The organism is Variovorax frigidus, from assembly GCF_051216515.1.
Lineage (GTDB): Bacteria > Pseudomonadota > Gammaproteobacteria > Burkholderiales > Burkholderiaceae_C > Variovorax.
Map to the genome: position 1 here is coordinate 1 of NZ_JBPJZF010000003.1, position 56,457 is coordinate 56,457.

At 66.5% G+C, this 56,457-nt stretch carries 50 protein-coding genes, 3 tRNA genes and 1 pseudogene (1 of these 54 only partly in view); 31 read left to right on the forward strand and 23 right to left on the reverse strand.

Going from position 1 to position 56,457, the window contains the following annotated elements; translation table 11 throughout:
• A partial coding sequence (locus tag ACSFBC_RS09350) for a filamentous haemagglutinin family protein (protein WP_435510059.1) occupies nt 1–4,036 on the forward strand: 4,036 nt, incomplete at its 5' end.
• Nucleotides 4,037–4,217: 181 nt separating this feature from the next.
• Here ACSFBC_RS09350 and ACSFBC_RS09355 read toward each other — a convergent pair.
• The 3 genes from ACSFBC_RS09355 to ACSFBC_RS09365 all read right to left on the reverse strand — a co-directional run bounded on the left by ACSFBC_RS09355 (nt 4,218) and on the right by ACSFBC_RS09365 (nt 7,423).
• Nucleotides 4,218–4,928 carry a hypothetical protein gene (locus ACSFBC_RS09355; RefSeq protein ID WP_435510060.1) on the reverse strand — a complete coding sequence of 237 codons (711 nt, stop codon included), beginning with the start codon at nt 4,926–4,928 and terminating at the stop codon, nt 4,218–4,220.
• Between the two features lie 465 nt (nt 4,929–5,393).
• Nucleotides 5,394–6,761 carry a sensor histidine kinase gene (locus ACSFBC_RS09360; protein WP_435510061.1) on the reverse strand — a complete coding sequence of 456 codons (1,368 nt, stop codon included), beginning with the start codon at nt 6,759–6,761 and terminating at the stop codon, nt 5,394–5,396.
• A complete protein-coding gene (locus tag ACSFBC_RS09365) occupies nt 6,758–7,423 on the reverse strand; it encodes a response regulator transcription factor (protein ID WP_435510062.1) in 666 nt (221 codons plus the stop codon). Before ACSFBC_RS09365 ends, ACSFBC_RS09360 begins: the two co-directional genes overlap by 4 nt.
• A 578-nt stretch (nt 7,424–8,001) precedes the next feature.
• On the opposite strand from ACSFBC_RS09365, the pseudogene ACSFBC_RS09370 reads away from it, so the two are divergent.
• Together ACSFBC_RS09370 and ACSFBC_RS09375 are read left to right on the forward strand one after the other, a co-directional pair.
• Nucleotides 8,002–8,436: pseudogene (locus ACSFBC_RS09370) on the forward strand (MlaA family lipoprotein); the annotation flags it as partial.
• 11 nt (nt 8,437–8,447) lie between these two features.
• Nucleotides 8,448–9,263, forward strand: coding sequence for a MipA/OmpV family protein (locus ACSFBC_RS09375; RefSeq protein ID WP_435510063.1), 816 nt, complete (start codon nt 8,448–8,450; stop codon nt 9,261–9,263).
• 159 nt (nt 9,264–9,422) lie between these two features.
• Here ACSFBC_RS09375 and ACSFBC_RS09380 read toward each other — a convergent pair whose 3' ends face one another.
• The gene (locus ACSFBC_RS09380) at nt 9,423–9,635 is read right to left on the reverse strand and encodes a hypothetical protein (protein ID WP_435510064.1); all 213 of its coding nucleotides are present in this window, start codon (nt 9,633–9,635) and stop codon (nt 9,423–9,425) included.
• 224 nt (nt 9,636–9,859) lie between these two features.
• Here ACSFBC_RS09380 and ACSFBC_RS09385 point away from each other — a divergent pair, with 224 nt between their 5' ends.
• Together ACSFBC_RS09385 and ACSFBC_RS09390 are read left to right on the forward strand one after the other, a co-directional pair.
• A complete protein-coding gene (locus ACSFBC_RS09385) occupies nt 9,860–10,114 on the forward strand; it encodes a hypothetical protein (RefSeq protein ID WP_435510065.1) in 255 nt (84 codons plus the stop codon).
• Between the two features lie 67 nt (nt 10,115–10,181).
• Nucleotides 10,182–10,685 carry an arsenate reductase ArsC gene (locus ACSFBC_RS09390; protein WP_435510066.1) on the forward strand — a complete coding sequence of 168 codons (504 nt, stop codon included), beginning with the start codon at nt 10,182–10,184 and terminating at the stop codon, nt 10,683–10,685.
• 347 nt (nt 10,686–11,032) lie between these two features.
• Here the strand turns inward: ACSFBC_RS09390 and ACSFBC_RS09395 are convergent, their stop codons facing one another.
• Both ACSFBC_RS09395 and ACSFBC_RS09400 read right to left on the reverse strand, forming a co-directional pair.
• Complete coding sequence (locus tag ACSFBC_RS09395; protein WP_435510067.1) at nt 11,033–12,205, reverse strand: MFS transporter; 1,173 nt, start codon at nt 12,203–12,205, stop codon at nt 11,033–11,035.
• A 21-nt stretch (nt 12,206–12,226) separates the two neighbouring features.
• The gene (locus ACSFBC_RS09400; protein WP_435510068.1) at nt 12,227–13,126 is read right to left on the reverse strand and encodes a LysR substrate-binding domain-containing protein; all 900 of its coding nucleotides are present in this window, start codon (nt 13,124–13,126) and stop codon (nt 12,227–12,229) included.
• 127 nt (nt 13,127–13,253) lie between these two features.
• Between ACSFBC_RS09400 and ACSFBC_RS09405 the strand changes: the two genes are divergently transcribed.
• The 9 genes from ACSFBC_RS09405 (at nt 13,254) to ACSFBC_RS09445 (ending at nt 23,157) form a co-directional block, all read left to right on the forward strand.
• A complete protein-coding gene (locus tag ACSFBC_RS09405; protein ID WP_435510069.1) occupies nt 13,254–14,552 on the forward strand; it encodes an amidase in 1,299 nt (432 codons plus the stop codon).
• A gap of 26 nt (nt 14,553–14,578) precedes the next feature.
• Entirely contained in the window at nt 14,579–15,826 is a 1,248-nt protein-coding gene (locus ACSFBC_RS09410; RefSeq protein WP_435510070.1) for a RidA family protein, read from the forward strand.
• A 23-nt stretch (nt 15,827–15,849) separates the two neighbouring features.
• Complete coding sequence (locus tag ACSFBC_RS09415) at nt 15,850–16,659, forward strand: ABC transporter substrate-binding protein (RefSeq protein ID WP_435510071.1); 810 nt, start codon at nt 15,850–15,852, stop codon at nt 16,657–16,659.
• Nucleotides 16,660–16,665: 6 nt separating this feature from the next.
• The gene (locus ACSFBC_RS09420) at nt 16,666–17,400 is read left to right on the forward strand and encodes an amino acid ABC transporter permease (protein WP_435510072.1); all 735 of its coding nucleotides are present in this window, start codon (nt 16,666–16,668) and stop codon (nt 17,398–17,400) included.
• Complete coding sequence (locus tag ACSFBC_RS09425; protein WP_435510073.1) at nt 17,397–18,158, forward strand: amino acid ABC transporter ATP-binding protein; 762 nt, start codon at nt 17,397–17,399, stop codon at nt 18,156–18,158. The genes ACSFBC_RS09420 and ACSFBC_RS09425 overlap by 4 nt, the downstream gene beginning before the upstream one ends.
• Nucleotides 18,159–18,161: 3 nt before the next feature.
• On the forward strand, nt 18,162–19,439 hold the full coding sequence (locus ACSFBC_RS09430) for a hypothetical protein (RefSeq protein ID WP_435510074.1): 1,278 nt from the start codon (nt 18,162–18,164) through the stop codon (nt 19,437–19,439).
• Nucleotides 19,440–19,710: 271 nt separating this feature from the next.
• Nucleotides 19,711–21,660 (forward strand): excinuclease ABC subunit UvrC, encoded by a 1,950-nt coding sequence (gene uvrC, locus ACSFBC_RS09435; RefSeq protein WP_435510075.1) that lies wholly within the window; start codon nt 19,711–19,713, stop codon nt 21,658–21,660.
• Nucleotides 21,661–21,706: 46 nt separating this feature from the next.
• Complete coding sequence (gene pgsA / locus ACSFBC_RS09440) at nt 21,707–22,273, forward strand: CDP-diacylglycerol--glycerol-3-phosphate 3-phosphatidyltransferase (RefSeq protein ID WP_435510629.1); 567 nt, start codon at nt 21,707–21,709, stop codon at nt 22,271–22,273.
• A complete protein-coding gene (locus ACSFBC_RS09445; protein ID WP_435510076.1) occupies nt 22,270–23,157 on the forward strand; it encodes a DMT family transporter in 888 nt (295 codons plus the stop codon). The genes pgsA and ACSFBC_RS09445 overlap by 4 nt, the downstream gene beginning before the upstream one ends.
• On the opposite strand, the gene ACSFBC_RS09450 is transcribed toward ACSFBC_RS09445, so the two are convergent.
• Nucleotides 23,158–24,084: a LysR family transcriptional regulator gene (locus tag ACSFBC_RS09450; protein WP_435510077.1), complete on the reverse strand. Its 927-nt coding sequence runs from the start codon at nt 24,082–24,084 to the stop codon at nt 23,158–23,160. It lies immediately after the preceding gene.
• 74 nt (nt 24,085–24,158) lie between these two features.
• Between ACSFBC_RS09450 and ACSFBC_RS09455 the strand changes: the two genes are divergently transcribed.
• From ACSFBC_RS09455 to ACSFBC_RS09480, 6 genes are all read left to right on the forward strand, one after another.
• A complete protein-coding gene (locus tag ACSFBC_RS09455; protein ID WP_435510078.1) occupies nt 24,159–25,076 on the forward strand; it encodes an alpha/beta fold hydrolase in 918 nt (305 codons plus the stop codon).
• Entirely contained in the window at nt 25,073–26,158 is a 1,086-nt protein-coding gene (locus ACSFBC_RS09460) for a tartrate dehydrogenase (RefSeq protein ID WP_435510079.1), read from the forward strand. Before ACSFBC_RS09455 ends, ACSFBC_RS09460 begins: the two co-directional genes overlap by 4 nt.
• A gap of 309 nt (nt 26,159–26,467) precedes the next feature.
• Nucleotides 26,468–26,740, forward strand: coding sequence for an HU family DNA-binding protein (locus ACSFBC_RS09465; RefSeq protein ID WP_183023946.1), 273 nt, complete (start codon nt 26,468–26,470; stop codon nt 26,738–26,740).
• A 22-nt stretch (nt 26,741–26,762) separates the two neighbouring features.
• Nucleotides 26,763–26,838 (forward strand) — tRNA-Val (locus ACSFBC_RS09470).
• Nucleotides 26,839–27,167: 329 nt separating this feature from the next.
• Nucleotides 27,168–29,072, forward strand: a complete 1,905-nt coding sequence (locus tag ACSFBC_RS09475; protein WP_435510080.1) for a SurA N-terminal domain-containing protein — start codon at nt 27,168–27,170, stop codon at nt 29,070–29,072.
• A 28-nt stretch (nt 29,073–29,100) separates the two neighbouring features.
• Nucleotides 29,101–29,176, forward strand: a tRNA-His gene (locus ACSFBC_RS09480).
• A 391-nt stretch (nt 29,177–29,567) separates the two neighbouring features.
• Here the strand turns inward: ACSFBC_RS09480 and ACSFBC_RS09485 are convergent.
• The 10 genes from ACSFBC_RS09485 to ACSFBC_RS09530 form a co-directional block, all read right to left on the reverse strand.
• Nucleotides 29,568–29,643 (reverse strand) — tRNA-Thr (locus tag ACSFBC_RS09485).
• A gap of 11 nt (nt 29,644–29,654) precedes the next feature.
• Entirely contained in the window at nt 29,655–30,665 is a 1,011-nt protein-coding gene (locus tag ACSFBC_RS09490) for a class 1 fructose-bisphosphatase (protein ID WP_435510081.1), read from the reverse strand.
• Nucleotides 30,666–30,681: 16 nt separating this feature from the next.
• On the reverse strand, nt 30,682–33,405 hold the full coding sequence (gene pepN, locus ACSFBC_RS09495) for an aminopeptidase N (protein ID WP_435510082.1): 2,724 nt from the start codon (nt 33,403–33,405) through the stop codon (nt 30,682–30,684).
• A complete protein-coding gene (locus ACSFBC_RS09500) occupies nt 33,389–34,066 on the reverse strand; it encodes an HAD family hydrolase (RefSeq protein WP_435510083.1) in 678 nt (225 codons plus the stop codon). Before ACSFBC_RS09500 ends, pepN begins: the two co-directional genes overlap by 17 nt.
• Nucleotides 34,066–35,170 (reverse strand): peptide chain release factor 2 gene (gene prfB / locus ACSFBC_RS09505; RefSeq protein ID WP_435510084.1). Its coding sequence is split into 2 segments (ribosomal slippage): nt 34,066–35,088 and nt 35,090–35,170, totalling 1,104 coding nucleotides; the frame shifts between segments, so codons are not numbered across the junction. The genes ACSFBC_RS09500 and prfB overlap by 1 nt, the downstream gene beginning before the upstream one ends.
• A 239-nt stretch (nt 35,171–35,409) precedes the next feature.
• A complete protein-coding gene (locus tag ACSFBC_RS09510; protein WP_435510085.1) occupies nt 35,410–36,609 on the reverse strand; it encodes a hybrid sensor histidine kinase/response regulator in 1,200 nt (399 codons plus the stop codon).
• Nucleotides 36,599–37,198 (reverse strand): chemotaxis protein CheB, encoded by a 600-nt coding sequence (locus ACSFBC_RS09515; protein ID WP_435510086.1) that lies wholly within the window; start codon nt 37,196–37,198, stop codon nt 36,599–36,601. The genes ACSFBC_RS09510 and ACSFBC_RS09515 overlap by 11 nt, the downstream gene beginning before the upstream one ends.
• Entirely contained in the window at nt 37,195–38,037 is an 843-nt protein-coding gene (locus ACSFBC_RS09520) for a CheR family methyltransferase (protein ID WP_435510087.1), read from the reverse strand. Before ACSFBC_RS09520 ends, ACSFBC_RS09515 begins: the two co-directional genes overlap by 4 nt.
• 23 nt (nt 38,038–38,060) lie before the next feature.
• Nucleotides 38,061–41,558, reverse strand: a complete 3,498-nt coding sequence (locus ACSFBC_RS09525) for a response regulator (protein ID WP_435510088.1) — start codon at nt 41,556–41,558, stop codon at nt 38,061–38,063.
• Between the two features lie 123 nt (nt 41,559–41,681).
• The gene (locus ACSFBC_RS09530; protein WP_435510089.1) at nt 41,682–42,593 is read right to left on the reverse strand and encodes an alpha/beta fold hydrolase; all 912 of its coding nucleotides are present in this window, start codon (nt 42,591–42,593) and stop codon (nt 41,682–41,684) included.
• Between the two features lie 115 nt (nt 42,594–42,708).
• Here ACSFBC_RS09530 and ACSFBC_RS09535 point away from each other — a divergent pair, with 115 nt between their 5' ends.
• Genes ACSFBC_RS09535 through ACSFBC_RS09565 form a run of 7 tightly spaced genes read left to right on the forward strand, consistent with a single transcriptional unit; the run spans nt 42,709 to nt 49,503 of the window.
• Nucleotides 42,709–44,037, forward strand: coding sequence for an ABC transporter substrate-binding protein (locus ACSFBC_RS09535; protein WP_435510090.1), 1,329 nt, complete (start codon nt 42,709–42,711; stop codon nt 44,035–44,037).
• Between the two features lie 35 nt (nt 44,038–44,072).
• The gene (locus tag ACSFBC_RS09540; RefSeq protein WP_435510630.1) at nt 44,073–45,761 is read left to right on the forward strand and encodes an ABC transporter permease; all 1,689 of its coding nucleotides are present in this window, start codon (nt 44,073–44,075) and stop codon (nt 45,759–45,761) included.
• Nucleotides 45,758–46,846: an ABC transporter ATP-binding protein gene (locus tag ACSFBC_RS09545; RefSeq protein WP_435510091.1), complete on the forward strand. Its 1,089-nt coding sequence runs from the start codon at nt 45,758–45,760 to the stop codon at nt 46,844–46,846. The genes ACSFBC_RS09540 and ACSFBC_RS09545 overlap by 4 nt, the downstream gene beginning before the upstream one ends.
• Nucleotides 46,847–46,882: 36 nt before the next feature.
• Entirely contained in the window at nt 46,883–47,959 is a 1,077-nt protein-coding gene (locus ACSFBC_RS09550; RefSeq protein ID WP_435510092.1) for an aldo/keto reductase, read from the forward strand.
• 2 nt (nt 47,960–47,961) lie between these two features.
• Nucleotides 47,962–48,453: an aminoacyl-tRNA deacylase gene (locus tag ACSFBC_RS09555; protein ID WP_435510093.1), complete on the forward strand. Its 492-nt coding sequence runs from the start codon at nt 47,962–47,964 to the stop codon at nt 48,451–48,453.
• A 51-nt stretch (nt 48,454–48,504) separates the two neighbouring features.
• Nucleotides 48,505–49,143, forward strand: coding sequence for a glycerol-3-phosphate 1-O-acyltransferase PlsY (gene plsY, locus ACSFBC_RS09560; RefSeq protein ID WP_435510094.1), 639 nt, complete (start codon nt 48,505–48,507; stop codon nt 49,141–49,143).
• Nucleotides 49,144–49,149: 6 nt separating this feature from the next.
• Nucleotides 49,150–49,503, forward strand: a complete 354-nt coding sequence (locus ACSFBC_RS09565) for a RidA family protein (RefSeq protein WP_435510095.1) — start codon at nt 49,150–49,152, stop codon at nt 49,501–49,503.
• 4 nt (nt 49,504–49,507) lie between these two features.
• Here the strand turns inward: ACSFBC_RS09565 and ACSFBC_RS09570 are convergent, their stop codons facing one another.
• Together ACSFBC_RS09570 and ACSFBC_RS09575 are read right to left on the reverse strand one after the other, a co-directional pair.
• Nucleotides 49,508–50,137 (reverse strand): retropepsin-like aspartic protease family protein, encoded by a 630-nt coding sequence (locus ACSFBC_RS09570; RefSeq protein WP_435510631.1) that lies wholly within the window; start codon nt 50,135–50,137, stop codon nt 49,508–49,510.
• A gap of 26 nt (nt 50,138–50,163) precedes the next feature.
• Entirely contained in the window at nt 50,164–50,649 is a 486-nt protein-coding gene (locus tag ACSFBC_RS09575; protein ID WP_435510096.1) for a YajQ family cyclic di-GMP-binding protein, read from the reverse strand.
• Between the two features lie 43 nt (nt 50,650–50,692).
• Here ACSFBC_RS09575 and murB point away from each other — a divergent pair, with 43 nt between their 5' ends.
• Genes murB through ACSFBC_RS09590 form a run of 3 tightly spaced genes read left to right on the forward strand, consistent with a single transcriptional unit; the run spans nt 50,693 to nt 53,035 of the window.
• On the forward strand, nt 50,693–51,745 hold the full coding sequence (murB, locus tag ACSFBC_RS09580) for a UDP-N-acetylmuramate dehydrogenase (protein ID WP_435510097.1): 1,053 nt from the start codon (nt 50,693–50,695) through the stop codon (nt 51,743–51,745).
• Nucleotides 51,746–51,749: 4 nt separating this feature from the next.
• Nucleotides 51,750–52,598, forward strand: a complete 849-nt coding sequence (locus ACSFBC_RS09585; RefSeq protein WP_435510098.1) for a glycine-rich domain-containing protein — start codon at nt 51,750–51,752, stop codon at nt 52,596–52,598.
• A 47-nt stretch (nt 52,599–52,645) separates the two neighbouring features.
• Complete coding sequence (locus tag ACSFBC_RS09590; protein ID WP_435510099.1) at nt 52,646–53,035, forward strand: thiol-disulfide oxidoreductase DCC family protein; 390 nt, start codon at nt 52,646–52,648, stop codon at nt 53,033–53,035.
• Nucleotides 53,036–53,093: 58 nt separating this feature from the next.
• On the opposite strand, the gene argG is transcribed toward ACSFBC_RS09590, so the two are convergent.
• From argG to ACSFBC_RS09610, 4 genes are all read right to left on the reverse strand, one after another.
• Entirely contained in the window at nt 53,094–54,434 is a 1,341-nt protein-coding gene (gene argG, locus ACSFBC_RS09595; RefSeq protein ID WP_435510100.1) for an argininosuccinate synthase, read from the reverse strand.
• A 164-nt stretch (nt 54,435–54,598) separates the two neighbouring features.
• Nucleotides 54,599–54,922 (reverse strand): pyrimidine/purine nucleoside phosphorylase, encoded by a 324-nt coding sequence (ppnP, locus tag ACSFBC_RS09600; protein WP_435510101.1) that lies wholly within the window; start codon nt 54,920–54,922, stop codon nt 54,599–54,601.
• Nucleotides 54,923–55,062: 140 nt separating this feature from the next.
• Nucleotides 55,063–55,647, reverse strand: a complete 585-nt coding sequence (locus ACSFBC_RS09605; protein ID WP_435510102.1) for a hypothetical protein — start codon at nt 55,645–55,647, stop codon at nt 55,063–55,065.
• A gap of 70 nt (nt 55,648–55,717) precedes the next feature.
• The gene (locus tag ACSFBC_RS09610; protein ID WP_435510103.1) at nt 55,718–56,083 is read right to left on the reverse strand and encodes an ArsC family reductase; all 366 of its coding nucleotides are present in this window, start codon (nt 56,081–56,083) and stop codon (nt 55,718–55,720) included.
• A gap of 46 nt (nt 56,084–56,129) precedes the next feature.
• Between ACSFBC_RS09610 and folC the strand changes: the two genes are divergently transcribed.
• A protein-coding gene (gene folC / locus ACSFBC_RS09615; protein ID WP_435510104.1) for a bifunctional tetrahydrofolate synthase/dihydrofolate synthase crosses the window boundary here: on the forward strand, nt 56,130–56,457 show its 5' end (the start). 968 nt of this gene lie beyond the right edge of the window; only the first 328 of its 1,296 coding nucleotides appear in the window; the start codon lies at nt 56,130–56,132; its stop codon lies beyond the right edge, outside the window.

Sequence of the window (56,457 nt, forward strand, 5' to 3'; positions counted from 1 at the left end):
CATCGTGCTGGCGGACGGCACCGCCTTCGAGGGGGGCACGGCCCTCAACTTCGATCTGCCGATCCAGCCGCACACCTTCAGCGCGGGTTCGGTGATCCCCGTGTCCAGCGAACTGGCGGCGGCGATGCAGTTGCCGGGCGGCACGGTGCTGTCGGCCAACGTGCGCGATGCCTCGGGCCAGGTCATTCACGCGGCCGGCAGCATCGTCGGCGAGAACGTGACGCTGCCCCAGGGCACACGCTTCGACGCCGGCACGCGCCTGCCGGCCAATGCCATGCTGGCTGCACTGACCTGGCCCAAGGGCGTCGTCTTGGCCGGCGGGCGCTACCTGATGAACGGCGACACCCCCTTGCCGGTGGGCGCGCTGCTGCCCTCGGCCACCGACATCAAGCTGCCCGGTGGCGCGAAGTCGGTCGAGCTGCGCCCCGCAGGGGAGGGGCGGCTGTGGGCTGTGGCCCCCATGTTGCCGGAAGGCTCGCAATCGTGGTCGCTGCAGCTGGCGGCCGGTGCCGACCTCGGTGCTGCCGACCCGCGCACCCTGCAACAGCAGCCGGCAGCAGGCAACCTGCGCATGGCCGACAGCCACTACGGCCTGTTCGGCAAGGCGTTGCCCGGTGGCTGGGTCTGGTCCGAAGAAGGTTCGCTGGATTTCTTTGGCGATCTGAGCGTGGTCGGCCAGCCCATTGATCTCGACGCCATCGGCTGGCCGACCATGTGCGAAGACGCTCCCGGCCATTGCGTCGCCCACGGCGTGGAGTACGAATACCTTCCCGGCAGCACCCGCTTCAGCGTGCTGCGTACCGGCGCCGCGGATCTCGACCTGCGCGCCGCCGGCAATCTGGGCATGAATTCGCTGTTCGGCGTCTACACGGCGGGTGCGTCGTCGCAGGCGACGCAGCCTGGCGATCCGTACAACCTGCCGCGCTCCCTGGGTGGCACGGACACCGTGTTGGCCGACCGCAGCCAAGCCTACGAGAAATTCGTGAATGGCGGGGCCGACAGCCTGGCGCGCGCGTGGTACCCGGCCGGTGGCGGCAATCTGACGCTCGCAGCCGGCGGCAACCTGACCGGCGACCTGATGGAGCCCATCACCTCCTCCGGCGTGGGTCGTCCCAATTCGTACGACACGGGCGTGAGCAATGCCGACACCGCCAACTGGCTGTGGCGCCAGGGCAGTGGCAGCACGCTTGGCGCGGGCAGCGACCAGCCCACGGCCTGGTGGATCAACTTCGGCAGCTACGCGACGCGCGGCGTCACCGACACGCTGGCCGGCTTCACCGGCTACGGCACGCTGGGTGGTGGCGACCTGCGCGTGGATGTGGGCGGCGACGCGGGCATCGTGTCGAGTCGCGGCGCGGCCGTGCGTACCGGCGTGGACAACCTGCGCAGCAACGGTCTGGTGCTGGCCGTGGGCGGCACCGGCCGCGTGCTGGCCGATGGCAGCCTGGCGCTCACCGGCGGCGGCGACCTGAGCCTGCGCATCGGCGGCGCGCTCAACCCCTTCGCACTCGATCCGATGGACACCATCTCGACCAACGCGGTGCGCAATGGCGCCATCGTCAACCTGCGCGGCGACGTGCAGTTGCAGGCCGGTGCCCTGGGCACCCAGTCGCTGGGCTATGCGCAATCCACAGGCGGGCAGTCCGTGCGTGAAGCACGGGCCGTCGATCCGTTCGCGGCCAACCGGGTCGCGGCGCAGGGCGGCATCGTCCTCGTGCCGGGCGATGCCAGCTACAACGTGAACACGCGTGGCGACCTGGTCGTGATGGGGGCCAACGACGCGGGCCGCGCCGAGGTGCAGAACACCACGCCCTTCATCGTCGGCACGGCCAAAGGCAGCGGCGAAAGCTGGTTCACGCTGTGGACGCCGAACACCGCCATCCGCCTGTTCTCGGCCGGCGGCGACCTGACGCCGCAGATGGCCAATATCGGCGTTCCCGCGACCGACATGGCATACGTCTACCCGTCGATCCTGAGCGCGGTCGCGGCCAGCGGCAGCCTCTACTATGGCAGCGCGGCGACGGCGCGCTCGACGGAGGCGGGCGCCGGCGCGCTGGTGCTGGCGCCGTCGGCCAACAGCCAACTGGAATTTCTCGCCAGCGATTCGATCTACGGCGGTGGTTTTGCCGTCAGCCCGTCGGGTGCCGCCGAGGGTGCAATGGCCACGCCTTTCCGCCCGGCCTTCCAGGGCGTGCTGGCGAACGGCACGGCGGTGAGCAACCTGTCGCTCGCCGGTAACCGCGTCCTGACCGGACGCCCGCTGTTCGCGCTGGGCGCCAACACCGTGTCGGCGGGCAGCGAGCACGGCAGCGAACCCGTGCGCTTCTATGCGGTGAACGGCGACCTGGTGGGCGTGGCCACGGGCCGCATCAACGCATTCCAGTCCAACGACCCGACGCGCGCCGGCCAGACCTACTACGAGGCTGGGCAGCCGGTGTGGATGATGGCCGGGCGCGACATCGTCGGCAGCGGCACGCCCATCGGCCAAGCCGTGCGTACGGGTGGCGCTTTCGATACCGCCTATGAAACCTCGGGCAACCTGTTCGCGCACAGCGATGCGACCGACGTGTCGATGGTCTCGGCCGGGCGCGACATCATCTACAGCAACTTCAGCGTCGTCGGCCCCGGCACGCTGGAGGTCAGCGCGGGCCGCCACATCCAGATGGAAGACCGCGCGGGTGTGGCCAGCCTGGGCCCGGTGGTGCCGGGCGACAGCCGGCCCGGCGCGAGCATCGCGATGCTGGCCGGCGTGGGCGCGAACGGCCCCGATTACAGCGGCCTCCTGGCACGCTATCTCGATGCCGGCAACCGTGCCCAGGCCGGCCTGCCGCTGGCCGACCAACCGGGCAAGGTCGTCAAGACCTATGAAGCCGAGCTGCTCGCGTGGCTGGTCGACCAGGACAACGGCCATGGCTTCCAGGGCACGCCGGTCGAGGCACGGGCCTTCTTCGATGCGCTGCCGGCCGAACAGCAGCGCATCTTTGCGCGGCAGGTCTACTTCGCCGAGCTGCAGGCCGGCGGGCGCGAGTACAACGATGCGGACGGCGCGCGCTTCGGCAGCTACCTGCGCGGGCGCAACGTCATCGCGGCGCTGTTCCTCGAAAGCGCCGCGGATGGCAAACTGATCGACTACCGCGGCGACATCACGATGTTCCGCGGCATGCGCACGAATGTTGTCGATGGCATCAGCAACACCTTTGCGCGCAGCGGCTTTGTGCGCACGCTGTTCGGCGGCGACATTCAACTGCTCACGCCGGGCGGCCGCCAGGTCTACGGCATCGAGGGCGAGGCGCCGCCCGCCGATTCGGGCGTGCTGACCCAGGGCGCGGGCGACATCGCGATCTATTCGCTGGGAAGCATCCTGCTCGGCCAGAGCCGGATCATGACCACCTTCGGTGGCTCGATCATGGGCTGGTCGGCCGAAGGCGACATCAACGCGGGTCGAGGCTCCAAGACCACCGTGGTCTACACGCCGCCCAAGCGCGTGTATGACCAGTGGGGCAACGTGACGCTGTCGTCGGAGGTGCCGAGCACCGGCGCGGGCATCGCGACGCTGGCGCCGATCCCGGAAGTGCCGGCCGGTGACATCGACCTGATCGCGCCGTTGGGCACCATCGACGCAGGGGAGGCGGGTATCCGCGTCTCGGGCAACGTGAACCTCGCGGCTTTGCAGGTCGTGAACGCGGCCAACATCCAGGTCAAGGGCCAGTCGGTGGGCATCCCCACGATCGCGGCGGTGAACGTGGGCGCGCTGAGCAACGCCAGCGCTGCCGCCGCGCAGGCCGCGGGCGCGGCGCAGGAGGTGCTGCAGCGCGAACGCGTGGCGGCGCGCCAGAGCCTGCCGTCGGTGTTCACCGTGCGCGTGCTGGGCTTCGGCAATGAGCCTGTGCCTGAGGCGCCCCGTGAAGAAAGGGCGGGGATGCGGCCCGTCGGCTACGACGCGCGCAGTGCGATCCAGGTGTTGGGCGACGGTGCGTTGAGCGATGCACAGAAAGCGGTGTTGACGCCTGCCGAGCGGCGCAATTGGCGGCCCTGAGAGAAGCACGGGCGCTTGACGTATCGCGCATCCGTGTCGGCGAGTCTCTCGAGCTTTTATCTTCGACCGAAGCGCAGCGAGGTTTCCGCCGCCGTCGCACCAGCCCGCACCTGGTCGCGGCGCTGGCGCACCGATGCCTGTTCGGTGTCATCGAGCTCACCAAGCCCGGTGCGTACGCCGCTCAGCTGAAGTCCAGCATGAGCAGCACGCTGCTCGATGACGGGTCGTAGAACAGCAGAAGCTTGTCGGCGCCGTGGTCTCGATAGAGGTAGCCGGTCAAGATGCCCACGAGGCGGTACGGTTGCCCTTGCTCGTTCAACGGATGAACGAAGGTGTCGCCGTCGATGGTCTCTTCCAGTCCCATCAGCCGATGCGGCTTGCGTCCCCACCTGATCACATCAGCCTCGGATCGGAGTGCATTCGACCAATTGCCTGCGGTAGCGCGGCCTCCGAGCTGGTTCACCCAGTAAGAATCGCGAAAACCCTTGGTCATCCGCCCGTCTTCATGCCAGGCGCGTCGGTGCTCCATGTAGCTTCTGTTGATCACGTCGTACCAGTGCTCCGCCTCCGTGTCGCCTCGCTCGCGGTTGATCTCGAAATAGCGCCAGTCTCCGGCGAATCGATACTTCGAATCCTCCCGCACGAACTTGATCCACGCTTCGCCGCAATGGGGGCCGTAATAGGCAAGGCCTCCCTCACCCAGCGCACCGTCGTAAGGCTCGATGGGAAGAACGAAGTGGAACTGCCCTGTCCACGCGGGGTCGATCTGTGCGGCGGGCACCGTGAGCAAAGGATGGAACACCTTGACGTGCTCGTCCAACGCCGTCGCGAAAACGTCGACGGGATCGGGGTAGGGCGCGAATCCTGGCGGGGCGGCGAAATCTTGAGTCATTCCGGTCCAATCTGTGGTCAATGGTGGCTTATCTGGACTAGACGTTTGGCGACGAGGTGGTCCGCAACTCTTTTGGAGGTTGAGGCGGATTTGGTGCGGCAAATTTTGCATCCACACTCGGTGAAAAACGCCTTAATCGCCATGTGTTGGCGCATCTCTGGCGCGATGGCGGGTTATCGGCCTGCCAAGGTGTTCAGCACAAAGTCAGCACGTTCCTCGACACCGACTTTGGGCAGTAGCGACACCTCATACCCCAGCGACGGATAGGCGAGCTGCAGCCGGTACTCCGCTTGCGCGCCGTCGGTCCCCGATCGAAGAACACCCACGTACCGCTATCCGGTGGTGCATTGCTCCATATGCGAACAAGACGAGGGCTATCGACGAAGATGCACACCGGGCCTCTTGTAGAGGCTGGTTCTTGAGGCGATTGCGGTGGCCGTCTTCGCGCAGTTGAAATCGTGAACGCTAGGCGGCGCCGACCGAAGCCGAGAAAAGGATCCGAACGCTGAAGCCGCGACCGTCCAGTCCTTCGCCGGTTTGGATGACGGCGCGATGGAGATCGACAATGCTCGATACCAGCGACAGCCCGATTCCGCTGCCCCTCGAGCCGGTCCCGACTACCCGATGAAACCGTTGGAAGATGGCTTCGCGCTCAGCTTCTGGAACACCCGGCCCATCGTCCGCCACTTCCAGGAATATCTGCTTCAGGCCGCCTTCCGAAGTAGTGCCGCAGGCGATGCGGATGCGGGCACCTACGGGCGTGTGCCGCAGGCTGTTGTCTACCAGATTGCGCAGCAGGATGCCGATCTCGTCGATGTCGCAGTCGATCCAGCCGGATTCAATCGCCAGAAAGATAGAGCGGTCCTGCTGCTTTGCATGGACCTCGAATTCGCGTGCGACATACAGAACGAGTTCGCTCAGGTCGACGGGCACATGGTGCCTTGCGATCGCTCCGGCGTTGAGCCGTGCGAGATCGAGCATCTGTTCCGACAAGCGAACGCTGCGCTCCACCACGAGCATCAGCTTGGCCAGCGCCGCATTTTTCTCGGCGGCCGTGGTTGCCTGGATCGCGACCTGTGCCTGCGCCTGTAGCGCCGACAGCGGCGTGCGCAGCTCATGCGCCGCATCGCCGATGAAGCGCCGCTCCCCTTCGACCGCTTTGTCGAGCTGGTCGAGCAGATGATTGAACGACGCGATCAGCGGTCTCAGCTCCGACGGAAGGTCTGCCATCGGCACAGGCGTGAGGTCAAATTTTTCGCGCTCGCGAAGAGTCGCCTGCATCGCCGTCACCGGCTTGAGCGAGCGTCGAACCGCAAACCACATCAGCCCCCCCACCAGAGCTAGCAGCACAGTGTTGAGGGCCAATGCGATCAACGCCTTGGACTGCAGGTCGCCGTCAACGACACGTTGCAGGTTCCCCACCTGCACATAAATGCGGCCGGTGCTGTCCGAAACGGAATAAACGCGCCAGCGCTCTCCGTCAATGACCGTGGTGGCAATGCCCTCCGCGAAGTCCGGCCGCAGCGGTGTCGCCGGTGCGCCCGGCGTGCCGACCGAAAGCCTGCTGCGGTCGACCCAGATTTGAAACACAAGCTGTTCGCTCTTTGGCAGTGCATCCGAGCGAAGCTTCAGGCCTTCAACCCGTGCTTTTGGAAGATCTGACCGTGACGGGATGGCGAGCAGCACCCGGGTAGCGATCGACTCGAGCTTGTCGTCCCAGATGCTGGTCTGGTTGTACTGCACGTAAGTGAACAGTACGACGAGCGCCACTGCCCAGCACAGCGCGATGGTCGCGCCGAGCACGACGAGCATCCGCCTCTGCAGCGACTTCATATCTGGGCCTGTCCGATCACGTAGCCATGACCGTGGACGGTACGGATGAGATCCTCGCCGAGCTTGCGGCGTAGCTGGTGGATGAAGACGGCGATGGTGTTGCTTTCAATGGTACTGGCCGTGCCGTAGACCACATCCTGCAAATGATCCCGCGTGACAACGTGGCCCGGACGCTCAAGAAGCGCCAGAAGCGTACGGTATTCGTGCGCACTCAAAGGCACCTCGACACCACCGCGTGTGACCACACGCTTGCCGCGATCGAGCTTGATATCGCCATGGGTGAAGACAGGAATCACACGCCCTTGGCTGCGTCGGATCACCGCTCGAACGCGCGCCCACAGTTCATCGAACTGGAACGGCTTCACCAGGTAGTCATCCGCTCCAGCATCGAGCCCAAGAATGCGCTCACTCAACTGGCCGCGCGCGGTGAGCATGAGTACCGGCGTTGGGTCGTAGCGGCTACGCAGCGAGCGCAGCACGGTCAAGCCCGACTCGCCGGGCAAACCTATGTCGAGAAGGACCGCGGAATAGGCGTGGTCGACCAGCGCAAGCCTGGCACCTGCAGCGTCACCGACGTGATCGATCGTCCAGGCACTCTGACGTGCGCCGTCGCAGATCGCCTCGGCGAGCATGGTGTCGTCTTCAACCAGGAGGAGATGCATTGGTGCGGCGTCGCTGTTGTCGGTGTGGAATGACGGTAGGAGCGATCTTGCCGGTGTGCGATTAATTTCTTGTTAAGACCTTCGGATCCATTCGGAAGTATGCGTGCTCCACGTCTTCCTGAGGCCGGGTTTATTTCAAATCGCCGCGACCATGATTCAAACGATTAATCAAATCCTAAAACGCCTAAAGAGTTGTTAAAGGCCACGGATCAGCATCCAGTTCTGCCAACGAAGGACATGTCGTCCGAGCTTGCATCGAACTGGAGCTGCCGTGCCCGTCCGCCTCGAATATTCCCTCATCGCGATTCATCTGACGCTTCTTCTCGCGTCGTGCACCAGCATCCCCATGAGCACAACCCCGGGCACAACCCCGGAGTCGCGCTTTTCGCAGACGAGCTGCGGCGAGTTCGATGCCGAAGCGGCGCTGGCCGGCGAGAGCAAGCGCGTTGCGATGCAGGCGCGAAGTGATTCCTGGCACGTGGCGCTGTCGATCCTCGTTGTGGCCAGGTACATCAACGCGAACTCGTCGCTGTCGCAAACCGAGGCTGAATCTCGTGCTATAGGGCCGCCCGGTCGATGGGTTGTCGGATGCCGCGCGCGTGGCCACCGATACCACCGTGGGCGTGCTCGGCATCTTCGACGTGGCGCCGCCGCTCGGCCTGCCGCGCCATGCCGAGGACTTCGGGCAGACGTTCGGGCACTGGGGCTTCGACTCCGGCGCCTACGTGGTCTGGCCGCTGCTCGGTCCATCGTCGGTGCGCGAATCAGTCACCGTGCCAGTGGACTTCGTCACCTCGCCGACCCTGGGCGTCGCCGCCATGCCGCTGCAGTTCGTCCATACACGCTCCACCTTGCTACCAGTGACTTCGATGCTCGATGACATCGCGCTGGACCGCTACCCCTTCGTGCGCGACGCCTATCTGCAGCGCCGACAGAACCTCGCGAACAACGGTGACTCCCCGCCAGACACAGAGGCGGCCTCCGCTGCCGAACCAGATTCTTTTCAACCCTGAGGACTTCAAAGATGAATGAAACCCGTACCCCTGTCAGCGACCGTGCCCGCACGCGTGGACGCGCCCTGCTTATAGGAACCGCGCTCGGCGCCATGATGGCACCCGCTGCCTGGGCCCAACCGACCTTCGGAGCTACTGACGATTGGAGCGACGGTCGATCGCAGTGGGGTTTGGGCGTCGGCTTGGGCTTCGAGCGCAAACCCTACCGCGAGTTCGACGACAAGGCACAAGGCATCCCGCTGATTTTGTACGAGAACAAATACGTCAATCTCGTGGGCCCAACCCTGGACGTGAAGTTGCCCTCCGCGGGCCCGGTCTCATTCCGGCTGCGCGCACGCTACGTGGACGAGGGTTACAAATCCGACGATTCTCCCTTCCTCGCCGGCATGGATGAGCGCAAGGCCAGCTTCTGGCTCGGTGGGGCGGCGACATGGCGCAACGACTTCGGGAACCTGTCCGCTGAATTCCTGGCCGACGGCTCTGGCAACAGCAAGGGAACCAAATTCAAGTTGCAGCTGGATCGCCGCCTCAAGTCCGGCGCCTTCGACATCACGCCTCGCATTGCCGCGAACTGGATGGACAAAAAGTACGTCAATTACTACTACGGCGTGAGTTCCACCGAAGTGACGGCCGACCGAGCCTTCTACGAAGGCCGGTCCGCTGTAAATTTCGAGCTCGGGGTGCGCGTGGGGTATGACATCGCACCAAAGCAAAACGTGTTCGTCGACTTGAGCGCCACCACGCTGGGCAGTGGCATCAAGAACAGTCCGCTGGTCGACCGGTCAAGCTCGGCGACCGTGCGCGTCGGCTACGTGTACCGGTTCTGACAATGGCGCCCGCATCGTTTGGTCACAGGCCAATACTGACCGCCTACGCGCTGCTGCAGGCGCTTCTCCTGACCCAGCCGGCCTGGGGCGTTGGATCGAGGAGATGACCCGCCAGCAGGTTGCGGACTGGCATGGCATGCCGCTGCGCGGTGGCGTGCGTCACCCCACGGGCAGGCGCGAGGCGAGATACGCGTCGAGGGTTGATCGGGCGTGTTCGCAGGCCCGCGTCAAGGCCGCCGTAGGCGACTCACAGATCGGGCCCGCGCCGCTGACGCCGTCGTCCCCGGTCGCGAAGCTTCCCACCCATGCGGCGCCGCGCGGCTCGACCTGGACGTCGACGCGGTACTGGCGATGCATGAACGTGTGTCGCATGGATGTGGGCGCCTTGCAGGAGGCGTGGTCTTCGTGTCTGCCATGACCGACCGAACTGTGGGGACTCGTTCCGTGGAAACCCTAGGATGAAAGAATGACATCCGTCATCTGCTTGTGTCGCACCCCAGGCCCCGAGAAGCGATCGCGGGTGTAGATTTGAACTTTAGTTCAAGACATAGGTGTGACGCTGGCGTGGGTTCTTTCTTCCACTGGAGAAATCAGAAATGAATGCGATCAAGCAAGTGCGCCGGCTCATCGAAGCCGATCCCTCGACCGAAGTGGCCCAGACCCTGTCGAAACTCGTCCTCGCACTGGAGTCGGAGACGCCCTTCGATCTGTCCAGCCTCTATCGGCTCGACCTCCAGTCCTTCGACCTCGCGACCGCCATATTGGCCCAGTGGCGGATCGATCGCTACTACGCCGGCAAGGCCAAGCTTTTCGATCTGTCCTACCAAGTGGAGCGCATGTCCTTGTCGTGAGCGGTTGTCACGACACGGTCATCCGGCTTGGAGGAAATGGCGGGTCATCAAACGTTTCGAGGACCGCATGCAAGCCGATCGCCCGACCCGAGTTCTGTTCATCTGCAACGACGATGCCGTTCGTGGCGTGATGGCCGCCGCCTTGCTCAACGAACTGGGCAAGGGCCGTTTCCAGGCCTATTCGGCGGGGAGTCGACCGAGTCCGGATGGCCGGCCCGATGCCCGAACCGTCCAGACCCTCGAGGACGCCGGCATGCAGACCGCTGGTCTGCGCAGCAAAGCATGGGACGAGTTCGCGACAGACGACGCGCCCCCGATGGACTTGATCGTCACCGTGTGCGACGAGACCGCAGGCGAGACCTGCCCCATCTGGCCGGGCCGTCCCGCGACGGCCCTGTGGTCCTATCCCGATCCGCGAGGCGCAATGCTTCAGGAAGACCCGCACGCATTCGTTCATGTGCTGCATGCCATCCGCCGGCACGTGGAACTGCTCGTCAACCTGCCGGCCGACCGTATCCACCGACTCGTCCTCCAGGCCGAGGCCCGTCGGATCGGCATCGACACCGTGTGATTCCGAAAAAGCTCGCCATGCGCCCAATCGTTGGGGCACGAGAACCCTCCTGTGAACCGTGTTCGCGAAAGGCTGGTTTCCGAGCGATGTCCGGATAGAACGACCAGAGGTTGTTGCGTCGTGGCATTTCGCCTTTAGGCGCGGTTGTCGTGGAACAAGCGAGCCCAGCAGATCAACGCGCAGCATTTGGGAGAGCTTCAAGCTCAGCGACCCCACCTCCGCCCAGTACACCAGCGATGAGTTCCAGCAATTGCTGAGGAGCCAGAACATCATCTGCAGCATGAGCCACTGCGGGGAATGCTGGGACGACGCGGGTATGGAACGCCATCAAGCCTGGGATCAAACACCTAGTTCATGGGTGGACCCGTCATTCCTGCGGCGATGCCAAGTGCCCCCATCAGCAAAGACAGCGCCAGAAGCAGCCCTCCGAGCTCGGCGACGCCGGCGAAGGCGCCGACGAGCAAACCCGCCACCGGTTGAGCGAGGTTGTTCAGCAACACGATCACGCCGGTAGTCTTGCCGTAGTCCCCTACCGGAATGATCTGTTGTCTGCCGACCCGGATGTAGATGCTGAACATCTTGTCAAAGCCGATGACGGCGACAAAGCCGATCGCATACGCCACATGATGAGCGCTGACCGCCATCAGCATGCCGCCGCAGAAGATCAGGAGATAGGAAATCAGCCCCATCTTCCTCAAACCGAGCGAGCCACGAACGATCCCCAGGAGAATGACGATGGTGGCGACCGCGCCGAAGGTCTGCAGTCCGGCGTAGTACGTCGCGGAGCGCTGGTAGAGGCCGGTGACCAGCGCGGCAGAAGACGCCAGTGTGGCCCCGACGATCAGGTTCACTCCGATGGCCAGGACGACCAGCTGCTTTAGGCCCGGTAGGCGCAGCACATGGCCCAGCGCCGTGTTCAGCGGCCGCATGAAATTCCCTGGTTGCGGTTGCGGTTCGTGCAATTGCACAGGGTTGTTGCGCCGCCAGAATGCGGTGGCGCCATCGGCCAGCAAAAACAGCGCGGCGGCGACTCCCACCGCCGCCTGCCACGGCCAGTGGGCAAAAAGAAGCGCCGCCAGCAAGGGACCCAGCACCATGCCCGCCTGGTCCGCGGTTTGTGCGTAGATCAGGACCTTGTCGAACCCGCGGCCATCGGCGATCTGGGGCAGCATGACCTCTCTCGCCATCATTCCTTGGGTCGTCAGCACGCCGCAGACCGCCGATAGTGCCACCAGCCACCCGATGCCGCCGAGCCACTCGTTGCCCAGAACACCCAGCGCGCAGACCAGCGCACGAACCACTTGGCTCGCGCGGAGCAACTTGAGTGGGGACACCCTGTCGCACAGGGCGCCACAAACGGGGAACGACAGGAACCTCGGGAAAGTCTCGGCCGCGAACGCATAGCCCGACCAAGCCACGTCCTGGGTGACCTGGAACACGACGAGCGGCACCAGGAACAGCAGGATCTGATCCGCCAGCTTGGAAACAAAAAGGGAAAGAAGAAAGGCTTGGAACTTCATCGCGCCAATGGGTGATCGCTCTCAGGGCGTAAGCGCATCGAAATGGGCACGCAGACGCTCGACGAATGCACCGGTAAGGCTCGATCGCGCGACATGCGGAGCGTACGCCATATGGGTCTTGACCGTGATTCCGGGCACAAAAGGCGCCATGTGCACCAGGCCGGAGAACAACGACGCCGCGTAGGTACTGACCACGCCGACGCCGACGTCGGCGGCCGCCAGAGTGCAGATGGTCGCGGAGTAGCTGGTTTCGACGATCGATGGCGGTGTCACTCCATGCCGATCCAGCGCCTGCTGCAGCATCTGATGTTGCGCGTCATCCGAGTGGTGAGTCAGCAGCGGGTAAGCCGCCAGGTCACGTACGTGCACGCTGCTCTTTCCCGACAGCGGATGCTGCTTGTGCATGACGCAGACCGAGCGGTCCTGATGCACCAGGATCGGGTCGAGCCCCGTGGCACGAATATCGCTGGTCGAAAGCGCCAGGTCATACAGGCCGTTGAGTAGACCGTCGCGCATCAAGTGCGTACCGATGGTGTGGAGGGTGATGCGTACACGGGGAAAGTCCTGTTTGAAGATGCGGATGACGGCGGGCATGACCGCCAGGCCCAGCACGGGTGTGCAGGCGACACGCAGGAGTCCAACTCCCGAGTGTTTCAGCGAGGCGATGGTCTGTTCGATCTTTTCCAGGCCCAGGTAGTGGCGTTGAACGGCTCCGAAGAGTTCCTTGGCCTCGGCGGTGGCGAGCAACCGGCCGCGCTGGATCTCGAAGAGCTTGACGCCGCTTGAGGATTGAAATTGCGCCAGCAGTCGGCTGATGCCGGGTTGCGTTGTGTGTAGGAGCTGCGCAGCGGCGGTGGTCGTGCCGCTGAGCATGACAGCTCGGAAGGCCTCGATCTGGCGGGCGTTGAGGGGACGGGTCATGGCGACTGGGGCAAGTTGGACAGACAAAGGGCTGCTGTAGCGGGTGCGCGCAATGTATACCAACGATGAATAGTCATGTGTCAAAATTACATTTGCGGGTATGGGTTCGCAAACCTAGACTTTGCGCATGCTCAAGCCCAAAACCCTCGGCGCTCGCGAATGTGCCCACCAAATCGAAAGTGGAAAGCTGAGTTCCGAGCGACTGGTGAGCAGTCGCCTCGACCATGCCCAGGCCCGCGAAGACGAACTCCATGCCTGGGCGTGGTTGGGGGCTGAAGAAGCATTGAGGGAAGCGCGCGAGTGCGATCGGGGGCCGCGCCGAGGCATCCTGCACGGCGTGCCCATCGGCATCAAGGATTTGTCCGATACGGCCACCTTGCCGACGGGCTACGGCTCGCCTGCGTACGCCGGCCATCGGCCGGTCATGGACTCGGCGTGCGTCGCGCTGGCCCGCTCGGCCGGGGCCGTCATCCTGGGCAAGACCGCGACGGTGGAGTTCGGAGCGACACGCCCTTGCGCAACCACCAATCCGAACAACAAGCTGCACACGCCCGGAGGCTCGTCGGCCGGGTCTGCGGCCGTGGTGGCCGACGGCCAAGTGCCTCTCGCCACCGGCACCCAGACCGGTGGCTCCATCATTCGTCCCGCGGCATTCTGCGGCGCTGTCGGCTTCAAGCCGAGTTTCGCGTCGATCTCGACGGCAGGCACCAAAGGCTATGCCTGGTCATTGGATACGGTGGGCATCTTCGCGCAGACCGCCTGCGACGCTGCGCTGTTCTTCGACGCGCTGCGCGGTGCCACGATGTCCACGCCGCTGCCCGACGCGATCGCGAAGCCGCGTATCGGCGTCTTTCCCGGTCCGTTTGCCGATCGCGCGCAGCCCGTGGCGCTGGACATGCTGGAACGCGTGGCCGCGCGTTGCAGCCACGCGGGCGCGCGGGCCGAGTTCGCGGCGCCACCTGCAGGTTTCGAGCACTCGCTGGCTTGGCACCGGACTCTTTCAGGCTACGAGATGGGGCGTTCCCTCATGCCGGAGTGGCGAGCATTCCATGAGCGGTTGGGCCAACCGCTGCTGGAGGAAATCGAAAAGGGACGAAACGTCGACGAAGACAGCTACCTGCGCGCCAAGCAATGCGCCGCACAACTCGGCCGACGGGTGGACGCGCTGCTCGCCGAACAGGATGTGCTGCTGACCCTGGCGACTGCGGGCGAGGCGCCGAAGGGGTTGCACTCCACCGGCGACGCGAGCTTCAACTTGAGTTGGTCGCTGCTTGGCCTGCCTTGCCTCTCCCTGCCTTTGGGGTCTGGCCCCGGCGGCATGCCGCTGTCCGTGCAGTTGGTCGGCGCCCGCCATACCGACCGCCAGCTCCTGTCCATCGGCCATTGGATCCAACGGCTCTTTCCCGACGTCATGCAGTTGCGCTGACGCCTTTTTCAACTTCAAGGACTCTCATGAGCTTTCCGCAGAATCGCCAATTCGCACCCATTCGAAGCCACGAACCTGCCGCTCCCATCTGGCAGGCCGAGGCTGTGCGCGCCGGCCCCTATATCTTCACATCTGCCAGGATGGCTACGGACTGGAAGACCGGCATCCCCGCGGAAGCCAGCACCAACGAGCATTTTCCCTACTTCGAGTCCGCCGCCGAGTTGCAGACGGATTACATCCTGCGCTCCCTCTCTCGCACGCTCGAGAGCGCCGGCAGCGGGCTCGAGTTGGTCTTCAAGGCCCACGTCTTCCTGTTGGACGGGGCGGACTTTCTGGGCTTCGATCGGGTGTGGAATCGCTATTTCACGAGTCCGCCCACGCGCACCACGGTCGGCGCGGCCGGTCTGCTGGTGCCAGGCGCGCGGTTGGAAATCGCCTTCATCGCGTTGGCCGCCGACAGCGGCCTTCGCATTGAGCCGGCGGTATCCGACGCCCCGCGCCCGTTGACAAAGAAGATCGAGGCGGTCCGCGCAGGCGACTTCGTCTTCACGTCAGGCCAGCTCGCGCACAACGCGGTTGCCGGCGTACCGCCCCAGGCCCAGGGACCGCAGGGCCAGTCCGACATGGGCCGGCAGACCGCCTACACCATCGGCAACATGACGCGCTCGCTGGCCGCAGCTGGTGCCACGCGCGCCGACGTGGTCAAGGGGCAGGCGCTGCTTCTCGACACCCGGCAGGAAGCGGAGTTCCTGCCGGCCTGGCACGAGGCGTTCGAGTCTTCGACCCACTTGCCGGCGCTTGGCGTTCCGGGGATCAGCTCGCTGCTGGTGACCGGCACATTGATCGAGATCGATCTGACCGCCTACACCGGCGGCCAAGTGCGACTTCCGCCGCAAAGCGGCCCGCGCGGCCCCGAGGCGATCGGCTGCGGCGATCTGGTTTTCTCCGCTGGCATCTGCGCCGGCTTCGACACTGGCGCGCTGCCTCTCGAATGCGAGGTCCACACGGCATATCCGCACTACTCCTCCGCCATCAAGCTCCAGACGGAATGGGTCCTGGCGCGGCTCGACGCCGCACTGCGCGAGGTCGGCAGCGACCTGAGGCACGTCGCCAAGGCACAGGTCTTCCTGACAGACCTGAGCGATTTCGCGATGTTCGACGAGGTCTGGCGCGTCCACTTCCCGACGCCGCCCGCACGTTCGGTCGTCCTGGCCTCGGGTTTTTCCGTCTCTGGCGCAAGGGTCGCGATCGAAGTGATCGCGCTGTCCGCATGATTTCCACTTCAAGGAGCACTCGCATGTTCAGAATCCTCGCGCTTCTCATTCTGTGGCTCACTTGTTCGAACGGCGTGCTGGCACAGGAAGTCCGGAAACCCTCGCACCTCGTCGCGCACGGCAAGCTGACCTATGCCGTGGCGGGAACTTTCGCGCCCTTTGCATTCATGCGCGACGGCGCGCTCGTCGGTTTCGATATCGACATGGGCAACGAACTTGCCAGGCGCATGGGCGCTGCGGCGCAACCCCTGAGCATCGAGTTCAAGGGCGTCATTCCCGCGCTCCAGGGAGGGCGCGTGGACTTCATCAATGCCGCGATGTACATGAACGAAGCGCGCGCGAAGGAGGTCGACTTCATCCCCTACTTGCGCATAGGCACCGAGGTCGTGGTCGCAAAGGAGAACCCCAGGAGGATCACTGGGCGCGACGATTCGTTGTGCGGCAGGAAGGTCGCCGTCACGCTCGGTGGAATCCAGGAATCCTATGCCCGGGCCGACGACGCACGCTGCAAGGCCGCGGGCAAGGAAGGTGTCACGGTCATGACGTTTCCAACAGCCCAGGACTCGCTGCTGACCGTTCGCCAAGGCCGCGCGGATGCCCTCTTCGACTCCACTCCTGGCGCGGTCAAGGCGCTGAGCGAACTGCCCGATGTCTACGCGGTCGTCGGCAGGACATTCGAGGCCAGTACGCAGATGGGCTACGCCGTGCGCAAGGGCGACGCCGACATGCATCGCGCGGTCGAAGATGCACTCAAGGCGACAGTGAGAGACGGAACTTACAAACGCCTGATGCAGAAGTGGGGATTTCCCACGACGATGGCCATCTTCGAGTAGGACGATATGACGCTCTCGCTCGAACTGGTCTTCCAGTACGTCTTCTCGGCGCCCTTCGCCAAAGGCGCTGGTGTGACCCTGCTGCTGACGGTGACCTCGCTGTTCTGCGGCCTGGCCATCGGCCTCCTGCTGGCGCTGTTGCAAGACTCGCGCTCTCGCCTGCTGCGGGGAAGCACCATCGCCTATCTCTGGTTGTTCCGGGGAACGCCGGTACTCTTTCAGATCATCTTCATCTTCAATGTGCTGCCGACCTTCGGCATCACGCTGACAGGCTTCGCAAGCGCGGTGCTTGCGCTTTCTCTCAATGAAGGGGCCTACATGGCCGAAGTCGTGCGCTCGGGGTTGCTCGCCGTGAAGAAGGGCCAGCGCACGGCCGGCCTTTCGCTCGGCATGCGCGACTGGGAGGTGATGCGCTATGTGGTGATCCCGCAAGCCCTCAAGGTGATCCTGCCGCCGCTGGGCAACCAGATGATCGGCATGCTCAAGCTCAGCGCCCTGGTCTCGGTGATCGCCGTGGAAGAACTGTTGCTGGTCGCCAACCAGACTGCGAGCGCCAATTTCAAGTATTTCGAAGCACTCGCCGCAGCGGGCCTCTACTACCTTGCCATGACCACCGTCTTCATGGGTGTCCAGGCCGTCGTCGAGCGCGCGATGAATCCGCGCACGCGCCGCGCGGCAGGCCATCCGACGCTGACCCAGCGCCTTCTCGGCGCCACGACGATTCGAACCTCCACAAGATGAAAACCACATCTCCATCCCTCAGCGCCGGCGAGTTGCTCCGCATGTCAGGCATCGACAAGTTCTACGGCGAGCACCACGCGGTCAGAAAATGCTCGCTTACCGTTCCCGCGGGAAAAACCGTGGTCATCGTCGGGCCCTCGGGCTCGGGAAAGTCCACGCTGCTACGCTGCATCAACCTGCTCGAAACGGTCGATGGCGGCTCGATCGTCTTCAACGGCCAGGAGGTCGGGCGTGATCGATCCAAGGCCTACCTGACCCGCAGACAGATGGGCATGGTGTTCCAGAACTTCGAGCTGTTCCCGCACCTGAACGTGTTGGAGAACATCATGCTGGCGCCCGTTCGAATACTGCGCATGGATCCGATGGAGGCGCGGCACGAAGCTCTGGCACTGCTGGAGAAGGTTCGCATCCCCGACAAGGCGCAGGCATATCCGGACGATCTCTCCGGTGGCCAGCAACAGCGCGTCGCCATTGCCCGTGCGCTGGCGATGAAACCCCGGCTGATGCTCTACGACGAGCCGACATCGGCGCTGGACCCCGAAATGATCAAGGAAGTGCTCGACGTGATGACGGACCTCAGCGAAGGCGGTATGACGAGCGTCGTCGTCACCCACGAGATGGGATTCGCCAGGCGCGCCGCAGACCAGATCGTCTTCATGGAATCGGGCGAGATCGTCGAGAACACCTCGGTCGAAAACTTCTTCTCGGGATCGATCACACCTCGCGCGCAGCGCTTCCTGCAGCAGATCATCCATTGAGCCATGAGCATTGACACACCCTGCCCCTTGCGCCGCGTCGGTGCGGGACCTCATCATCATTTCTTCGGCTACTACAACAAGACTCCCTGGGACCGTACCGGCCGGCATCTTCTGGCCCAGCGGGTGCCGGTGATGACTGCGCCCCTGGACGCCAAAGCCATTGCCGAAATCGGATGGTTCGATCTGGCCGATGGGGATCACTTTCACGCGGTCGCCAAGACCCAGGCCTGGAACTGGCAGATGGGGAGTCAGCTTCAATGGCTGGACGGCTTGCCGCAGCGCGCGCTCATCTACAACTCCCGCACCGACGACCTTGCTTCGTTCTACCCAGGCCTCGGCGCGACCATCCATGACCTGGACACTCGCCAGCAACGGCAACTTCCGCTGCCGATCTACGTCGTGTCTCCGGACAGTCGCTATGCCCTGTGCGTGGACTACGGCCGCCTTCAAATTACGCATCCCACCATCGGCTACCCGGATTCGTCGACGGCGCGCAGCTTCGCGCCCGCCCCCTCAGACGATGGCATTCACTGGATGGACATCGCCTCGGGCCGCCACCGGTTGATCCTGAGTTACCGCGACCTGCGCGAGTTCAATCCTTGCCGGTCGATGGACAAGGCGATCCATTGGGTCAGCCACATCGAGATCAACCCGAGTTCGTCGCGCGTGCTCCTGCTGCATCGCTGGACCGAACGCGTGGAAGACGAGACCTGTTTTCTGCATCGGCTCATCACGATGAATCCCGATGGCACGGGACTGCGTCTTCTCGAGTGCTCGGACCATCCGCTGCCGCAGCTCGCAGAGGCCTTCGATCCCGCCGCAGCGGGCACTTTCGACTACGAAAAGTCAGAGTGGCAGATATCCCATCCGCTGTGGAGGGATGAGACGCACATCATCGCGTGGAGCCCGCATGCAGGCCGCATCCACTATCACTTGTACAGCGACGCTGATGGAGGAAAGGTCGAGGTGATCGGCGATCGGACGCTGTCCGAGAACGGGCACATGACATTTGCGCCCGTCGACAAGCGGTGGCTGCTGAGCGACACCTACCCGGATCCGGTGACGCATGAACGGACTCTGATCATGTTCGACACCGTGCGACAGGTGCGGCACGACTTGGGTCGCTTCTACGCGACGCCGGATCTTGGCAAGGAAAATCGTTGCGATCTGCACCCGCGCTGGAGCCGCGAAGGCACGCGGGCATGCATCGACTCCGTGCACGAATCTCAGCGCCAAATGTACATTGTGGACCTGCAGGATTTGGTCTGCGGTCCGAACTGATCACCCCCGACTTCCTGGGTCGCTGAACCGGTTCTAGAGACTCGCCCAGGGTTTCGGCCGGTGTCTTCCAGCTCAGCGTTTTCTGGGGCGCGGAAGGCGCAGATCGTGCCGCGGGCGGGTAAGTTGGGTACCCAGCCCCCGCATCGTCGTGCAGCTCGCGAGCGATGTTGCGCGACCTGAACGCGCCTGTGGCGTAGCCATAGACCCGCACCTCGACCCTCATGGCCGGGTGGATCGATGCGGGTTCTTCCTGCAAGCCACAATAGCCGCCATGTCCGACGTGCACTCCGATCAACTCCTCAGCGAAGTCGCGGCCCTGCCGCAGTTGCCCGGTGTCTACCGCTATTTCGACGCGGCCGGCGCCGTGCTCTATGTGGGCAAGGCCCGCAACCTGAAGAAGCGGGTCGCCAACTATTTTCAGAAGAGCCACGGCGGTACCCGCATCGGCCACATGATCTCCAAGATCGTGCGCATGGAGACCACCGTGGTGCGCTCCGAGGCCGAGGCGCTGCTGCTCGAGAACAACCTGATCAAGACGCTCAAGCCGCGCTACAACATCCTGTTCCGCGACGACAAGAGCTACCCCTACCTGAAGATCGCGGCGCATGCCTTTCCGCGCCTGGCCTATTACCGCGGCGCGACCGATCGCAAGCACCGCTTCTTCGGCCCGTACCCCAGCGCCTGGGCGGTCAAGGAGTCGATCCAGCTGCTTCAGAAAGTCTTCAAGCTGCGGACCTGCGAGGACACGGTCTATGCCAACCGCACCCGGCCCTGCCTGCTCTATCAGATCAAGCGCTGCAGCGGACCCTGCGTGGGCTACATCGGGCCCGAGGCCTATGCGCAGGACGTGGTCAGCGCCGAGGCCTTCCTGATGGGCGACACCCAGGGCGTGCTCTCGAAGCTCGAGCAGCGCATGACCACGCATGCCGAGAAGCTCGAATTCGAGCAGGCGGCCGAGTTGCGCAACCAGATGTCGGCGATCTCGCGCGTGCTCCATCAGCAGTCGATCGAGATCGCTTCCGACAAGGACGTCGATATCCTCGCGGTCAAGGTGCAGGGCGGCAAGGCCTGCGTGAACCTCGCGATGGTGCGCGGCGGCCGGCACCTGGGCGATCGCGCCTATTTCCCGGTGCACGTGGAGGACGCGGCCCAGATCCATGAGGGCGAGCTGGACGACGAATCCTCGGTCGGCGATCCGATCGAGGTGCAGGTGCTCGAGGCCTTCATCGCGCAGCACTACATCGACGTGCCGGTGCCGGCCACGCTGGTGCTGGGCCAGCCCGTGAGCCGCGAACTGATCGAGGCGATCTCGCAGCAGGCCGGCGTGCGCATCACGGCCGTCTTCCAGCCGCGCGAGCAGCGCCGTCACTGGCTCGAGATGGCTCAGACGAATGCGGACCTGCAACTCGCGCGGCTGTTGGCCGAAGAAGGTTCGCAGCAGGCCCGCACCCGCGCGATGGCCGATGCGCTGGAGCTGGCGCCCGACGACCTCGACAACTTCCGCGTCGAGTGCTTCGACATCTCGCACACCGCCGGCGAAGCGACGCAGGCCTCGTGCGTGGTGTTCGAACGCCACGCGATGCAGAACCGCGAATACCGCCGCTACAACATCGAGGGCATCACGCCGGGCGACGACTATGCGGCCATGCGCCAGGTGCTGCACCGCCGCTATGCCAAGCTGGCCGAGGCGATGGCCGCCGAGACCGACGCACCCACGCCCGGCGACGCCGACGGCGCGGGCAGCGATGCAGCGCCGGCCACGCGCGCGGCGCGCATGCCCGACCTGGTGCTGGTGGACGGCGGCAAGGGCCAGGTCTCGATGGCGCGCGAGGTGTTCACCGAGCTCGGCCTGCCGCTGTCGCTGATCGTCGGCGTCGAGAAGGGCGAGGGCCGCAAGGTCGGGCTGGAGGAACTGGTGTTCGCCGACGGCCGCGAGAAGGTCTACCTGGGCAAGGACTCGGCCGCGCTGATGCTGGTGGCGCAGATCCGCGACGAGGCACACCGCTTCGCGATCACCGGCATGCGCGCCAAGCGCGCCAAGGTGCGCGTGGGCGGCAGCCAGCTCGAGGACATTCCGGGCATCGGCCCCAAGCGCCGGGCCCGGCTGCTGCAACGCTTCGGCGGCATCCGCGGTGTCGCGGCCGCGAGCGTGGAGGACATCGCGTCGGTCGAGGGCATCGCCTCCGATCTGGCCGAGGAAATCTACCGGGCGCTGCACTGAAGCGTCGCCCTCGATGACACCCGTTGGCATCATGCACAATCGCGGCATGTTCTGGACCTTGCCAACGATCATGACCTGGACGCGGATCATCGCGATCCCGCTGATCGTGGGCGTGTTTTATCTGCCCATCGCCGAGCCGATGCGCAACTGGATCGCCACGGTGATGTTCATCGTGTTCGCCGCCACCGACTGGCTCGACGGCTTCCTGGCGCGCAAGCTCAACCAGACCTCGGCCTTCGGTGCCTTCCTCGACCCGGTGGCCGACAAGTTCCTGGTCTGTGCCTCCTTGCTGGTGCTGGTGCATCTGCAACGCGCCGATGTGTTCGTGGCGCTGATCATCATCGGCCGCGAGATCGCCATCTCGGCGTTGCGCGAATGGATGGCGCAGATCGGCGCCGCCAAGAGCGTCGCGGTGCACATGCTCGGCAAGGTCAAGACCGTGGTCCAGATGGTGGCCATTCCCTTTCTGTTGTTCGACGGCCATCTGTTCGGCTTCATCGACACCGGTCTGTGGGGCCAGTGGTTGATCTGGGTGTCGGCCGTGCTCACCGTCTGGTCGATGGTGTATTACCTGCAAAAGGCCATCCCCGAGATCCGGGCTCGCACCAAATGACGGCGGTGGCCGCCCGCACGGCGGGCTGGCTGCGTTTCCTGCCGGGTGTGTTCGTGCTGATCTGGAGCACCGGCTTCATCGTCGCGCGCTACGGCATGCCCTATGCGCCACCGCTCAAATTTCTCGCCTTGCGCTATGCGCTGTCGATGCTGTGCTTCGCCGTGTGGGTGGGCCTGGCGCGCGTCGCACTGCCGTCCACGCGCCAGCAGGTGGGGCACCTGGCGGTCACCGGCGTGTTCATGAACGCGGGCTATCTGGCCGGCGTGTGGGCCGCGGTCCATGCGGGCATGGGTGCGGGGCTGGTGGCGCTGATGGTCGGCCTGCAGCCGGTGCTGACCGGCCTCTGGCTGTCGATGCGTGGTGGCGCCATCACGCGGCGGCAGTGGGCCGGCCTGCTGCTGGGTTTTACGGGTCTGGTGATGGTGGTGTCGCGCAAATTCGGCGACAGCGGCGAGGTCAGCCTGCTGACCATGGGCCTGGCCCTGGGGGCGCTCGTGTCGATCACCGTCGGTACGCTGTACCAGAAGCATTTCGTCGCGCCCTGCGACGTGCGCAGCGCGAGCCTGGTGCAATTCGGCGCGGCCTTGCTGGTCACGGCGCCGCTGGCGTTGCTGGAGACGGCGCCCATCCACTGGAACCTGTACTCGGGTGGCGCCATGGCCTGGTCGGTGCTGGTGCTGTCGCTGGGCGGCAGTTCGCTGTTCTACATCCTGATCCAGCGCGGCACGGCCACGGCCGTCACGAGCCTGCTCTACCTGGTGCCGCCGACCACCGCCCTCATGGCCTGGCTGCTGTTCTCCGAGCAGATCACGGCGCTGACGCTGATCGGCACCGCGGTCACCGCGCTGGGCGTCGGCCTGGTGGTGCGCGAGAGCCGGGCCTAGCTAAGGCTTCCAGGGCTCGCTGCGAAACTGCTCGGCCAGGAAGTCGATCAGCAGCCGCACGCGCCGCGGCGTCTTGGGACGCCAGGGCGCGATCCAGTGGATGTCGGCGTCGGGCATCGCGTGGTGCGGCAGCACGCGCACCAGTTCACCCGAGGCCAGCTGCGGTGCGATGTCCCACAGGCTGCGCAGCATGATGCCGCGGCCCGCGAGGCACCAATCACGCACCATCTCGCCCGAATTGCTCGACAGCGGCCCCTGCACCCGCACGCGCGACAGGGCGCTCTCCTTGTCGTGCTTGAGCGCCCAGTGCTCCCGGCCCGCGCCCTGGGCCTCCGCGTTTTCGCGCACGATCAGGCAGGCGTGCGCCGCCAGTTCCTCCAGCGCGCGCGGTGCGCCATGCGCCGACAGGTAGGCCGGCGATGCGACCAGGATGCGCTGGTTGCGCGCGAGCCGGCGCGAGATCCAGTGCGCGCTGTGCGCGCCTTGCACCGACCACAGCCACAACGCGCCGTCGTAGCCGTCGGCCCCCAGGTCGGGCAACTGTTCGCTGAGCTGCAGGTCGATCTGCAGTCCCGGATGGCGCTGCTGGAATTCGGCCAGCGCCGGCCCGACCCAGCGCCGGCCGAAACCGAGCGTGGCGGCGATGCGCAGCCGGCCGCGCAGCGCGCTCTGACGCTCGCTCAACTCGGCCTCGAGCACGGCAAAACCTTCGAGCAGCTTGTCGGCATGCAGGCACACGGCCTCGCCCTCGGCCGTGAGGTTGAGCCGGCGCGTGGTGCGCTCGAACAGCCGCTGGCCCAGCCGCCCTTCGAGCGCGGCCAGCCGCTTGGTGACGACCGAGGGCGCGACGCCCAGTGCCGCCGCGGCCGCGGCCAGGCTGCCGCGGTGCCGCACGGTGGTCACGAGTTCGAGGTCGGCGCGTTCCATTCAGGCCCTGAGGGAAATAATCAATTCGATGATTGTTGCTTGAAGCCGAGAGGAGGGCAACGCACAATCGATGCGTGCTCAACGACTTCACCTCCTTCGATCTGCAACGCGACGGCGTCGCGCTGCATGGCCGCATCGGCGGCAGCGGCCCGGCGTTGCTGCTCCTGCACGGCCATCCGCAAACGCACGTGATCTGGCACCGCGTGGCGCCTGCGCTGGCGGCGCATTTCACGGTGGTGATGATGGACCTGCGCGGCTACGGCGATTCGGGCCGGCCCGCGGCCGACGCCGAGCACGTGACGTACAGCAAGCGCGAGATGGCGCACGATGCGATGGCCGTGATGCGGCACCACGGCTTCGATCGCTTCCAGGTGCTGGCCCACGACCGCGGTGCGCGCGTGGCCCATCGGCTGGCGGCCGACCATCCGGCCGCGGTCGAGCGGCTGCTGCTGCTGGACATCGCGCCCACGCTGGCCATGTATGCGAACACCTCCGAGGCTTTTGCGCGCGCCTACTGGCACTGGTTCTTCCTGATCCAGCCACCGCCGCTGCCCGAAGCCCTGCTGTCCTCCGATCCGGCGCGCTACGTGCGCAGCGTGATGGGCGGTCGGCATGCGGGCCTCGCGCCCTTCGCGCCCGAAGCGCTGGCCGAGTACGAGCGCTGTGCGGCGCTGCCCGGCACGGCCGAGGCGGTGTGCGAGGACTACCGCGCCTCGGCCTCGATCGACCTGGTGCACGACCGCGAAGACATCGCTGCCGGCCGTCGCCTGGCCCAGCCGCTGCGCGTGCTGTGGGGTGCGCACGGCGTGGTCGGCAAATGCTTCGACGTGCTGGCGCTGTGGCGCGAAGTCGCCGCCGACGTGTCGGGCGGCACGCTGCCCTGCGGCCACTACATCCCTGAGGAAGCCCCCGACGCGCTGGTGCGCGAGGCGCTGACCTTCTTTCAAAAATCCAGAGACAACTCTTCTTCATCCAAGGACATCCGACCATGAGCACCCATCGCATCGCAGTCATCGCCGGCGACGGCATCGGCAAGGAAACCATGCCCGAGGGCGTGCGCGTGCTCGACGCGGCCGCGCGCAAGTTCGGCATCGACCTGAAGTTCGACCACTTCGATTTCTCGAGCTGGGACTACTGCGAGAAGCACGGCAAGATGCTGCCCGACAACTGGAAGGACCAGATCGGCGGCCATGACGCCATCTACTTCGGCGCGGTCGGCTGGCCCGAGAAGATCGCCGACCACATCTCGCTGTGGGGCTCGCTGCTGTTGTTCCGCCGCGAGTTCGACCAGTACATCAACCTGCGCCCCGCACGCCTGATGCCCGGCATCGTCGCACCCGTGGTGCGCCGCGACGGCACGCCGCGCCAGCCCGGCGAGATCGACATGTACATCGTGCGCGAGAACACCGAAGGCGAGTACTCGAGCATCGGCGGGCGCATGTACGAAGGCACGCCGCGCGAGATCGTGGTGCAGGAGACCGTGATGTCGCGCATCGGCGTCGACCGCGTGCTCAAGTTCGCCTTCGAGCTCGCGCAGTCGCGGCCCAAGAAGCACCTGACCAGCGCCACCAAGTCCAACGGCATCTCGATCACCATGCCCTACTGGGACGAGCGCGTGGCCGCGATGGCCAAGAACTACCCGGGCATCACGCTCGACAAGTTCCACATCGACATCCTGACCGCGCATTTCGTGCAGCGCCCGGACTTCTTCGACGTGGTGGTGGCGAGCAACCTGTTCGGCGACATCCTGTCCGACCTGGGCCCGGCCTGCACCGGCACCATCGGCATCGCGCCCAGCGCCAACCTCAACCCCGAGCGCACCACGCCCTCGCTGTTCGAGCCGGTGCACGGCTCGGCGCCCGACATCGCGGGCAAGGGCATCGCCAACCCGATCGGCCAGATCTGGTGCGGCGCGATGATGCTCGAATTCCTCGGCCACAAGGACGCGCACGACGCGATCCTGGCAGCGATCGAGAAGGTGCTCGCGCCCGACAGCGGCGCGCCGCGCACGGCCGACATCGGCGGCACGGCCGGCACCGCGGACCTGGGTCGCGCGATCGCCGAAGCGCTCTGATTCGAAGGCCGTCTGCGGCGTTGCCCGCGCCGCAAGGCTTCGGTCTTGCTGCGCGCGTGCGCCTTGCATTCAGCCCCGATGGATCCGGCGCGTCCCGGAAACGGAGTGAACAGGCCCTAGAATCGCCGTCCCCGCAGGGCGGCACGGGCGCGCGACTTATTGACACCCCGTAGCCCTGTGGTTGTAATCATCGTCGGCGGTCCGCTGCCGACACGTCAGATTCGCCTGCGTATCCGTCGCCGAGTGTTCCGCCGCGAGCCCGTCGTGCATCTGATGAAAACCGATCCACTTTTCCTTTGAGGGGCCCTTGTGAACAAGACCGAACTGATTGAGCACATCGCAAAAAACGCCGACATCTCCAAAGCCGCCGCCACGCGCGCACTCGAGTCCACCATCGGCGCCATTCGTACAACGCTCAAGAAGGGCAACTCCGTGTCGCTCGTCGGTTTCGGTACTTTCGCAGTGGGCAAACGTGCGGCACGCACGGGTCGCAACCCGCGCACCGGCGAGGCCATCAAGATCAAGGCTGCAAAAATTCCGAAGTTTCGTCCTGGCAAGGCGCTGAAAGACGCGCTGAACTGAGACAATCCCTCGCTGCACAACGGGGTGCTTAGCTCAGTTGGTAGAGCGTCGCCTTTACACGGCGCAGGTCGGCGGTTCGAGCCCGTCAGCACCCACCACCCGTTTCGTGCATGAATCCATGTGAAAGGGCCCGGAGCGATCCGGGCCTTTTTCGTTGGGTGCGCCATGCAGCGCTTAAACCGGCCTGCGCCCGAGGCTGATCGGGGGGGTGACCGACCATGCTGATAAAATGGGCAGGCCCCGTCAGGCCCTTCGCAACGCTGGTCGGCCGCCCTGGATGAATCGTCGGTTCGTCGGGCTTGCCAACTCCCTCACCGGGAGCCATCCGCGGCGCGGAGCCTTCGGCGTTCACCACCCGGCAACCAGGCGAACAGAAGTTCGCCTTTTTGTTTTGCCTTCCGGCATTCGTCACAGAGAGTCTTCAAGCATGTTTGAGTTCTTCCGCAGGTACAACAAGATCGTCATGGGCTTCTTGTTCTTGCTGATCATTCCGTCCTTCGTGCTGTTCGGCGTCGACCGGTACCAGGGCGACCAAAAGGGCGAGAAGGTGGCGAGCGTCGACGGTCATGACATCACCCGTCCCGAGTGGGACCAGCAGCATCGCAACGAGGTCGATCGCATTCGCCGCCAGATGCCCAACGTCGAGGCAGCCATGCTCGATTCGGATGCCGCGCGCTATGCCACGCTGGAGCGCATGGTGCGTGACCGCGTGCTGGCCGCCGCAGCCGCCAAGTCGAACATGACCGTTTCGGAAGACCGGCTCGCCCGCCTGTTCGCCGAAGACACCAGCCTGGCATCGTTCCGCACCGCCGACGGCAAGTTCGACCGCGAGCGCTTCATGATGGCCACCGGCCGCACGCCGGAGCAGTACGAAGCCGCGGTGCGCTCCGACCTGGCCACGCAGCAGGTCCTGCTCGGCGTGTCGGGCACGGCCTTCGCGACGCCCGCGCAGGCGCAGGCCACGCTCGGCGCGTTCTACGATCGCCGCGAGGTGCAGCTGGCACGTTTCAACCCGGCCGATTTCAAGGCCAAGGTCGTGGTCAGCGATGCCGACATCGAGACCTACTACAAGGACCACGCGGCGCAGTTCCAGGCGCCCGAGCAGGCCAGCGTCGAGTACCTGGTGCTCGACCTGGACGCGGCGAAGAAGAACATCTCGGTGACCGATGCCGACCTCAAGAGCTACTACGAGCAGAACGGCGCCCGCTTCGGCACGCCCGAGGAACGCCGCGCGAGCCACATCCTGATCACCGCACCGGCCAGCGCCTCGAAGTCCGAGCGCGAAGCCGCACGCGCCAAGGCCGAGCAACTGCTGGCCCAGGTCAAGAAGGCGCCGGAAACCTTCGCCGACGTGGCACGCAAGAATTCGCAGGACCCGGGTTCGGCGGAGAAGGGCGGCGACCTCGACTTCGTCGCGCGCGGCGCGATGGTCAAGCCTTTCGAGGACGCGATGTTCGCGCTCAAGAAGGGCGAGATCAGCAACGTCGTCGAAAGCGAATTCGGCTACCACATCATCCAGCTCAAGGACATCAAGCCGGGCGTGCTGCAACCTTTCGAGCAGGCGCGCGCGACGATCGAGAACGAAGTGCGCGGCCAGCAGGCCACGCAGGAGTTCGCCAAGGCCGCCGAGACCTTCACCGACACGGTCTACCAGCAGCCCGACAGCCTGCAGCCCGCAGCCGACAAGCTCAAGCTGACGATCCGCACGGCCGCCAACGTGGCCCGCACGCCGCAGCCGGGGGCCACCGGCCCGCTGGCCAGCACCAACTTCCTGGCCGCGCTGTTCGCTGCCGATTCGCTGTCCCGCAAGCACAACACCGAAGCCATCGAGATCGGCCCCAACCAGCTGGCGTCGGGCCGGGTCGTCAAGTACGAAGCCGCCCACGCGCTGCCGCTGGCCGAGGTCAAGGAATCGGTGCGCACCTTGCTGGTCGCGCAGCGCGCTGCAGCGCTGGCCAAGGCCGAGGGCGAGGCCAAGCTCGCCGCCTGGCAGGCCAACCCGAGCGCCGCCACGCTGGGCGCCGCGATGACCGTGTCGCGCATCGATGCGCAATCCCAGCCGCAGGCGGTGGTCGAGGCCGCATTGCGCGCCGATGCGACCCGCCTGCCCGCGCTGGTGGGCGTCGATCTGGGCGCCCAGGGCTATGCGGTGCTGCGCGTCGTCAAGAACGTGGCGCGCACGGCACCCACGCCGGAGGCGGCCAAGCAGGAGAGCGAGCAGTTCGTGCAGGTCGTGACGGCTGCCGAGAACCTGGCTTACTACGATTTGCTCAAGGAACGCTTCAAGGCACAAATCCTCGTGCCGCAGCCCGCCGAGGCTTCGGCACGTTGATTTTGTTGCTACAATAGAAGGCTCTGCGGTGGCTGTAGCTCAGCTGGTAGAGTCCCAGATTGTGATTCTGGTCGTCGTGGGTTCGAGTCCCATCAGCCACCCCAAAAAATCTCGAATTGAAAAAGGCACCTCGGTGCCTTTTTCTGTTTCTGGGCTACCTTGCCTTCATCAAGGTGATTCTGCACAGCGTGGCCTCTCAAGGCATTTGCAGTCTGCGCCTGCCTTTTGCGGTGAATTGCGGTCCTCAGACGTCCACGGGCGTCTTGCTCCCACTCATTCGCATCACTCACCGGCGTGACGACGCGCCGCTGCCATGGCGGCGTGCCTTCATCCCGTTGGTTGCTGCGTGTCGGTTTGTGAGGGGAGGACGAATGCACGTCGGATGCGCCCCGCAGCGATGCTCAAATGCTTGCACTGACTCTGGGCGTTTCGCCGTACGGCACCCGCCCCAACGAAAAAAGCCCGTTGTCCTGGAGACAACGGGCTTTCTGCGATTGGTGCCGGAGAGATGAATCGAACACCCGACCTTCTCATTACGAATGAGCTGCTCTACCGACTGAGCTACACCGGCTAAGCCTTCGATTATAGCGGGTCGTGATACCGCGTGACGCGCTCGACCTCATTTTTTGAGCCGAGCATCACGCTGACGCGTTCATGCAGCTTGGCCGGCTGCAGGTCGAGGATGCGCTCGCGGCCGTTGGTGGCCATGCCGCCGGCCTGTTCGACCAGCCAGCTCATGGGGTTGGCCTCGTACATCAGGCGCAGCTTGCCGGGCTTGCCCGGTTCGCGCTTGTCCCAGGGGTACAGGAAGACGCCGCCGCGCATCAGGATGCGGTGCACGTCGGTGACCATGCTCGCGATCCAGCGCATGTTGAAGTCCTTGCCGCGCGGGCCTTCGGTGCCGGCCAGGCATTCGTCTATGTAGCGCTTCACTGGTTCGTCCCAGTGGCGCTGGTTGCTCATGTTGATCGCGAATTCCTTGGTGTCGGCCGGGATCTGGATGTTCTCCTTGGTCAGCACGAAGGAACCCTGTTCGCGGTCGAGCGTGAACATCGCCACGCCGTCGCCGACGGTCAGCACCAGCGTGGTCTGCGGGCCGTAGATGCAGTAGCCGGCCGCGACCTGCTTGGCGCCGGCCTGCAGGAAGTCGGCTTCCTGCACGCCCGGGTGGTCGTCGGGCTTCTTCAGCACGCTGAAGATGGTGCCGATGCTCACGTTGACGTCGATGTTGCTCGAGCCGTCGAGGGGATCGAACAGCAGCAGGTATTCGCCCTGCGGGTAGCGGTTGGGCACCACGTAGATGCTGTCCATCTCTTCGCTGGCCATGGCAGCCAGGTGGCCGCCCCATTCGTTGGCTTCGATCAGCACCTCGTTGGCGATGATGTCCAGCTTCTTCTGGACTTCGCCCTGCACGTTCTCGCTGTCGGCGGTGCCGAGCACGCCGCCCAGGTCGCCCTTGTTGACGGCCATGCTGATGCTCTTGCAGGCGCGGGCCACGACTTCGAGCAGCAGCCGCAATTGGCCGGGGATGAGGCCGTCGGCGCGTTGCTGCTCGACGAGGTAGCGGGTGAGTGAAATTTTCTGTTGTGCCATGGAGTTTCCTTGGGGTTCAGTCCGCGAGGGCGCGGTGGACGACTTCCTGTGTGTCCTTGCTCAGGTCGGGTCGCGCGGCCACGCGGGCGAGGGCTTCGCGGGCCGCGCTGCGGTAGGGTTCGGCCAGCTTGTTCCAGCGGTCGAGGCCGCGCGCGAGGCGGGCCGCGACCTGCGGATTGAGCGCGTCGAGCTCGATCACGCGGTCCGACCAGAACACGTAGCCCGCAGCGTCGGTGCGGTGGAAGGCGCCGGGGTTGGCGCTGCAGTAGCTGAAGATCACGCTGCGAGCGCGGTTGGGGTTCTTGAGCGAGAAGTCCGGGTGCTTCATCAACTGCTTGACCAGTGGCAATACGTGGCCGCCACGGTCGGGCGCGCCGGCCTGCAGCGAGAACCACTTGTCGATGACCAGCGCCTCGTCCTTGAACAGCGCATGGAAACGCGCGAGCGCCGGGGCGGCCAGCGCATGGCCCGAGGACACCAGGGCCGACAGCGCATTGAAGCGGTCGGTCATGTTGCCTGCGTCCTTGAAGCGCTGCAGCGTCTTGCCGGGCCAGACATCCGATTGTCCTGAGCCTGTCGAAGTGGCCGATTCGCGTGCCGCCAGGCACAGGAAGGAGAGGGCCATGCCGGCCAGCGCACGGCGGCCGGCCGAGAGCGGGTCGGGCGTGTAGGCGCCGGTGTCGTGGTTCTGTTCGTAGGCCTGCTCCCATTCGGCGAACAGGGCCGTGGCCAGCTGCGCGCGCATGGCTTCGCGCACCGTGTGGATGCGCTGTGGATCGACCACCTCGAGCTGTTCGGCGATGTAGGTCTCCGAGGGCAGCGTGAGCACCAGTTCCTTGAAGGCGGCATCGAGCTTGGCATCGCGCAGCACCGCGCGCATGGCGTCGATGTAGGCGGCGTCGAGCACCGGTGCGCCGGCCTCGGCGGCGCCGATCGCGCGGATCGCGCTGCGCAGCGCCAGCCGCTGGCCCGCTTCCCAGCGGTTGAAGGGATCGAGGTCGTTGGCCAGCAGCGTGAGCAGCTGGGTGTCGGTGTAGCCGAAGTCGAGGATCACCGGCGCGCTGAAGCCGCGCAGGATCGAGGGCACGGGCTCGGCGTCGAGGCCGTGGAAGGTGAACTGCTGTTCGGCTTCGGTCAGCACCAGCGTGCGGGTGCCGTGCGCGGCCTGCGCTTCTCCGTCGCGCTGCAGCGGCAGCTCGCGGCCGTCGGCAGCCAGCAGGCCCAGGTTCACCGGGATCACGAAGGGCAGCTTGAGCGCCTGGCCCGGCGTGGGCGGACAGCTCTGCGTGAAGCGCAGCGTGTAGCTGCGCGCCTCGGCGTCGTAGTGGCCGCTGGCCGCGAGGCGCGGCGTGCCGGCCTGTCCGTACCAGCGCTTGAACTGGGGCAGCAGCCGGGCCAGTTCGGAATCCGGATTGGCATCGGCGATGGCCTGCGCGAAATCGTCGCAGGTCACGGCCTGGCCGTCGTGGCGCTCGAAGTACAGCGTGATGCCAGCCTCGAAGCCCTTGCGGCCGACCAGCGTCTGCATCATGCGCACCACCTCCGCACCCTTCTCGTAGATGGTGACGGTGTAGAAGTTGCTGATCTCGATGTAGCTGTCGGGGCGCACCGGGTGCGCCATGGGGCCGGCATCTTCGGGGAACTGCGCGGTGCGCAGCACCCGCACGTCCTCGATGCGCTTGACTGCGCGCGCCGACGCATCGGCGCACAGGTCCATGCTGAACTCCTGGTCGCGGAAGACCGTGAGGCCTTCCTTGAGCGAGAGCTGGAACCAGTCGCGGCAGGTCACGCGGTCGCCCGACCAGTTGTGGAAGTACTCATGGCCGACCACGCTTTCGATATTGCCGTAGTCGGCATCGGTGGCAGTCGCCTGGCTGGCCAGCACGTACTTCGTGTTGAAGATGTTCAGGCCCTTGTTCTCCATCGCGCCCATGTTGAAGTCGCTGGTGGCGACGATCATGAAGCGGTCCAGGTCCAGCGGCAGGCCGAAGCGGGTCTCGTCCCAGAGGATCGAGTGCACCAGCGAGTTCATCGCGTGCTCGGTCTTGTCGAGGTCGCCCGCGCGCACGTAGACCTGCAGCAGGTGCTCCTTGCCGGCGCGGGTGGTGATGCGCTGCTCGCGCGCCACCAGCTTGCCCGCGACCAGCGCGAACAGGTAGCTGGGCTTGCGGAAGGGGTCGACCCATTTCGCGAAGTGACGGCCCTCGTTGCCGGGTCCTTGCAGGTCGCCGCTCTCGGTCAGGTTGCCGTTCGACAGCAGCACCGGGTAGGCGGCCTTGTCGGCGCGCAGCGTCACGGTGTAGCTGGCCATCACATCGGGACGGTCGAGGAAGTAGGTGATGCGGCGAAAGCCCTCGGCCTCGCACTGCGTGAAGAAGGTGTTCTCGCTCACGAACAGGCCCATGAGCTTGGTGTTCTTCGCCGGGCAGCAGGTGGTGAAGATCTCCAGCTCGAAGCTGTCGGGCAGGTTGTCGATCACCAGTTGGTCGTTGTCCATGCGGAAGGACGCGCCCTGGCCGTCGACCAGCACGCGTGCCAGGTTCAGCTCGTCGCCGTCCAGGCGCAGCGGGCCGGCCGGCAGGTCGGGGTTGCGGCGCAGGCGCATGCGATTGAGCACGCGCGTCTTGGCCGGGTCCAGGTCGAAGGTCAGGTCGACGGTGTCGATCCACCAGGCGGGGGCGACATAGTCCTCGCGACGGATCGCCAGCGACTGTTCTTGTCCATCACGCAGTTGCAGCATCGAGTGTCTCCAGGAAATTCGAAAGGGCAAGTTCTTCGTAGTCGCGCACGGCGGCGATCACGTGCGGGCCGGCCAGTTCGGCCGCGCTGTGGGTGGTGCAGACCGCCACGGCGCGCATGCCGGCGCGGCGCGCGGCCTCGATGCCGAAGGGGGCGTCCTCGAACACGATGCAGTGTGCGGGTTCGACGCCGATGCGGCGGGCCGCCTCGAGGAAGATGGCCGGCGTGGGCTTGCCGGTGAAGCCCTCGTCGCCGCCCACGATGGTCAGCGGCAGCGGGTCCATCCGCAGGCGCTCCATCACGAAGGCGACGTTGTGGCGGTCGCCCGCCGTGCCGACCGCGACCTTCAGACCGCGCGCCGCCGCCGCTTTGGCGAAGGCGCCGAAGCCCGCGACTTCGGCGAACACGGCGCCGAACAGCTCACGGTAGATCGTTTCCTTCTCGTGCGTGATCTCGTCGCTCTCGGCCGCGCTCACCTCGCGTTCCATCAGCTCGCAGGCGCATTCGAAGGCATTGCGGCCGGTGGTGCGGCGCATGAGATCGGGCACGTCGAGCGCGAGCCCGCGCCGGCGTGCGAACTCGATCCATGCCTTGGCGTGCCAGGGCATGGAGTCGACCATGGTGCCGTCCATGTCGAAGATGAGCGCGTCCGTGCGAGGCATCAGACGCCTTGCTTCAGCGAGGCTTCGATGAACACGTCGAGCTCGCCGTCGAGCACCTTCTGCGTGGCCGAAACCTCGACGTTGGTGCGCAGGTCCTTGATGCGGCTGTTGTCCAGCACGTAGCTGCGGATCTGGTGGCCCCAGCCCACGTCGGTCTTGGTGTCCTCCAGCTTCTGCTGCGCTTCCTGCTGCTTGCGCAGTTCGAAGTCGTACAGCCGCGAACGCAGGCGCTTCCAGGCCACGTCGCGGTTGCTGTGCTGGCTGCGGCCGTCCTGGCACTGCACCACGATACCGGTCGGGATGTGCGTGAGCCGCACGGCCGAGTCGGTCTTGTTGATGTGCTGGCCGCCCGCGCCGCTGGCACGGAAGGTGTCGGTGCGCACGTCCGACGGGTTGATCTCGATCTCGATCGAGTCGTCCACTTCGGGGTACACGAAGATCGACGCGAAGCTGGTGTGACGGCCGCCCGACGAGTCGAAGGGCGACTTGCGCACCAGGCGGTGCACGCCGGTCTCGGTGCGCAGCAGGCCGAAGGCGTAGTCGCCCTCGACCTTGATGGTCGCGCCCTTGATGCCCGCGGTGTCGCCCGGGGTCTCGTCCTCGATCTGCGTCTTGAAGCCCTTGCGCTCGGCGTACTTCAGGTACTGGCGCAGCAGCATGCTGGCCCAGTCGCAGGCCTCGGTGCCGCCCGCGCCGGCCTGGATGTCGACGAAGCAGTTCAGCGGATCGGCCGGGTTGTTGAACATCCGGCGGAACTCGAGTTGCTTGATGTCGGCTTCGAGCACGGCGGCGTCATCGGCGATGGCCTGCAGGCCGTCCAGGTCGCCATCGGCCTTCGACATCTCGAACAGCTCGGTGTTGTCGGCCAGGCCGCCGGTGAGGCGGTCGAGCGTGACGACCACGCCGTCGAGCGACTTCTTCTCGCGGCCCAGTTCCTGGGCCTTCTTCGGGTCGTTCCAGACCGTCGGATCTTCGAGCGATGCGTTGACCGTCCTCAGACGTTCGGCTTTGGCATCGTAGTCAAAGATACCTCCGTAAATCGACCGTGCGCACGCTCAGGTCGGCAAGGTTGGCTTCGATCTGGTTGATTTGTTCTGCGTCCATGGGGTGTCCTGAAAAAATGAGGTGGCCCGGCGGGCGCCGGGCGCAACCCGACATTTTCTCATGCCCCCGGCCCCGCCGCAGAATGGCCCCGTTCAGAAGCGTCGGCCGTAGGAGAACATCAGGCCGGACGTGCCCAGAATCGCCACCTGCACCGCGTCGACCGGGGTGAGGTGGTCGCCGACGGCCGGGATGATGCTGCGGAGCGGCGGCTCGGGCGGCTGTTCAGTTTTCCCTCGGTTTCAGGGGGTGGGCGCTTGCAACGGCAGGGTCACGCGGAACAGCGCGCCTTCGCCGGGCGTGCTCTCCACGCCGATGTCGCCGCCGTGCGCGATCACGATCTCGCGCGTGATGTACAGGCCCAGCCCCAGGCCGGCGGCGTGCTTGCGGCTGTCGTCGGTGCGCTCGAACTGTTCGAAGATCCGCCCGTGGTCCGCGGTCGCGATGCCGATGCCCTGGTCGCGCACCGTCATCTGTGCCTGCTCGCCGAGCCGACGCACCGTGACCGCCACCGGGCTGCCCCGGCCGTAGCGCAAGGCGTTGGTCAGCAGGTTGGTCAGCACCTGTTCGATCCGGAACTCGTCCCATAGGCCTTCGATGGGGCCTTGCGCGTCCAGGTGGATGGTCGATCCCACGGCCTCGGCCTGGTTCATCAGGCTTTCCACCACGCGCTGTGCGAGCTGCGCCAGGTCGAAGGGCTTGGGCCGGATCGACAACGAGCCGCTGCGCAGGCGCGACACGTCGAGCATGTCGTCGATCAGCCGCACCATGTTCTGGATCTGCCGCTGGTCGCGCTCGATCATGGCCGGCAGCTTGTCGGGCGCGAAGGGCGCCATGTTGCCCTTGCCCAGATGCAGCTTGCGCACCTGCGTCTCGAGGTAGAGCGTGTTGAGCGGCGTGCGCAACTCGTGCGAGACCATCGACATGAAGTCGTCGCGCATGCGCACCGCGCGCTCCAGGTCGCCCTGGGCGATCTGCAGCTTGTCGACCAGCGCCGCCTGCTCGCGATGGGCCGCGGCCAGTGCCTCCATCTCGTGCTTGAGCGCCTTGCGGTGGTGGTGCAGGTCCACGAAGACGTTGACCTTGCTGGCCACCACGTAGGCGTCCAGCGGCTTCTGCAGGAAATCGACCGCGCCGCTCTCGTAGCCCTTGAAGGCGTAGTTCATCTCGCGGCCCGCGGCGCTCACGAAGATGATCGGAATGTGGCGCGTGCGCTCGGTGCCGCGCATCAGTTCGGCCAGTTCGAAGCCGTTCATGCCCGGCATCTGCACGTCGAGGATGGCCAGCGCGAACTCGTGTTCGAGCATCAGTGCCAGCGCCGCCTCGGCCGAGGTGGCCTGGAACACCGTTCGGCCCCGGCCGCGGATCAGCGCGTCCAGCGCGAGCAGGTTCTCGGGCAGGTCGTCGACGATCAGCAACTTGCTTTCGACATCAATCGGCATGAAGAGCATTCAATTCCACCAGCAAGGTATGCAGACCGCGCAGCGGCAGTGTGCGGTCGGGAGTGAGCAGCGCCAGCGCGGCCCGGGGCATGGTGTCGACTTCGGCCTCGGCCGGGTCCTGCACCGCAGTCAGGCCGCCGGCCTGCTGGATCTTTCGCATGCCTTCGGCGCCGTCGGCGTTGGCGCCCGTCAACAGAAAGCCGGCGAGCGTGGGGCCGTAGGCATCGGCCGCGGATTGCATCAACAGGTCGATCGAAGGACGCGACCATAGCACCGGGGGTTCGCAGCTCAGCGAGAACACCCGATCGCGCTCGATCGACAGGTGGTAGCTGGGCGGCGCGAAATAGAGCGTGCCCCGGGCCACCGGCGCCTTGTCCTCGGCCTCCTGCACCGGAATCGACAGGCGCTGGCGGAACACGTCGGCCAGCCGGCTGTCACGCCGCTGCGGCAAGTGGATCACGACCACCAGCGGCAGCAGCCAGGGCTGGGGCAGATCGCGCAGCAGCGTGGCGAGTGCATCCACGCCGCCGGCCGAGGTGCCGATCACCACCGCGTCGACGCGGCGCAAGGGCGCAAGCGGCATCGTCATGTCGCCTTGCGGTAGATGCGCTCGGGCCGCACCAGGTCGTCGAAGCGGTTCGCGTAGGCCGAGAAGTCGATGCTCTCCTTGGCGCCCAGGCCGAGGAAGCCACGGTGGCACAGCGACTCGTGGAACAGGCCGAAGGCCCGGTCCTGCAGCGCGCGGTTGAAGTAGATCAGCACGTTGCGGCACGACACCAGGTGCGTCTCGGCGAACACGCTGTCGGTCGCCAGGCTGTGGTCGGCGAAGATCGTGTTGGTGCACAGCGAGGGATCGAAGCGCGCGGCGTCGTAGGCCGCCGTGTAGTAGTCGGAAAAAGACTGGCGGCCGCCCGCGCGCTGGTAATTGGCGGTGTAGTTGCGCACCGCTTCCATCGGAAAGATGCCCAGGCGCGCCTTGTCGAGCGACAGCGGGTTGATGTCGGTGGCATAGATCTGCGTGCGCTCCAGCAGCCCTTCCTCGCGCAGCAGGATGGCCAGCGACCAGGCTTCCTCGCCGGTGCTGCAGCCCGCCACCCAGACCTTGACCGAAGGGTAGGTCTGGAGCACCGGGATCACCTGCTGGCGCAGCGCCAGGAAATAGCTCGGGTCGCGGAACATCTCGCTGACCGGGATGGTGAGGAACTGCAGCAGTCGCGCGAAGGCCGAGGCATCGTGCAGCACCAGGTCCTGCAGGGCCGAGACGCTGGCCAGATTGAACTGATCGAGTGCATACAGCACGCGGCGCTTCTGCGAGGCGCCGGTGTAGTCGCGGAAATCGTAGCTGTACTTGAGGTAGATCGCCTCCATCAGCAGCCGCAGCTCGATCTCGATGTCGCTGGGCGGCGTCAGCGGCTTCGGCTGCCTCATTCCGTCCGAGGGAATCAGTGGACTCACATGCGCTCCATGCGCGGCATCCATACGCGCAGCAGCGAGAACAGGCGGTCCAGGTCGACCGGCTTGGCCAGGTAGTCGCTGGCGCCGGCGGCCATGCACTGCTCCTGGTCGTCCTTCATGGCCTTGGCGGTGACGGCGATCACCGGCAGCTTGGCGAAGCGCGGGTCCTGGCGCAGCCGGCGCGTGGCTTCGAGGCCGTCCATCTCCGGCATCATCACGTCCATCAGCACCAGGTCGATGTCGCTCACCTGGTCGAGCTTCTCCAGGGCTTCGCGGCCGTTGCGGCCGATCTCGACCAGCGCGCCGCGCTGCTCCAGCGCACTGGTGAGCGCGAAGATGTTGCGCACGTCGTCGTCCACCAGCAGGATGCGCCGGCCTTCGAACACGCGGTCGCGCCCGCGGGCGGTCTTGAGCATGTTCTGGCGCTCGGTCGACAGGTCGGCCTCGACCTTGTGCAGGAACAGCGTGACCTCGTCGAGCAGCCGTTCGGGCGAGCGAGCCCCCTTGATGATGATGGAGCGCGAGTAGCGCAGCAGCTCGGCCTCCTCGTCGCGCGTGAGGTTGCGCCCGGTGTAGACGATCACCGGCGGGAACGAGCAGATCTCCTCGGTCGCCATGCGCTTGAGCAGCTCGCTGCCCTGCATGTCGGGCAGGCGCAGGTCGGTGATCATGCAGTCGAAGACGCGGCTGCGCAGCAGCACCATCGCCTCTTCGCCCGAGGCCACGGCGGTGATGGCCACGTCCTCGTCGCCGATCAGCCGCACCACGGCCTCGCGCTGCAGCGCGTCGTCTTCCACCAGCAGCACGGTCTTGAGCTTCTGCGTGAGCTTGTCCTCGAGCTTCTGGAACACCTGCTTGAGCTGTTCGCGCGAGGCCGGCTTGAGCGCATAGCCGATGGCGCCCATGTGCATCGCGGTTTCGGTGCTGTGGTCCTGGGCCGAGACGATGTGCACCGGGATGTGGCGGGTGTGCGGGTCGTCCTTGAGCCGCTGCAGCACGTTCAGTCCCGGCGCATCGGGCAGGCGCATGTCGAGCAGGATGGCGTCGGGCACGAACTGCACCGCGAGGCTGAACCCGTCGGCCGCGCCATGGGCCACCAGGCAGCGGTAGCCCAGTTCGTGCGCGAGGTCGTAGAGGATGTGGGCGAACTGGGGCTCGTCCTCGATCACCAGCACGCGGCGTGCGCTGTCGCGGGGCAGGGCACGGTCGTCGGCGAAGTGGGGGATGAGCGGCGCCGGCACGGTCTCCGAGGCGATCGGCATCGGCGGCGGCGCGGCGACGTAGAGGCGTTGCACGGTCGCGGGCGACGGCGCCATGGCCGGCGGGCGCTCGCCCTGAACCGCGATCGGCGCCGTCGCGGGCAGTTCGAGCGTGAAGGTGCTGCCCTGGCCCGGAACGCTGTCGACCGTGAGGCGGCCGCCGAGCAGCGCGGTGAGATCGCGCGAAATCGACAGGCCCAGTCCGGTGCCGCCGTAGCGCCGGCTGGTGGTGCCGTCGGCCTGCCGGAAGGCTTCGAAGATCACGTCCTGCTGGTCCACCGGAATCCCGATGCCCGAGTCCTTGACCGCGAAGCGCGCGCCGCCACCCGGTGCGCCGGACACGGTCAGCGAAACCTCGCCCTGGTCGGTGAACTTGAGCGCGTTCGACAGCAGGTTCTTGAGGATCTGCTCGACGCGCTGGCGGTCGGTCACGAGCAATTCAGGTGCGTCGGCCTGCACCGCCAGCCGGAAGGTGAGCTGCTTCTGCCGGGCCAGCGGCGTGAAGGTCATCTGGAGGCTGTCGGCCAGGCGGGCCAGCGGCACTTCCTCGGACACCAGTTCCAGCTTGCCGGCCTCGACCTTGGCGATGTCGAGGATGTCGTTGATCAGCACCAGCAGGTCGTTGCCCGAGGAATGGATCGACTCGGCAAACTTCACCTGCTCGGCCGTCAGGTTGCCCTGCGGGTTGTCGCCCAGCAGCTTCGACAGGATCAGCGCGCTGTTGAGCGGCGTGCGCAGTTCGTGCGACATGTTGGCCAGGAACTCCGACTTGTAGCGGCTCGCGCGCTGCAGCTCCTGCGCGCGCTCTTCCAGGTCGTTCTGCACCCGGCGCAGCGCCGCGTTGCGCAGGTCCAGCGCTTCGGTGCGTTCCGACAGCTGGCTGTTGGTCTGTTCGAGTTCGGCCTGCTGGTTCTCCAGCGTGGCCTGCGAGGCGCGCAGCGCGCGCGACTGCTCCTCGAGCTCTTCGTTGGCGGTGCGCAGCTCTTCCTGCTGAACCTGCAGTTCCTCGTTGAGCTGCTGGGTTTCGGCCAGCGCGTCCTGCAGCTGCTCGCGGTAGCGCACCGCGGCCACCGAGCTGCCGATGTTGCCGGCCACCAATTCGAGCAGTTCGGTCGAACGTTCCTCGGGCGCGCGCAGCAGGCCGAGTTCGATCACGCCGTTGACGAAGCCGTTGTGGCTGACCGGCATCAGCACGGCCGCGCGCGGCGCCATGTCGCCAAGGCCGGAGTTGATGCGCAGGTAGTCGGCCGCGACCGGCTCGACCACCGTCAGACGGCGCTCGGCGGCCGCCTGGCCGACCATGCCTTGTCCGGCTGCAAACACCTGCGGCGAGGCGTCGGCCTCGGGCGAGAAGCCGTAGCTGGCCACGCGGCGCAGGTCGCCATTGCGCTCGCGCACGTACATCGCGCCCACGCTGCTGCCCAACTGGTGCGCGAAGAAGCCCAACACCTTGCGGCCCATCTCGTGCGCGCTGAGTTCACCCACCAGTTCGCCCGTGAGTTCGGTCTGGGCACCGCGCAGCCAGGCCTGACCCTGCAGGGCGTCGGCATGCGTGGCCTGCCGCTGCAGCACCATGTCGTAGCCTTCGGACAGGCGCACCAGCTGCCGCCGGCCGAAGAAGGCGAGCAGGCCGGTGAGCGCGAGCGTGAACAGGACGAACAGGCCGACGATCGCCAGCGCCGTGGTGTTGGCCTCGTTGTTGCGCTGGAAGCGCAGGCCCTGCTCGACGCTCATGAAGTTGTTGAAGCCCGTGCGGATGTCGTCCGTCAGGCGCTTGCCGCGCCCCTGTCGAATGACCGTCTCGTAGTCGCCGCCGGCGCGCCGCAGCGCGATCATCTCGGCCGCGAACTGGTTCCAGGCGGTCTGCAGCGTGGCGATGCGGTCCAGCCGGTCGACCTGCGCCGGGTTGTCCGCGACCAGCTTGCGCAGCGCCACCATGCCGGCCGTGAGCCGCGGCTGGGCGCTCTCGTTGGGTTGCAGGAAGGCCTCGTCGCCCGTGAGCAGGAAGCCGCGCATGCCGGTTTCGAGGTCGATGGTCAGGCGCTGCATTTCGCTGGCGTCGCGCGTCACGCGGTCGGTGTGCTCGACCCAGGAGATCACCGACAGCAGATAGAAGATCAGCCCGACGAAGACCACGGCCCCCAGCAGGCCGCCGATCAGCGGGAGCTTCACGTTGCGGCTCAGCAGGCGCTGGAAGTCCCGGGGATCGATGGCAGTCACGGCAGTGGTGGTCATGGGGAGCGCAAAAAGAGCAAAACCCGCGAAGTCTGCCCGCTAATTGTTAACTTGTGTGTCGGATAACACCCTGAATCCGCACTCTGAATCCGAACGGGCAGGCGGCCGTGCCGCGCCGCTGGCTCAGCGCAGGAAGTCTTCGATCAGGCGCGCCACCTGCTGCGGCTGGTCGTGGTGCAGCATGTGGCCGGCGTCCTGCACCACGGCGACGCGCGCGTCCGGCACCGACTTCAGCCGCTCGTGGTACTCGGCCAGCGTGTAGCGGTCGCCCCAGCGCGCGAGGCTGTCGTCCGAGGCTTCGACCGCCAGCACCGGCGCGGCGATGGCGGCATACAGGGCCAGCGCCTCATCCACGCGGAAGATGTTGGCGTTGATCACCTTGTGCGCCGCGGTGCCGAGGATCTGCCAGCGCGTGCTGCCATCGGCCTGCAGCTGCGGCGCGGCCCAGTGGCTGGCCAGCCAGTCGGCCTTGTCCTGCGACAGCCGCGGGTTGGTCTTCATCAGCCGCCGCGCCACGCCCTGCACGTCGGCATAGCTTTGCAGGTCCATCTCGCCGCGGTGCAGGCGCTTGAGTTCGTCGATCCACTTGCCGTAGCGTGCGGGCGCCTGCTCGGGGCGCAGCAGCGGCATGCCGAAGCCTTCGAGGTTGACCAGCCGGCGCACCCGCTGCGGCCGGATGCCGCCGTACTGCATCGCGAGGTTGCCGCCCATGCTGTGGCCGACCAGGTCGACCGGCGCATCGCCCGCGAAATGGTCGAGCAGCCAGTCGAGGTCGGCCAGATAGTCGGGCATCCAGTAGTTGTCGACCTCGCCGCCTTCGGTCAGGCCGAAGCCGCGCCAGTCGGGCGCGACGATGTGGCGTTCCTCGGCCATCGCGTCGACCACGAACTGCCACGAGGCGGCCACATCCATCCAGCCGTGCAGCAGCACGAGGGGCGGGCGCACGGGGGAGGGCGTGCCCCACTGGCGCACGTGGTAGCGCTGATGGCGCACGGGGACGAATTCGCTGCGTGGGATGCGGAGGGCGGAGTACATCGCTCCGATGATAGGCAAGCCGCCCGCGGCGCGCGGACGCCTGCGCGTCAGGGATAAACCTCTCATGGCAGGGGGAGGGCCGACCTACAGTGGGTGCTCCAAGGAGACCCAGCGCATGCCCTTCAAGAGAGTCCTTTCCAGCGTGGCGACCGCCTGCCTCGTCGTGCTGTCCGGCGCGGCCCAGGCCGGTACCGTGACCGTGATCACCTCCTTCCCCAAGGAGCTGACCGACGCCTACAAGAAGGCCTTCGAGGCGGCCAATGCCGGCGTGAAGATCGAGGTGCTCAACAAGAACACCACCGCCTCCATCGCCTACATCAAGGAGCTGCCCGCGGGCCAGCGGCCCGATGTGATGTGGGCCTCGGCGCCCGACGCCTTCGAGGTGCTGGCGCGCGACAAGCTGCTCACGGCCGCGCCCGAAGTCAAGAACCCGCACGTGCCGGCGAAGATCGGCAACTACCCCATCAACGACCCCAAGGGCCTCTACTACGGTCAGGCGCTGGCCGGCTACGGGATGATGTGGAACACCCGCTACCTGCAGGCCAACAAGCTGCCCGTGCCGCGCGAATGGCGCGACCTCGCGAAGCCCGAGTACTTCGGCCACGTCGCGATCTCCTCGCCCTCGCGCTCGGGCACCACCCACCTCACGGTCGAGACGCTGCTGCAGGGCGAGGGCTGGGAGCGCGGCTGGACGCAGCTGCTCGAGATCATGGGCAACTGCGCGGCCGTGACCGACCGCAGCTTCGGCGTGCCCGACGGCGTGAACAGCGGCCAGTACGGCATCGGGATGGTGATCGACTTCTTCGGCCTGGCGGGCAAGTACTCGGGCTTCCCGGTCGAGTTCGCCTACCCCAGCATGACGGCCGTGGTGCCGGCCAACATCGGCCTGGTCACCGGCGCGAAGAACGCCGACGAGGCGAAGAAGTTCATCGCCTTCACGCTGTCGAAGGAAGGCCAGCAGCTCCTGTTCGACCCCAAGATCAGCCGGCTGCCGGTGCTGCCCTATGCCGACCTCAAGGTGCCGGCCGGCTACCCCGACATCCAGGCGGTGGCGAAGAAGGCCAAGGTGCAGTTCGACTCCGCGCTGTCCGAGTCGCGCTACCAGGTGGTGGTGAGCATGTTCGACCAGATGGTGACCTTCCGGCTCAAGGAACTGCAGGCCGCCACCAAGGCAATCCACGATGCCGACCGAAAGCAGAAGGCCAAGCCGAATCCGCAGGCCGCCGAGCTGCTGAAGCAGGCGCGCGGTTACGCCTATGCGCCGCTGGTCGGCCAGGAGATGGTGAAGAACGAGCAGTTCCTCGACCTGTTCCGCAAGAGCCGGCGTGACGTCGCGGTGTCCAAGCAGCTCACCGGCCAGGAAGAACTCTGGGCCTCGAAGGCCAAAGCCAACTACGCCAAGGCAACGGAACTGGCCAACCAGGCGGCCGCGCTCGTCAAGTGAGCGCGCCGACGTTGGCGGCGGCGGCGCCCGCCACGGTGCGGCGTGCCGGCGCGGGCTGGGGCGCCTGGACGCTGGCGGGCGCGGTGCTCGCGTTCCTGCTGGCCTTCCTGCTGATCCCGGTGGCGCTGGTGGTGTTCACCGCCTTCGTCGACGAGAGCGGCGGCTTCACGCTCGGCCACTTCGCGAACTTCTTCGGCCAGAGCATCTTTCGCGAGTCCTTCTTCAACAGCCTGGTGGTGGCGCTCGCGAGCGTGTTCTTCGCTTCGCTGATCGCGGTGCCGCTGGCCTACCTCACGGTGCGCTTCGAGTTCCGCGGCGCGCTGCTGATCCAGACGCTGGGCGTGCTGCCACTGATCATGCCGCCCTTCGTCGGGGCGGTGGCGCTGCAGCTGATCTTCGGGCGCAACGGCTCGGTCAACCTGCTGCTCGACCAGTACCTCGGCTTCAAGATCCCGATCATGGACGGCCTGGTCGGGGTGACCTTCGTCGAGAGCATCCACTACTTCCCCTTCATCCTGCTGAACCTCGTGGCCTCGATGCGCAACATCGACGGCGCGATGGAGGAGTCGGCGATGAACCTCGGTGCGCGCGGCTTCCGGCTGTTCCGCCGCATCATCTTTCCGCTCGCCATGCCCGGCTTCCTGGCCGGCGCGGCGCTGGTCTTCGTCAAGGTCTTCGACGACCTCGGCACGCCGCTGGTGATGGGCGTGACCAACATGCTGGCGCCGCAGGCCTACCTGCGCATCACCTCGGTCGGCATCGACGACCCGCTGGGCTACGTGACCAGCGTGCTGATGATCGGCTTCTCGATCCTCGCGCTGTGGATGGCCGCGCGCGTGATGAAGGGCAAGGACTATGCGACGCTGCAGAAGGGCGGCGGCTCGCTGCAGCGGCGCCGCTTGGGCGGCTGGGAATCGGTGCTGGCCTACGGCTGGATCGCGCTGGTGCTGTGCATCGTGCTGGCGCCGCACCTGGGCATCCTGCTGATGTCCTTCGCCAAGGTCTGGAGCTTCTCGGTGCTGCCCGACGCCTACACGCTCGAGCACTACGCCAGCGTGTTCGAGAACTCGCGCCAGATGATCGGCAACACGCTGCTCTACTGCGTGATGGCGGCCGGGCTCGACGTGCTGATCGGCACCGCCATCGCCTACCTGATCCTGCGCACCACGCTGCCCGCGAGGCGCTGGCTCGACTACCTGGCCTCGGCCGCGCTGGCGATTCCCGGCCTGGTGCTGGCGATCGGCTACCTGCGGCTGTTCCGGGGCGTGAACCTGCCCTTCACCGATTCGCCGGTGGTCACGAGCTCGGTGCTGATCATGCTGGCCTATGCGGTGCGCCGCCTGCCCTATGCGCTGCGCTCCTGCATGGCGGCGCTGCAGCAGGTGCACATCTCGCTGGAGGAGGCCGCGCAGAGCCTGGGCGCGACGCGCTGGCGCACGGTGCGCCGGGTGATGGTGCCGCTGATGGTCGGCGGCATGCTGGCGGGCTTCGTCACCAGCTTCATCACGGCAGCGGTCGAGCTGTCGGCCACGCTGCTGCTCACCTCCTCGGAGACGCAGGCGCCGATGAGCTACGGCATCTACCTCTACATGCAGAGCGCCTCGGGCCGCGGGCCCGGGGCCGCGCTGGGGGTGCTGGCGGTGGTGGTCGTCGGCCTCGGCACCTGGGCTTCGCACCGATTCGCCGAACGCACGCGAACGCCTGAAAGAGCATCGACATCATGAACAAGGTCTCCCTCGAGGCGCGCCACATCAGCCTGAGCTACGGCACGACCGAAGTGCTGCGCGACATCAACCTGAAGATCGAGCCCGGCGAGTTCTTCGCGCTGCTCGGGCCCTCGGGCTCGGGCAAGTCGACGCTGCTGCGGCTGATCGCGGGCTTCAACCAGCACCAGCGCGGCGAGCTGCTGGTCGACGGGCAGGACATCACGCACATCCCGCCGCACGCGCGCAACATCGGCATGGTGTTCCAGAGCTACGCGCTGTGGCCGCACATGACGGTGTGGGACAACGTGGCTTTCGGGCTGGTCGAGCGGCGCGAGTCGCGCGATGCGATCAAGCGCAAGGTCGGCGCGGCGCTCGAACTGGTCGGCCTGGCCGACTATGCCAAGCGCCGGCCGGGGCAGCTCTCGGGCGGCCAACAGCAGCGCGTGGCGCTGGCGCGCACCATCGTGATCGAGCCCAAGCTGCTGCTGCTCGACGAGCCGCTGTCGAACCTCGACAAGAACCTGCGCGTGCAGATGCGCGACGAGCTCAAGCACCTGCAGCGCACGCTGGGCCTGACCACCATCTTCGTGACCCACGACCAGGAAGAGGCCATGACCACGGCCGACCGCATGGCCGTGCTCGACAAGGGCGTGCTGCAGCAGGTCGGGCCGGCCACCGGCCTGTTCGACTTTCCGGTCAACCGCTTCGTGGCCGGCTTCGTCGGCACCGCCAACCTGCTCGAGGGCCGCGTGACGGGGCGCGAGGGCGGGGCGCTGTGCTTCCATGCCGAGGGCGTGGGCGAGCTGCGCCTGCCGCAGGCCGCCGATGCGCTGCCGCCCGACGGCGCGACCGCGATCGCCTTCCGTCCGCACCAGGTGCACATCCGCGCGGCCGGCACGCCCGGCGACGCGGCCCGGCTCTGGCTGGACGGCATGGTCGAGAGCACCGAGTTCCTGGGCGAGGTGTCGCGCTACAAGATGCGCGTGGGCCGGGTGTCGCTGGTGGCCGACGAGGTGCACTATGCCGGCGAGCCGGTGTTGCAGCCCGGAACCGCGGTGCGGCTGGGCATCGACCCCGCGCAGGTGCGCTTCCTGTCGGAGTGAAGGCGGAGATGCAGGCGGGGCGGTAGCATTCCACGCATGCAGAAAACCACCTTTGAAAAAGTTCGGCTGGGTCGCAGCGACCTGCGCGTCGCGCCCATTTGCCTCGGCACCATGACCTTCGGCGAGCAGGTCGACGAGCCCACCGCCCACACCATCCTCGACCACGCGCTGGCGCGCGGCGTCGACTTCATCGACACCGCCGAGATGTACGCCGTGCCGGCACGGCGCGAGACCTACGGCGCCACCGAAACCATCATCGGCAACTGGTTCGCCGCCCGGCCCGGCGCGCGGCAGAAGACCGTGCTGGCCACCAAGGTCGCCGGCCCCTCGCGCGGCATGGACTGGGTGCGCGAAGGCAAGGGCATGACGGCGGCCGACATCGTGGCCTCGTGCGACGCGAGCCTGAAACGCCTGCAGACCGACGTGATCGACCTCTACCAGATCCATTGGCCCGAGCGCCATGTGCCGGCCTTCGGCAACGTCTACTACGACCCGGCGAAGGAGACTTCGGCCACGCCCATCCTGGAGCAGCTCGAGGCGATGCAGGGGCTGGTGAAGGCGGGCAAGGTGCGCGAGATCGGGGTGTCGAACGAGACGCCCTACGGCGTGCACGAGTTCGTCCGCCTGGCCGAGAAGCACGGCCTGCCGCGCATCGTCACGGTGCAGAACGTCTACAACCTGCTGAGCCGCGCGCTGGAGAACGGCCTCGACGAGTCCCTGCATCGGCTCGACGTGTCCTTCCTGCCTTACTCGCCGCTGGGCTTCGGCCTGCTCACGGGAAAGTACGACCGTGGCGGCGTCGAGGGTCCGGACGCGCCGAGCGGTGCGCGCATCGCGAAGTACGAATCGGTGCGCAAGCAGCGCTGGGGCCGGCCCGAGTCGCTGGCCGCGGCGCGCCGCTACAACGCGCTGGCGCGCGACCACGGCCTCACGCCCGCGCAGATGGCGCTGGCCTTCTGCTACACCAAGTGGCAGGTGGCGAGCACCATCATCGGCGTGACCTCGGTCGCGCAGCTCGACGAGGACCTCGATGCCTACGGCACGACGCTGTCGGCCGAGGTGCTGGCGGAGATCGACAGGATCCGCTGGGAGATCCGCGACCCGGCCATCTGAGCATGGCGAAGAAACCGCATGTGAGCGAGACACCTGCGACGCAATGGCTGCGCGCGAACAAGGTCGCGTTCACCGAGCACCCCTACGAATACCTCGCGCACGGCGGCGCCCAGCACAGCGCCGAGGTGCTGGGCTTCGACCCCTTCACCGTGGTCAAGACGCTGGTGATGCAGGACCAGGACGCGAAGCCGCTGATCGTGCTGATGCACGGCAACCGCACCGTGTCGACCAAGAACCTGGCGCGCCAGATCGGCGCCAAGTCGGTCGAGCCCTGCAAGCCCGAGGTGGCCCAGCGCAACAGCGGCTACATGGTGGGCGGCACCTCGCCCTTCGGCACCAAGAGGGCGATGCCGGTGTACATCGAATCGACCATCCTCGCGTTGCCGCGCATCGCCATCAACGGCGGCCGGCGCGGCTACCTGATCGGGATCCATCCGCAGGTGTGCGTAACGCTGCTCGACGCCAGGCCGGTGGACTGCGCGCTGGCAGAATAGGCCGCCCCACGCCCGGGCGCTTCCTCCGAAGCGCCGACCCGGAGACAACCCTTGAGCTTTCATCTGCCCTCGTTCATCGCGATCGTCCTTTCGTACCTGCTGGGCTCGCTGTCCTTCGCCGTGATCGTGAGCCGCGCGCTCGGCATGGCCGACCCGCGCAGCTATGGCAGCGGCAACCCCGGCGCCACCAACGTGCTGCGCTCGGGCAACAAGGCGGCGGCGCTGGCCACGCTGGTGCTGGATGCGCTCAAGAGCTGGCTGCCGGTGGCGCTGATCCGCTGGTTCGGGCCCGACTTCGACATGGGCCTGGGCACCGCGGCGCTGGCCGGCCTGGCCGCGTTCCTGGGCCATCTCTATCCGGTCTTCTTCGGCTTCAAGGGCGGCAAGGGTGTGGCGACCGCGGCCGGCGCGCTGCTGGGCATCGACTGGCTGCTCGGCCTGTCGACCGGCCTGACCTGGCTCATCATCGCCTTCTTCTTCCGCTACTCTTCGCTCGCCTCGCTGGTGGCGGCCTTCTTCGCCCCGGCCTTCTACCTGATCGGCGGCGGCATCGTCTGGCCGCTCGATCGCACGGTGCTGCTGGTGCTGATCGCCATCAGCCTGCTCCTGGTGTGGCGGCATCGCGAAAACATCCGCCGCCTGGCGGCCGGCACCGAGTCCCGGCTCGGCGCCAAAACTCAAAAGGAATGAATCTCCATGGCTGAACTTCAACGCTTCCACGTCGGTGCACGACTGAGCGAAATGGCGGTGCACAACGGCACCGTGTACCTCGCGGGCCAGGTGCCCGACGACACCACGCAGGACATCCGCGGCCAGACCGCACAGGTGCTGGGCATGATCGACCGCCTGCTGGCCGAGGCCGGCAGCGACAAGACCTGCATCCTGATGACGCAGATCTTCCTGACCGACATCGGCGAGATCGGTGCGATGAACGAGGTGTGGGACGCCTGGGTGCCGGCCGGCCACACGCCGCCGCGTGCCACGGTGCAGGCGCCGCTGGCGAACAAGGGCTACAAGATCGAAGTGGTGGTGACCGCGGCGCAGCGCTGAGCGCTCAATACCGGCGCTCGAGCACCATCTGCTCGGCGTCGCGCCGCATCGAGAAGCGGCCGATGAAGCTGTTGCCCAGCAGCACCCAGGGCATGGCCTGCTGCGAGACGATGGCGTCGATGTCGCGCACTTCGACGTCGCCGACCCGCACCGAATCCAGCCGCATCCGGTAGCCCTGCACGACGCCGTTGGCGGTGTTGATCTGCACGGGCGTGCCCTTCTGGAAATCCAGGCCGATGCGCACCGCATCGGCGGACGACATCGCCACCGTGGTGGCGCCGGTGTCGAGCATGAAGCTCACGCTGCGCCCGTTGATCGTGCCCGCCGTCATGAAATGGCCGCGGCTGTCGGCGTTGAGCACGATGCGCGAGCCGTTGCCTGTGCTGCCGCCGCCTGCGCCCACGCTCACCGGCGTGTCCATGCGCAGCGTCAGGCGCTGCCCGGCCGACTCGACCACCGCCTGGCCGTCCTGCAGCGAGACCAGGCGCACGTTCTGGAACTTCTCGCCGACCGCGACCGTCTTCGGCGCACTGCCGTTGACCACCAGGATCGCGCGGTTGCCGATGGTGCCGGTCAGCATGACCGAGTTCGACTGCGCCGCGGCCCAGCCTACGCACAGGGCGAGCACGGCCATGATGCCCAGCCGGGGGGCGCGCATGTTCAGTCGCGGAAGTTGTTGAAGGTGAGCGGCATGTCCGGCACGTCCTTCTTGATCAGCGCCATCGCGGCCTGCAGGTCGTCGCGCTTCGCGCCGGTCACGCGCACTGCATCGCCCTGGATCGCGGCCTGCACCTTGAGCTTGCTGTCCTTGATCAGGCGCTGGATCTTCTTGGAGGTCTCGGTCTCGATGCCGCTCTTGACCTTGATGACCTGCTTGACCTTGTCGCCGCCGACCTTCTGCACGTCGCCCTTGTCCAGGAAGCGCACGTCGACGCTGCGCTTGGTCAGCTTGGCGCGCAGGATGTCCTCGACCTGGACCAGCTGGAACTCGGCGTCGCCGATCATCGTGATCTCCTTGTCCTTCAGTTCGACGGCGGCGGCCGTTCCCTTGAAATCGAAGCGCGTGCCGATCTCCTTGGCCGTGTTTTCGACGGCATTCTTGACTTCGGGCAGGTTCGGTTCGCAGACGGTGTCGAATGACGGCATGCAGGCTCCTCGGATGGCTCAACGTGAATGCGACAATTCTCCCATGATCGTGGAGTCCAACGTCCCGCTGCAGCCGTACAACAGCTTCGGCATCGTCGCGCGTGCGCAGCATCTGGTCCGCATCGCCAGTGAGGCGGATGTGGCCGCCCTGCTCGCCGATGCGCAATGGCGCGACGCGCCCAAATTCGTGCTCGGCGGCGGCAGCAACATCGTGCTGACCGGCGACGTCAAGCCGCTGGTGCTCAAGGTCGAGATCCGCGGGCTGCGCCTGGTCGAGGAGGGCGAGCGCGCCTGGATCGTCGAGGCTGGCGCGGGCGAGGTCTGGCACGACATGGTGCAGTGGACGGTGGAGAACGGCTTCCCCGGCCTCGAGAACCTCGCGATGATCCCCGGCACCGTGGGCGGTGCGCCGGTGCAGAACATCGGCGCCTACGGCATCGAGCTGCAAGACCGCTTCGAATCGCTCGATGCGATCGACCTCGAAACCGGCCGCGCCTTCACGCTCGACGCGGCCCAGTGCGCCTTCGGCTACCGCGACTCGGTGTTCAAGCACGCGGCCAGCGGCGGCAACGACTTCGGCCTGGCCGGGCGTGCGCTGATCACGCGCGTGCGCTTCCGGCTGCCCAAGCCCTGGAAGGCGGTGGTCGGCTACCTCGACCTTGAACGCAAGATGGAAGAGACGGGCAACTTCACGCCCGATGCCAAGGACGTCTTCGACTGGGTCTGCGCGGTTCGCCGGGCCAAGCTGCCCGACTGGCGCGTGCTGGGCAATGCCGGCAGCTTCTTCAAGAACCCGACCGTGACGCCCGAGCAGTGCGCCGACATCATCGCGCGCGACCCGAAGATCGTGCACTACCCGATGGACGACGGCAGCATCAAGCTCGCGGCCGGCTGGCTCATCGACGCCTGCGGCTGGAAGGGCAAGTCGATCGGCAACGCCGGCGTGTACGAGCGGCAGGCGCTGGTGCTGGTGAACCGCGGCGGCCGCGAGGACCCGGTGACCGGCGGCGAGGTCATGACCCTGGCCAAGGCGATCCAGACCAGCGTGTACGAGCGCTTCGGCATCCGGCTCGAGCCCGAGCCGGTCGTCGTCTGACGGCGTGACGGCGCTCTCGTCACTCACTTTCCGCAAGCGCATCACAGCGCTGCAGTGGGCGCGCCGGCTGGTCTGGTATGGGGCCATCGTGGCCGGGGCGGCCACGCAGAGCGTCGGTGTGCTGGTGGCAGGCCTGGCGGTCTGCGCGCTGCTCAACGCCGCCTTCAAGGCCTGGCAGGCGAGCGCCCGCCGGCAGTTCGTGCGCGAGGCGCGGCTGCCTCCTTTTCTCGTCGGCAAGCTCCGCGCGGCCTACCCGCAACTGCAGCAGCGCGATGCCGAACTGGTGCTGCGGGGCTTGCGCCAATTCTTCATGGCGCACCTGCGCAGCGACCGCAAGTTCGTCGCCATGCCCTCGAAAGTGGTCGACGCGGCCTGGCACGAGTTCATCCTCCACACCGAGGCCTATGCGCAATGGTGCCGTTACGCCTTCGGCGGCATGCTGCACCACACGCCGGCCGAGGTGCTGGGCCGCAGCGCCCAGCGCAACGACGGCCTGCGCCGAAGCTGGTACTGGGCCTGCAAGGAAGAGAGCATCGATCCGCGCCAGCCGAGCCGGCTGCCGCTCCTGTTCGCGCTCGACGCCAAGTTCGCGGTCGCAGGCGGTTTCAGCTATGTGCCCGACTGCAGCGCCATCGACAGGGCGTCGTCCTCCGGCGCCCATTGCGGCTCCGACTTCGGCGACTCGGGTTCGGCCTCGGGCGACGCCGGTGGTTTCGGCGGCAGCGAATCGAGCAGCAGCGGCAGCAGCGACGGCGGTTCCAGCGCTGGCGGCGGTGCCAGCGACAGTGGCAGCAGCGACAGCGGCTCGGGCTGCGGGGGCGGCGGCTGCGGGGGTGGCGGAGGCGGCGATTGAAGGCGGCCAGGGCCACAGCACCAGCTGACGCGAGCCAGGGCGCTCGCATGGTCGTCGTGTTCGATGCGCAATGCCTGCTGTGCGACGGCTGGGTGCGCTTTCTGCTGCGCCACGACCGGCGTGGCGTGCTGCGCTTCGCCTCGATTCAGGGCGCGAACGGCCAGGCGCTGCTGGCGCGTGCGGGCCTGCAGGTCGACGGCCTGCAGACGCTGCTGCTGGTCGACGGCGAGCGCATCTGGCAGCAGACCGCGGCCATCCTGCACGTGCTGCATGCGCTGGGTTGGCCGTGGCGGCTGGCCTGGGCCGCCTGGCTGGTGCCGGCGCCGCTGCGCGACGCGCTCTACCGCGTGCTGGCGCGCCACCGCTACCGCTGGTTCGGCCGCAGCGAGACCTGCCTGATGCCGCCGGCCGACCACGCGCAGCGCTTTCTCGATTGAGCGAACCCCCATGAAAAAACCACCTCGCGGTGGTTTCTTTCTTTGGGGCTGCAAACAATTACTTGGCGTCGCCGTCGTTCGTCAGCTTCGGCAGCGAGGCGCCGCTGCCCTGCGCGAGCAGGCCGGTCTTGGTGTAGATGCCCAGCTTGTCGCGCGTGTCGATGATGTCCAGATTGCGCATCGTCAACTGGCCGATGCGGTCGGCCGGCGAGAACGCGCCTTCGACCTTTTCCATGCTCAGCCGCTCGGGCTTGTAGGTGAGGTTGGACGACACGGTGTTGAGGATCGAGTAGTCGTTGCCGCGGCGCAGCTCGACCGTCACTTCGCCGGTGATGGCGCGCGCCACCCAGCGTTGCGCGGCTTCGCGCAGCATGATGGCCTGCGGGTCGAACCAGCGGCCCTGGTAGAGCAGGCGGCCGAGCTTGCGACCACTGTCGCGGTACTGCTCGATGGTGTCTTCGTTGTGGATACCGGTGACCAGGCGCTCGTAGGCGATGAACAGCAGCGCCAGGCCCGGGGCTTCGTAGATGCCGCGGCTCTTGGCTTCGATGATCCGGTTCTCGATCTGGTCGCTCATGCCCAGGCCGTGGCGGCCGCCGATGCGGTTGGCCTCGAGGATCAGCTCGACCAGGTCGGGGTACTCGCGGCCGTTGAGGGCGACCGGGCGGCCTTCCTCGAAGCGCACGGTGACTTCTTCACGCTTGACCTCGACTTCGTCCTTCCAGAACGCGACGCCCATGATCGGGTTCACGATCTTCATGCCGCTGTCCAGGTGCTCGAGGTCCTTGGCCTCGTGCGTGGCGCCCAGCATGTTGGAGTCGGTCGAGTAGGCCTTCTCGGCCGACATCTTGTAGCCGAAGCCTGCGGCCGTCATGAACGCCGACATCTCGGCGCGGCCGCCCAGCTCGTCGATGAACAGCTGGTCGAGCCAGGGCTTGTAGATCTTCAGTGCCGGGTTGGTGAGCAGGCCGTAGCGGTAGAAGCGCTCGATGTCGTTGCCCTTGTAGGTGCTGCCGTCGCCCCAGATGTGGACGTCGTCTTCCTTCATGGCCGACACCAGCATGGTGCCGGTGACCGCGCGGCCCAGCGGCGTGGTGTTGAAGTAGGTCACGCCCGCGGTGGTCACGTGGAAGGCGCCGGCCTGCAGCGCGGCGAGGCCTTCGGCAGCCAGCTGGCTGCGGCAGTCGATCAGACGGGCCAGTTCGGCGCCGTACTGCATCGCCTTGCGCGGGATCTCTTCGTAGTCCGGCTCGTCGGGCTGGCCGAGGTTGGCGGTGTACGCATAGGGGATCGCACCCTTGTTGCGCATCCAGTGCAGCGCGGCACTGGTGTCGAGGCCGCCGGAGAAGGCGATGCCGACCTTCTGGCCGGCGGGAACGTTTTGCAGGATGGTCGACATGATGGATGTTCTGTGGGTGGTGGCGCGGTTCAAGGGGTCATGACATGCGTGGCACGGCGCGTCTCGGTGCCGGGGATACCGTGGAACCGGCTTCGCCGGGCCACTGGTATCGCCCCCTTCAAGGGGGTGGGAGAAGCGACACGAAGTGCGCGAAGCCTGGGGGTCTACCCAAAATGGCAGATGTAGCTGTAGGGCTCGCCGCTCACGCGGATCTGGAAGCTGGAGTTGCCCGGCACGCTGAACTTCTCGCCCGCGCCCGATGCGACCCACTCGCTGCTGCCCGACAACAGGTACTCGCAGCGACCGGACGTGCCTTCCATGATCTCGGGCGCGCCGGTGTTGAAGGTGAGCGTGGCGGGAAGGATCACGCCGACCGACTTCTTCGTGCCGTCGGCCAGCGTGAGGTTGTGGCTCACGCACTTGCCGTCGAAGTAGACGTTGGCCTTGGTCGCGACCGCAGTGCAGCTGAGGGATTCGTTGATGGTCATGTGAAGGTCAGGGCGCGGGCCCGCTCGGCTGGAAAAGGGGCGAGGCACCGCCCGCAATCTGCGAACGGCCTCTGTCCCGGTGGAAAGCCAGCGATTTTAGGGCTTGCGGCCCGTCTGCCCGGACCGGCCCCTGTCCGCGCTCAGCGCCAGCGACCGCGCCCGCCGCCCCAGCCGCGCGAATAGCCGAGGTTCAGCGACAGGCCGATCGGCGGATAGGCGTAGGGCGCGTAGCCATAACCGTACCCATACGCCGGTTGCACATAGACCGGCGCCGGTGCGTAGACCGGTGCCGAATAGACGACGGGCGGTGCGTAGTACACGGGCGCGGGGGGCGCGCCGCCGCCCGAGACGACCACGCCCCGCTCGGGGACGACGCTCTCCCATGGCGAGCGGGTCCGGGCCGGCGACGCGTACTCGACGGGCGACTGCGGCGACGTCGGCAATGCGGCCACGCCGTAGGCATTGACTTCGATGGGGATCGTGGCGCCCGGGTGGTAGTCGCTGTGGGTGGTGTAACGGCGACCTTCGTATTCGTAGGCCACTTCATACCCGGGGCGCCCCTGCGCGTCGGTGACCTGGGTGGCGGAGATCACCCGGGCCTGGACCTGCTGCGAGGGTTGGGAGGACAGGGAAGTCTGCGCCCACGCACCCCCACTGGCCAGGACAGCCGCCAGCGACAGGCCGAGCACGGTCGCGGAAGCGGGAGAAAACAGTTTGTTGCGCATGGAATCTCCTTCAACTAGGGAGCGGATGGCCCCTGTTCGGCCGGGTTGGATGCAATCGGCGCGGCCGGGTTCAATTGTCCGTCTCGGCCAGTGAGGCCCAGCCGTCGGCATCGAAACCGGTTGTGACATCGGGCCGGCCCGCCCAGCGCACCACGGGCCGCTTGATCAGGCTCGGGTTCGCCAGCAGCACCGTACGCGCCGAGGCCGCGTCGACCACCGCGTCCCGGGTGGCGTCGTCCAGCTTGCGCCAGGTGGTGCCGCGGCGGTTGACCAGCGCCTCCCAGCCGGGCGCCTGCAGCCATCGGTCGAGTTCGGCTTCGGGCACGCCTTCTTTTTTGAAGTCGTGGAAGCGATAGCCCACGCCGTGGGTGTCGAGCCAGGCGCGGGCGCGCTTGACGGTGTCGCAGTTCGGGATGCCGTAGAGGGTTGTTGTCATGGCGGGATCATGCCCATGCGGCAGGTCGGCGACAATCCCGGCCTCCATGAAAACCCTAGCCGACTGGCTCGCCCACGCCGAGCAACAGCACCCCAAGACCATCGAACTCGGGTTGGACCGCATACGCGCCGTGGCCCAGCGACTGGGCCTGGCCTTCGACTGCCCCGTGATCACCGTGGCCGGCACCAACGGCAAGGGTTCGACCTGCGCGATGCTGGAATCGATCCTGCGCAATGCCGGCTACCGCACCGCCGTCTTCACCTCGCCGCACCTGGTGCGCTTCGAGGAACGGCTGCGCCTCAACGGCGAGGCCATCGACGGCGCCGAACTCGTGCCGCATTTCGAGGCCGTGGAACAGACGCGCGCCGAGATCC

Bases quoted from the DNA above. Each gene is read 5' to 3' on its own strand.
- ACSFBC_RS09355 (WP_435510060.1), bottom strand. From the start codon at position 4,928: ATGACTCAAGATTTCGCCGCCCCGCCAGGATTCGCGCCCTACCCCGAT.
- ACSFBC_RS09360 (WP_435510061.1), bottom strand. From the start codon at position 6,761: ATGAAGTCGCTGCAGAGGCGGATGCTCGTCGTGCTCGGCGCGACCATC.
- ACSFBC_RS09365 (WP_435510062.1), bottom strand. From the start codon at position 7,423: ATGCATCTCCTCCTGGTTGAAGACGACACCATGCTCGCCGAGGCGATC.
- ACSFBC_RS09375 (WP_435510063.1), top strand. From the start codon at position 8,448: ATGAATGAAACCCGTACCCCTGTCAGCGACCGTGCCCGCACGCGTGGA.
- ACSFBC_RS09380 (WP_435510064.1), bottom strand. From the start codon at position 9,635: ATGCGACACACGTTCATGCATCGCCAGTACCGCGTCGACGTCCAGGTC.
- ACSFBC_RS09385 (WP_435510065.1), top strand. From the start codon at position 9,860: ATGAATGCGATCAAGCAAGTGCGCCGGCTCATCGAAGCCGATCCCTCG.
- ACSFBC_RS09390 (WP_435510066.1), top strand. From the start codon at position 10,182: ATGCAAGCCGATCGCCCGACCCGAGTTCTGTTCATCTGCAACGACGAT.
- ACSFBC_RS09395 (WP_435510067.1), bottom strand. From the start codon at position 12,205: ATGAAGTTCCAAGCCTTTCTTCTTTCCCTTTTTGTTTCCAAGCTGGCG.
- ACSFBC_RS09400 (WP_435510068.1), bottom strand. From the start codon at position 13,126: ATGACCCGTCCCCTCAACGCCCGCCAGATCGAGGCCTTCCGAGCTGTC.
- ACSFBC_RS09405 (WP_435510069.1), top strand. From the start codon at position 13,254: ATGCTCAAGCCCAAAACCCTCGGCGCTCGCGAATGTGCCCACCAAATC.
- ACSFBC_RS09410 (WP_435510070.1), top strand. From the start codon at position 14,579: ATGAGCTTTCCGCAGAATCGCCAATTCGCACCCATTCGAAGCCACGAA.
- ACSFBC_RS09415 (WP_435510071.1), top strand. From the start codon at position 15,850: ATGTTCAGAATCCTCGCGCTTCTCATTCTGTGGCTCACTTGTTCGAAC.
- ACSFBC_RS09420 (WP_435510072.1), top strand. From the start codon at position 16,666: ATGACGCTCTCGCTCGAACTGGTCTTCCAGTACGTCTTCTCGGCGCCC.
- ACSFBC_RS09425 (WP_435510073.1), top strand. From the start codon at position 17,397: ATGAAAACCACATCTCCATCCCTCAGCGCCGGCGAGTTGCTCCGCATG.
- ACSFBC_RS09430 (WP_435510074.1), top strand. From the start codon at position 18,162: ATGAGCATTGACACACCCTGCCCCTTGCGCCGCGTCGGTGCGGGACCT.
- uvrC (WP_435510075.1), top strand. From the start codon at position 19,711: ATGTCCGACGTGCACTCCGATCAACTCCTCAGCGAAGTCGCGGCCCTG.
- pgsA (WP_435510629.1), top strand. From the start codon at position 21,707: ATGTTCTGGACCTTGCCAACGATCATGACCTGGACGCGGATCATCGCG.
- ACSFBC_RS09445 (WP_435510076.1), top strand. From the start codon at position 22,270: ATGACGGCGGTGGCCGCCCGCACGGCGGGCTGGCTGCGTTTCCTGCCG.
- ACSFBC_RS09450 (WP_435510077.1), bottom strand. From the start codon at position 24,084: ATGGAACGCGCCGACCTCGAACTCGTGACCACCGTGCGGCACCGCGGC.
- ACSFBC_RS09460 (WP_435510079.1), top strand. From the start codon at position 25,073: ATGAGCACCCATCGCATCGCAGTCATCGCCGGCGACGGCATCGGCAAG.
- ACSFBC_RS09475 (WP_435510080.1), top strand. From the start codon at position 27,168: ATGTTTGAGTTCTTCCGCAGGTACAACAAGATCGTCATGGGCTTCTTG.
- ACSFBC_RS09490 (WP_435510081.1), bottom strand. From the start codon at position 30,665: ATGGCACAACAGAAAATTTCACTCACCCGCTACCTCGTCGAGCAGCAA.
- pepN (WP_435510082.1), bottom strand. From the start codon at position 33,405: ATGCTGCAACTGCGTGATGGACAAGAACAGTCGCTGGCGATCCGTCGC.
- ACSFBC_RS09500 (WP_435510083.1), bottom strand. From the start codon at position 34,066: ATGCCTCGCACGGACGCGCTCATCTTCGACATGGACGGCACCATGGTC.
- ACSFBC_RS09510 (WP_435510085.1), bottom strand. From the start codon at position 36,609: ATGCCGATTGATGTCGAAAGCAAGTTGCTGATCGTCGACGACCTGCCC.
- ACSFBC_RS09515 (WP_435510086.1), bottom strand. From the start codon at position 37,198: ATGACGATGCCGCTTGCGCCCTTGCGCCGCGTCGACGCGGTGGTGATC.
- ACSFBC_RS09520 (WP_435510087.1), bottom strand. From the start codon at position 38,037: ATGAGGCAGCCGAAGCCGCTGACGCCGCCCAGCGACATCGAGATCGAG.
- ACSFBC_RS09525 (WP_435510088.1), bottom strand. From the start codon at position 41,558: ATGACCACCACTGCCGTGACTGCCATCGATCCCCGGGACTTCCAGCGC.
- ACSFBC_RS09530 (WP_435510089.1), bottom strand. From the start codon at position 42,593: ATGTACTCCGCCCTCCGCATCCCACGCAGCGAATTCGTCCCCGTGCGC.
- ACSFBC_RS09535 (WP_435510090.1), top strand. From the start codon at position 42,709: ATGCCCTTCAAGAGAGTCCTTTCCAGCGTGGCGACCGCCTGCCTCGTC.
- ACSFBC_RS09545 (WP_435510091.1), top strand. From the start codon at position 45,758: ATGAACAAGGTCTCCCTCGAGGCGCGCCACATCAGCCTGAGCTACGGC.
- ACSFBC_RS09550 (WP_435510092.1), top strand. From the start codon at position 46,883: ATGCAGAAAACCACCTTTGAAAAAGTTCGGCTGGGTCGCAGCGACCTG.
- ACSFBC_RS09555 (WP_435510093.1), top strand. From the start codon at position 47,962: ATGGCGAAGAAACCGCATGTGAGCGAGACACCTGCGACGCAATGGCTG.
- ACSFBC_RS09565 (WP_435510095.1), top strand. From the start codon at position 49,150: ATGGCTGAACTTCAACGCTTCCACGTCGGTGCACGACTGAGCGAAATG.
- ACSFBC_RS09570 (WP_435510631.1), bottom strand. From the start codon at position 50,137: ATGGCCGTGCTCGCCCTGTGCGTAGGCTGGGCCGCGGCGCAGTCGAAC.
- ACSFBC_RS09575 (WP_435510096.1), bottom strand. From the start codon at position 50,649: ATGCCGTCATTCGACACCGTCTGCGAACCGAACCTGCCCGAAGTCAAG.
- murB (WP_435510097.1), top strand. From the start codon at position 50,693: ATGATCGTGGAGTCCAACGTCCCGCTGCAGCCGTACAACAGCTTCGGC.
- ACSFBC_RS09590 (WP_435510099.1), top strand. From the start codon at position 52,646: ATGGTCGTCGTGTTCGATGCGCAATGCCTGCTGTGCGACGGCTGGGTG.
- argG (WP_435510100.1), bottom strand. From the start codon at position 54,434: ATGTCGACCATCCTGCAAAACGTTCCCGCCGGCCAGAAGGTCGGCATC.
- ppnP (WP_435510101.1), bottom strand. From the start codon at position 54,922: ATGACCATCAACGAATCCCTCAGCTGCACTGCGGTCGCGACCAAGGCC.
- ACSFBC_RS09605 (WP_435510102.1), bottom strand. From the start codon at position 55,647: ATGCGCAACAAACTGTTTTCTCCCGCTTCCGCGACCGTGCTCGGCCTG.
- ACSFBC_RS09610 (WP_435510103.1), bottom strand. From the start codon at position 56,083: ATGACAACAACCCTCTACGGCATCCCGAACTGCGACACCGTCAAGCGC.